At 41.2% G+C, this 54,090-nt stretch carries 47 protein-coding genes and 1 other RNA gene; 18 read left to right on the top strand and 30 right to left on the bottom strand.

Going from position 1 to position 54,090, the window contains the following annotated elements:
• Window positions 1-14 precede the first annotated feature (14 nt).
• Window positions 15-119 carry a hypothetical protein gene (locus Q0058_RS00350; RefSeq protein ID WP_298220534.1) on the top strand — a complete coding sequence of 35 codons (105 nt, stop codon included), beginning with the start codon at window positions 15-17 and terminating at the stop codon, window positions 117-119.
• Window positions 120-280: 161 nt separating this feature from the next.
• On the opposite strand, the gene Q0058_RS00345 is transcribed toward Q0058_RS00350, so the two are convergent.
• Complete coding sequence (locus tag Q0058_RS00345) at window positions 281-1,474, bottom strand: pyridoxal phosphate-dependent aminotransferase (RefSeq protein ID WP_298220532.1); 1,194 nt, start codon at window positions 1,472-1,474, stop codon at window positions 281-283.
• Between the two features lie 122 nt (window positions 1,475-1,596).
• On the opposite strand from Q0058_RS00345, the gene Q0058_RS00340 reads away from it, so the two are divergent.
• Entirely contained in the window at window positions 1,597-2,922 is a 1,326-nt protein-coding gene (locus Q0058_RS00340) for a PDZ domain-containing protein (RefSeq protein ID WP_298220530.1), read from the top strand.
• A 54-nt stretch (window positions 2,923-2,976) separates the two neighbouring features.
• Here the strand turns inward: Q0058_RS00340 and Q0058_RS00335 are convergent, their stop codons facing one another.
• Complete coding sequence (locus Q0058_RS00335; protein ID WP_298220529.1) at window positions 2,977-3,414, bottom strand: DUF1573 domain-containing protein; 438 nt, start codon at window positions 3,412-3,414, stop codon at window positions 2,977-2,979.
• A 271-nt stretch (window positions 3,415-3,685) separates the two neighbouring features.
• On the opposite strand from Q0058_RS00335, the gene Q0058_RS00330 reads away from it, so the two are divergent.
• Window positions 3,686-6,319: a valine--tRNA ligase gene (locus tag Q0058_RS00330; protein WP_298220527.1), complete on the top strand. Its 2,634-nt coding sequence runs from the start codon at window positions 3,686-3,688 to the stop codon at window positions 6,317-6,319.
• 79 nt (window positions 6,320-6,398) lie between these two features.
• Here the strand turns inward: Q0058_RS00330 and Q0058_RS00325 are convergent, their stop codons facing one another.
• From Q0058_RS00325 to rsfS, 8 genes are all read right to left on the bottom strand, one after another.
• Window positions 6,399-7,823 carry a T9SS type A sorting domain-containing protein gene (locus tag Q0058_RS00325; protein WP_298220525.1) on the bottom strand — a complete coding sequence of 475 codons (1,425 nt, stop codon included), beginning with the start codon at window positions 7,821-7,823 and terminating at the stop codon, window positions 6,399-6,401.
• A gap of 16 nt (window positions 7,824-7,839) precedes the next feature.
• Window positions 7,840-8,610 (bottom strand): superoxide dismutase, encoded by a 771-nt coding sequence (locus tag Q0058_RS00320; protein WP_298220522.1) that lies wholly within the window; start codon window positions 8,608-8,610, stop codon window positions 7,840-7,842.
• 6 nt (window positions 8,611-8,616) lie between these two features.
• Window positions 8,617-8,889 carry an acyl-CoA-binding protein gene (locus Q0058_RS00315; protein WP_298220520.1) on the bottom strand — a complete coding sequence of 91 codons (273 nt, stop codon included), beginning with the start codon at window positions 8,887-8,889 and terminating at the stop codon, window positions 8,617-8,619.
• Entirely contained in the window at window positions 8,886-9,542 is a 657-nt protein-coding gene (locus Q0058_RS00310) for a phosphatidylserine decarboxylase family protein (RefSeq protein WP_298220518.1), read from the bottom strand. The genes Q0058_RS00315 and Q0058_RS00310 overlap by 4 nt, the downstream gene beginning before the upstream one ends.
• Complete coding sequence (locus tag Q0058_RS00305) at window positions 9,532-10,332, bottom strand: phosphatidate cytidylyltransferase (RefSeq protein ID WP_298220516.1); 801 nt, start codon at window positions 10,330-10,332, stop codon at window positions 9,532-9,534. Before Q0058_RS00305 ends, Q0058_RS00310 begins: the two co-directional genes overlap by 11 nt.
• 1 nt (window position 10,333) lies before the next feature.
• Window positions 10,334-10,936: a lactate utilization protein B/C gene (locus tag Q0058_RS00300; protein WP_298220514.1), complete on the bottom strand. Its 603-nt coding sequence runs from the start codon at window positions 10,934-10,936 to the stop codon at window positions 10,334-10,336.
• A 113-nt stretch (window positions 10,937-11,049) separates the two neighbouring features.
• Window positions 11,050-12,981: an ATP-dependent zinc metalloprotease FtsH gene (ftsH, locus tag Q0058_RS00295; RefSeq protein WP_298220512.1), complete on the bottom strand. Its 1,932-nt coding sequence runs from the start codon at window positions 12,979-12,981 to the stop codon at window positions 11,050-11,052.
• A 10-nt stretch (window positions 12,982-12,991) separates the two neighbouring features.
• Complete coding sequence (gene rsfS, locus Q0058_RS00290) at window positions 12,992-13,363, bottom strand: ribosome silencing factor (protein ID WP_298220510.1); 372 nt, start codon at window positions 13,361-13,363, stop codon at window positions 12,992-12,994.
• Window positions 13,364-13,456: 93 nt separating this feature from the next.
• On the opposite strand from rsfS, the gene Q0058_RS00285 reads away from it, so the two are divergent.
• Window positions 13,457-14,185 (top strand): biotin--[acetyl-CoA-carboxylase] ligase, encoded by a 729-nt coding sequence (locus tag Q0058_RS00285; protein ID WP_298220508.1) that lies wholly within the window; start codon window positions 13,457-13,459, stop codon window positions 14,183-14,185.
• Here the strand turns inward: Q0058_RS00285 and Q0058_RS00280 are convergent.
• The 6 genes from Q0058_RS00280 to pyrE all read right to left on the bottom strand — a co-directional run bounded on the left by Q0058_RS00280 (window position 14,182) and on the right by pyrE (window position 22,550).
• Window positions 14,182-16,191 (bottom strand): O-antigen ligase family protein, encoded by a 2,010-nt coding sequence (locus Q0058_RS00280; protein WP_298220506.1) that lies wholly within the window; start codon window positions 16,189-16,191, stop codon window positions 14,182-14,184. The genes Q0058_RS00285 and Q0058_RS00280 overlap by 4 nt on opposite strands.
• 75 nt (window positions 16,192-16,266) lie before the next feature.
• Entirely contained in the window at window positions 16,267-17,598 is a 1,332-nt protein-coding gene (locus Q0058_RS00275; RefSeq protein WP_298220504.1) for a TolC family protein, read from the bottom strand.
• 5 nt (window positions 17,599-17,603) lie between these two features.
• Entirely contained in the window at window positions 17,604-18,833 is a 1,230-nt protein-coding gene (locus tag Q0058_RS00270) for an HlyD family efflux transporter periplasmic adaptor subunit (protein ID WP_298220502.1), read from the bottom strand.
• A complete protein-coding gene (locus Q0058_RS00265; RefSeq protein WP_298220500.1) occupies window positions 18,787-21,201 on the bottom strand; it encodes an ATP-binding cassette domain-containing protein in 2,415 nt (804 codons plus the stop codon). Before Q0058_RS00265 ends, Q0058_RS00270 begins: the two co-directional genes overlap by 47 nt.
• Window positions 21,202-21,436: 235 nt before the next feature.
• Window positions 21,437-21,829 (bottom strand): SRPBCC family protein, encoded by a 393-nt coding sequence (locus Q0058_RS00260; RefSeq protein WP_298220498.1) that lies wholly within the window; start codon window positions 21,827-21,829, stop codon window positions 21,437-21,439.
• A gap of 73 nt (window positions 21,830-21,902) precedes the next feature.
• Window positions 21,903-22,550: an orotate phosphoribosyltransferase gene (pyrE, locus tag Q0058_RS00255; protein WP_298220496.1), complete on the bottom strand. Its 648-nt coding sequence runs from the start codon at window positions 22,548-22,550 to the stop codon at window positions 21,903-21,905.
• A gap of 8 nt (window positions 22,551-22,558) precedes the next feature.
• On the opposite strand from pyrE, the gene Q0058_RS00250 reads away from it, so the two are divergent.
• A complete protein-coding gene (locus tag Q0058_RS00250) occupies window positions 22,559-23,161 on the top strand; it encodes an NUDIX domain-containing protein (RefSeq protein WP_298220494.1) in 603 nt (200 codons plus the stop codon).
• Window positions 23,162-23,209: 48 nt separating this feature from the next.
• A complete protein-coding gene (locus Q0058_RS00245; RefSeq protein ID WP_298220493.1) occupies window positions 23,210-24,553 on the top strand; it encodes a DEAD/DEAH box helicase in 1,344 nt (447 codons plus the stop codon).
• Window positions 24,554-24,706: 153 nt separating this feature from the next.
• On the opposite strand, the gene coaD is transcribed toward Q0058_RS00245, so the two are convergent.
• From coaD to Q0058_RS00230, 3 genes are all read right to left on the bottom strand, one after another.
• Complete coding sequence (coaD, locus tag Q0058_RS00240; RefSeq protein ID WP_298220491.1) at window positions 24,707-25,162, bottom strand: pantetheine-phosphate adenylyltransferase; 456 nt, start codon at window positions 25,160-25,162, stop codon at window positions 24,707-24,709.
• Window positions 25,163-25,370: 208 nt separating this feature from the next.
• The gene (locus Q0058_RS00235; protein WP_298220489.1) at window positions 25,371-25,709 is read right to left on the bottom strand and encodes a zinc-ribbon domain-containing protein; all 339 of its coding nucleotides are present in this window, start codon (window positions 25,707-25,709) and stop codon (window positions 25,371-25,373) included.
• 1 nt (window position 25,710) lies between these two features.
• The gene (locus tag Q0058_RS00230; RefSeq protein ID WP_298220487.1) at window positions 25,711-26,685 is read right to left on the bottom strand and encodes a D-alanine--D-alanine ligase; all 975 of its coding nucleotides are present in this window, start codon (window positions 26,683-26,685) and stop codon (window positions 25,711-25,713) included.
• A gap of 189 nt (window positions 26,686-26,874) precedes the next feature.
• Here Q0058_RS00230 and Q0058_RS00225 point away from each other — a divergent pair, with 189 nt between their 5' ends.
• Together Q0058_RS00225 and Q0058_RS00220 are read left to right on the top strand one after the other, a co-directional pair.
• Entirely contained in the window at window positions 26,875-27,492 is a 618-nt protein-coding gene (locus Q0058_RS00225; protein WP_298220485.1) for a PASTA domain-containing protein, read from the top strand.
• Complete coding sequence (locus tag Q0058_RS00220) at window positions 27,482-28,534, top strand: RluA family pseudouridine synthase (RefSeq protein ID WP_298220483.1); 1,053 nt, start codon at window positions 27,482-27,484, stop codon at window positions 28,532-28,534. Before Q0058_RS00225 ends, Q0058_RS00220 begins: the two co-directional genes overlap by 11 nt.
• A gap of 170 nt (window positions 28,535-28,704) precedes the next feature.
• Here the strand turns inward: Q0058_RS00220 and Q0058_RS00215 are convergent, their stop codons facing one another.
• The 8 genes from Q0058_RS00215 to panB all read right to left on the bottom strand — a co-directional run bounded on the left by Q0058_RS00215 (window position 28,705) and on the right by panB (window position 39,638).
• Window positions 28,705-29,553 (bottom strand): neutral zinc metallopeptidase, encoded by an 849-nt coding sequence (locus Q0058_RS00215; protein ID WP_298220481.1) that lies wholly within the window; start codon window positions 29,551-29,553, stop codon window positions 28,705-28,707.
• A gap of 142 nt (window positions 29,554-29,695) precedes the next feature.
• On the bottom strand, window positions 29,696-33,745 hold the full coding sequence (locus tag Q0058_RS00210) for a PAS domain S-box protein (protein WP_298220480.1): 4,050 nt from the start codon (window positions 33,743-33,745) through the stop codon (window positions 29,696-29,698).
• Between the two features lie 129 nt (window positions 33,746-33,874).
• The gene (locus Q0058_RS00205; protein WP_298220479.1) at window positions 33,875-34,681 is read right to left on the bottom strand and encodes a hypothetical protein; all 807 of its coding nucleotides are present in this window, start codon (window positions 34,679-34,681) and stop codon (window positions 33,875-33,877) included.
• Window positions 34,682-34,724: 43 nt separating this feature from the next.
• The gene (locus Q0058_RS00200) at window positions 34,725-36,053 is read right to left on the bottom strand and encodes an aldehyde dehydrogenase (RefSeq protein ID WP_298220477.1); all 1,329 of its coding nucleotides are present in this window, start codon (window positions 36,051-36,053) and stop codon (window positions 34,725-34,727) included.
• Window positions 36,054-36,151: 98 nt separating this feature from the next.
• A complete protein-coding gene (locus tag Q0058_RS00195) occupies window positions 36,152-37,498 on the bottom strand; it encodes a DUF5723 family protein (protein WP_298220475.1) in 1,347 nt (448 codons plus the stop codon).
• Between the two features lie 76 nt (window positions 37,499-37,574).
• Window positions 37,575-38,264: an RluA family pseudouridine synthase gene (locus Q0058_RS00190; protein ID WP_298220473.1), complete on the bottom strand. Its 690-nt coding sequence runs from the start codon at window positions 38,262-38,264 to the stop codon at window positions 37,575-37,577.
• A gap of 75 nt (window positions 38,265-38,339) precedes the next feature.
• Window positions 38,340-38,699, bottom strand: coding sequence for a four helix bundle protein (locus Q0058_RS00185; protein WP_298220472.1), 360 nt, complete (start codon window positions 38,697-38,699; stop codon window positions 38,340-38,342).
• Window positions 38,700-38,819: 120 nt separating this feature from the next.
• Window positions 38,820-39,638 (bottom strand): 3-methyl-2-oxobutanoate hydroxymethyltransferase, encoded by an 819-nt coding sequence (gene panB / locus Q0058_RS00180; RefSeq protein WP_298220470.1) that lies wholly within the window; start codon window positions 39,636-39,638, stop codon window positions 38,820-38,822.
• 154 nt (window positions 39,639-39,792) lie between these two features.
• Here panB and Q0058_RS00175 point away from each other — a divergent pair, with 154 nt between their 5' ends.
• The 6 genes from Q0058_RS00175 to Q0058_RS00150 all read left to right on the top strand — a co-directional run bounded on the left by Q0058_RS00175 (window position 39,793) and on the right by Q0058_RS00150 (window position 46,169).
• Window positions 39,793-40,224, top strand: coding sequence for a nuclear transport factor 2 family protein (locus Q0058_RS00175; protein WP_298220469.1), 432 nt, complete (start codon window positions 39,793-39,795; stop codon window positions 40,222-40,224).
• A 140-nt stretch (window positions 40,225-40,364) separates the two neighbouring features.
• The gene (locus tag Q0058_RS00170) at window positions 40,365-40,862 is read left to right on the top strand and encodes a hypothetical protein (protein WP_298220467.1); all 498 of its coding nucleotides are present in this window, start codon (window positions 40,365-40,367) and stop codon (window positions 40,860-40,862) included.
• Window positions 40,863-40,977: 115 nt separating this feature from the next.
• Window positions 40,978-42,090 (top strand): ATP-binding protein, encoded by a 1,113-nt coding sequence (locus Q0058_RS00165; protein ID WP_298220466.1) that lies wholly within the window; start codon window positions 40,978-40,980, stop codon window positions 42,088-42,090.
• On the top strand, window positions 42,083-42,766 hold the full coding sequence (locus tag Q0058_RS00160; RefSeq protein ID WP_298220464.1) for a response regulator: 684 nt from the start codon (window positions 42,083-42,085) through the stop codon (window positions 42,764-42,766). Before Q0058_RS00165 ends, Q0058_RS00160 begins: the two co-directional genes overlap by 8 nt.
• A 107-nt stretch (window positions 42,767-42,873) precedes the next feature.
• Window positions 42,874-44,814 carry a KUP/HAK/KT family potassium transporter gene (locus Q0058_RS00155; protein ID WP_298220462.1) on the top strand — a complete coding sequence of 647 codons (1,941 nt, stop codon included), beginning with the start codon at window positions 42,874-42,876 and terminating at the stop codon, window positions 44,812-44,814.
• A 2-nt stretch (window positions 44,815-44,816) separates the two neighbouring features.
• Entirely contained in the window at window positions 44,817-46,169 is a 1,353-nt protein-coding gene (locus tag Q0058_RS00150) for an outer membrane beta-barrel protein (RefSeq protein ID WP_298220460.1), read from the top strand.
• A 208-nt stretch (window positions 46,170-46,377) separates the two neighbouring features.
• Here Q0058_RS00150 and Q0058_RS00145 read toward each other — a convergent pair whose 3' ends face one another.
• Entirely contained in the window at window positions 46,378-46,722 is a 345-nt protein-coding gene (locus Q0058_RS00145; protein WP_298220458.1) for a DUF2809 domain-containing protein, read from the bottom strand.
• 87 nt (window positions 46,723-46,809) lie between these two features.
• Window positions 46,810-48,237: an L-serine ammonia-lyase gene (locus tag Q0058_RS00140; RefSeq protein WP_298220456.1), complete on the bottom strand. Its 1,428-nt coding sequence runs from the start codon at window positions 48,235-48,237 to the stop codon at window positions 46,810-46,812.
• 307 nt (window positions 48,238-48,544) lie between these two features.
• On the opposite strand from Q0058_RS00140, the gene Q0058_RS00135 reads away from it, so the two are divergent.
• From Q0058_RS00135 to Q0058_RS00125, 3 genes are all read left to right on the top strand, one after another.
• On the top strand, window positions 48,545-49,438 hold the full coding sequence (locus Q0058_RS00135; protein ID WP_298220454.1) for an EamA family transporter: 894 nt from the start codon (window positions 48,545-48,547) through the stop codon (window positions 49,436-49,438).
• Window positions 49,439-49,922: 484 nt separating this feature from the next.
• Window positions 49,923-51,809 carry a molecular chaperone DnaK gene (gene dnaK, locus Q0058_RS00130; RefSeq protein ID WP_298220452.1) on the top strand — a complete coding sequence of 629 codons (1,887 nt, stop codon included), beginning with the start codon at window positions 49,923-49,925 and terminating at the stop codon, window positions 51,807-51,809.
• Window positions 51,810-52,059: 250 nt separating this feature from the next.
• Entirely contained in the window at window positions 52,060-52,650 is a 591-nt protein-coding gene (locus Q0058_RS00125) for a hypothetical protein (RefSeq protein WP_298220450.1), read from the top strand.
• A gap of 205 nt (window positions 52,651-52,855) precedes the next feature.
• On the opposite strand, the gene Q0058_RS00120 is transcribed toward Q0058_RS00125, so the two are convergent.
• Window positions 52,856-53,905 (bottom strand): glutaminyl-peptide cyclotransferase, encoded by a 1,050-nt coding sequence (locus Q0058_RS00120; protein WP_298220448.1) that lies wholly within the window; start codon window positions 53,903-53,905, stop codon window positions 52,856-52,858.
• A gap of 87 nt (window positions 53,906-53,992) precedes the next feature.
• On the opposite strand from Q0058_RS00120, the gene ffs reads away from it, so the two are divergent.
• An RNA gene (gene ffs / locus Q0058_RS00115) (signal recognition particle sRNA small type) lies at window positions 53,993-54,090 on the top strand.

The raw sequence follows: 54,090 nt of genomic DNA, 5'->3' as shown, positions 1-54,090 counted from the left end.
GTTGGGATGGAACTATCAATGGATTGACGTTGCCTACATCAGATTATTGGTTTAGGGTATTTTATAAAGAAAATGGCGAGGCTAAAGAATTCAGGTCTCACTTTTCTTTGAAACGATAAACGACTAAATTATAAAGAATAAAAAAAGCAACTCCTAAGAGTTGCTTTTTTTATAATTGTTTTTTATGAGTTGATTGCCCTAGCCCCGATGGTAACGGTATCCTTTTGTTCTGGGGTTCAGAACAAAAGATATAGTGTACAGCGGGAACCAGCTCCTAAACCTACTTCTGGTTATATACTTCTATGGCTTCTTTAAGAATCTGCACCGAACGAATCAGGTCTTCTTTTTTGAGCACATAGGCGATGCGCACCTCGTTGAGTCCGACATTAGGAGTGGAGTAAAAGCCGGCAGCCGGAGCGACCATTACGGTTTCTTTGTTGCTATCGAACGATTCTAAAAGCCATTGTGCGAATTTGTCAGCGTTGTCTATCGGAAGTTGGGCGATGCAGTAAAACGCACCTTTAGGTTTCGCAACTTTAACACCTTCAATTTTTTGGAGTTCTGCTACGAGCGTATCCCTTCTTTCTCGGTATTCGGTAATCACTTCGTCGAAATAACTTTGTGGGGTGTCGAGTGCGGCTTCACTGGCGATTTGGGCGAAAGTTGGCGGGCTCAAACGCGCTTGGGCAAACTTCATTGCCGTGGCCATGAGTTCTTTGTTTTTGGATACGATGCATCCGATTCTCGCGCCGCACATGCTGTATCTTTTAGAAACAGAATCAATCATGATGGCATTTTCTTCAAGTCCGGGAATGTTCATCACGGAATAATGGACGTCGCCATCATAAGTGAATTCGCGGTAGACTTCATCAGCAATCAAAAATAAATCGTGTTTTTTTACAAGTTCGGCCAATTGAAGCATTTCGTCTTTGGAATATAAATAGCCAGTCGGATTTCCGGGATTACAAATGAGGATCGCTTTGGTTTTTGGCGTGATGAGTTTTTCGAATTCGGCGATAGGAGGTAAGGCAAAACCCGTGTCAATGGTTGAAATTACAGGAACAACTTTTACGCCGGACGCTGTTGAGAAACCGTTGTAATTTGCGTAGAAAGGTTCCGGGATGATGATTTCATCGCCCTGATCCATCGTGCTTCCCATGGCAAAAAGCAGTGCTTCTGAGCCACCTGTCGTGATAATAATGTCGGCTACTTCAATCGGTAAACCGTGGGTTTTATAGTATTGTGACAGTTTGGTTCTGTAGCTTTCAAAACCTGCAGAATGGCTGTATTCCAAGACTTTTATATCTAAATTTTTTATCGAATTCATGGCTACTTCTGGCGTCTTGATGTCAGGTTGCCCAATATTGAGATGGTAAACTTTATGGCCTTTTTTCTTGGCGATATCAGCGTAAGGAACCAATTTTCTAATCGGTGATTCCGGCATTTGTTTTCCTTTGTTGGATACTTTTGGCATGATGCATTGTTTTTTAGAGTTGCAAATTTGCGAATTTTTTGAGAGCACAGCAATTGTTTTGATTGATATTATTAAATATCGGTGCATCCTTTTTTTTTTTTTTTTTATGAAAATATATTTCCATGAGATTTTACGTCGCATTTGTATTGTTAATAGGTTTTCAAATCAGCGTTTCCGGCCAGTCCGGGTTTGTGTTTGAAACCAATAAGCAAAAAGTGACGATTCCGTTCCAATTCATCAACAACCTGATTTTTATTCCGATTAAAGTCAATGGCGTGGAGCTCAATTTCCTGCTCGATTCCGGCGTCGAAGAAACTATTTTGCTGAGTCTTGAAGACAAAGCCGAAGTGCGGTTCAACAATGTACAGAAAATAAAACTACGCGGTTTGGGCGACAACGAAGCTATTGAAGGGTTAAAATCATCGAACAATACGCTTTCTTTCAAAGGACTTATAGATCGACACCACGACGTTTATATCGTACTTGATCAGGATTTTAATTTTTCTTCTCACATTGGTATTCCGGTCAATGGCATCATAGGGTATCATTTTTTTAAAAATAATCTGGTGGAAATCAATTACGATAAGAAGAAAATCATCGTTTATAAAGACAACGGCGCATTGCGAAAAAAGATGCAAAAGAAATTCACTGCGTTTCCGATGAGTATTGAAAGAAACAAACCCTACTTTCGTGCCGATGTAACGCTTAACAATACGGAAGTCAATGCCAAATTGCTGGTCGATCTGGGCAACAGCGACCCCATTTGGTTGTTTGAAAATGCCGACAAGAACATTAGTATTCCGGAAACCAACTTTGAAGATTATCTCGGAAGAGGTTTTAGCGGAGACATCAACGGGCATCGTGCTAAAATTGAGAAATTTAAACTTCACGATTTCGAATTTCTTGACCCCATCGTTTCGTTCCCTGGCATGCAATCGATCAGAAGCGTTAGTATGGTTCCCAACCGTTTGGGTTCAGTAGGAGGTGAAATGCTGAAACGGTTCAATATCATTTTCGATTATCCCAATGAAACTATTTCACTGAAGAAAAGCCACTATTACAGCGATAACTTTACCTACAATATGAGCGGAATCGAGATTCAGAATGAAGGATTGCAATGGGTTCAGGAAACCGTAAAACTCAACACCGTAGAAAACGGAGTCAGTTTTGACAATACAGGTGAAAGGGTAGACAACCAATTCAAGTATAAGTTTTCTTTAAAACCGGTTTATACCATAGCAAGTGTCCGGAAAAATTCGCCTGCACAAGCCTGCGGATTGCAAGCCGGAGATCAGGTCATTTCAATCAACAGTATGGAGGCTTATCGTTATTCGCTACAACAGATCAATGATTTACTAAAATCGGAAGAAGGGAAATGGTTTCATTTTACCATCGAACGCGGGGGAAAAAAACTCCAGTTCAAATTCCAGCTCAAAAGCATTTTATAGACTTCAAACTATTCCCTCAAAAAAAAAGAGCCTCAATTTGAAGCTCTCTTTTTTCTAATTATCACTCGATATAATTCCTTTTTTCTTTTCTAAAATATTGACGGATTCTTTAACAATCACCTCGCCTTTAATTTTCAGCGCTACTCTTCCGCCTTCCACATTCACTGCATTAGATTCTACGGTAATGGTTTTTCGGATTGGCCCGGGGCTCATGTTATATTTCACATCAATTTTTCCGGTTTTTCCCGGCATGATCGGCTCTGTAGGTTTCGAAGGCACCGTACAACCGCAAGTCGATTGCACATTGGTAATGATCAGCGGCGCATCGCCCGTATTCTTAAATTCAAATGTACGCATTCCGCTGTCGGAATCTCTGTAAACCGATCCGTAATCCACGGTATTGTCCTTCGCCATAAACTCAATTTTGGCACCTTGCGCAGCCGCAGAAAAAGCAAAACTTACAAAGGCAAACAGTACATACAATTTTTTCATGGGTCAAATTTTTAAGTTGAGTAAAAATACTTTGTTTTCGTTAATGTGCAAATAATTAATTCCTAATTTTTTATTTACTTTTGCACGGTTACCAAAAAGCATACCAGTACGGGTTTTTCCGTCAGGAGCTGTTTCCCGCTATTCGCTACTATCTTTTGCGCCGAACGCCGGCACAAAAGGATAACCGCTACTATCGGGGCTAGAGCTTTATCGATATTAGTACGCTTTCGTAACGAATAACCGAATCCACGAATCCACGAATCCACAAAATATGACAATCCCTGCGCAATTCGATGCCAAGACCATAGAACAGAAATGGTACGACTACTGGATGAAAAACAATTATTTTCATTCCACGCCCGATCATAGAACGCCTTACACCATTGTAATTCCGCCACCCAACGTGACTGGCGTTTTACACATGGGGCACATGCTCAACAATACGATTCAGGACGTACTGATCCGACGCGCGCGCCTTAAAGGGTTCAATGCCTGTTGGGTTCCCGGAACAGATCACGCTTCGATTGCGACAGAAGCTAAAGTTGTGGCCAAACTCAAAGCAGAAGGCATCAATAAAAACGATCTTTCGCGCGAAGAATTCCTAAAACACGCCTGGGACTGGACCGACAAATACGGCGGAGTAATTCTCGAACAACTCAAACAATTGGGTTGCTCCTGCGACTGGAACCGCACCAAATTCACGATGGATCCTGATATGTCAGCTTCCGTAATCCGATCGTTTGTCGATCTTTACAACAAAGGCTACATTTATCGCGGTTACCGCATGGTCAACTGGGATCCCGAAGCCAAAACGACTTTGTCTGACGAAGAAGTCATCTACGAAGAACAACAAGGAAAACTTTATTTCCTAAAATATAAAATCGAAGGCAGCGAAGATTTCCTTACGATTGCGACGACGCGTCCAGAAACCATTTTTGGCGATACCGCGATTTGCATCAACCCGAATGACGAACGCTTCCAACATTTAAAAGGAAAGCAAGCCATCGTTCCGATTTGTGGTAGGATCATTCCAATCATCCAAGACGAATACGTAGACATCGAGTTCGGAACAGGTTGCCTCAAAGTAACGCCTGCACATGATATGAACGACCGAACGCTAGGCGAGAAGCACAATCTTGAAATCGTCGATATCTTCAACGAAGACGCTACTTTAAACAGTTTCGGTTTGCATTATCAAGGGCAGGATCGTTTCGTCGTACGCGAAGCCATTGCAAAAGAACTCGAAAGTATAGGTGCTTTAGTCAAAACGGAAACGCACATTAATAAAGTAGGAACTTCTGAAAGAACCAAAGCTGTCATCGAACCGCGTTTGTCGGATCAGTGGTTCCTAAAAATGGAAGAACTGGTGAAGCCTGCCATCAAGTCAGTGCTCGAAACTGAAGAAATTAAATTATACCCGAAAAAATTCGACAACACTTACCGCCATTGGTTAGAAAACATCCGCGACTGGAATATTTCGCGTCAATTGTGGTGGGGACAACAAATTCCGGCTTACTATTATGGTGATGCAAAAGAAGATTTTGTCGTAGCGGAATCGAAAGAAGAAGCTTTAAGTTTGGCTCAAAAGAAAACGGGCAACGCACAACTGACAGCCGAAAACTTGACCCAAGATGTTGATGCTCTCGACACCTGGTTCTCCTCATGGTTGTGGCCTATGGCTGTGTTCGGCGGCATTATGGATCCCGAAAGCAAAGATTTCAAATACTATTACCCGACGAACGATTTGGTGACCGGACCGGATATTTTATTTTTCTGGGTAGCGCGTATGATCATTGCGGGTTATGAATACACCGGGAAAAAACCTTTCTCGAATGTATATCTGACAGGATTGGTGCGTGACAAACACCGTCGCAAAATGTCTAAATCATTAGGGAATTCACCCGATCCGCTTGATCTGATTGAAAAATTTGGCGCCGATGGCGTTCGCGTAGGATTGCTTTTAAGTGCTTCTGCGGGCAACGATATTATGTTCGATGAAGAATTGTGCCTGCAAGGAAAATCATTCTCCAACAAGATATGGAATGCTTTCAGATTGATCAAAGGTTGGGACGTTTCGAGTGAAATCCCACAACCCGAATCGTCGAAAGTAGCAATCGAATGGTACGAAGCGAAATTACAGCAAACACTCGCCGAAATTGAAGACCATTTCGAAAAGTACAGGATTTCCGACGCTTTAATGGCCATCTACAAATTGGTTTGGGACGACTTCTGTTCGTGGTTTTTGGAAATGATCAAACCGGCATACCAACAGCCAATCGATAAAGCCACGTTTGACAAAGCGATTGAAATGCTCGAAAACAACCTCAAATTGTTGCATCCGTTTATGCCATTCCTAACGGAAGAAATCTGGCACATTATTGCCGAGAGAAATACCGAAGAAGCTTTGATTATTTCCGAATGGCCGGCTTTGAAACCGTTCAACGCACAACTCATTTCAGATTTTGAAAACACTATTGAAGTGATTTCCGGCATCAGAACCATCCGAAAAGAAAAGAATATCCCGTTCAAAGACACGATTGATTTGAGTATTATCAATAATGACAAATCGTCGACTTATTTTGATGCTGTGGTGGTGAAGTTAGGCAATATTTCCAATTACGGCTATGTGACCGAGAAAATCAACGGTGCGTTATCGTTCAGGGTAAAATCGAACGAATATTTTATCCCGATCACAGGAGCCATCAATGTTGACGAAGAAATCGCAAAACTAACTGAAGAATTGAAGTACACTCAAGGATTTTTGAAATCCGTTCAGGCGAAGTTATCGAACGAAAAATTTGTCAGTGGCGCGCCTGAGAAGGTCCTCGAAATGGAACGAAAGAAAGAAGCTGATGCTTTGGCTAAAATTGCAACCATCGAACAAAGCTTGGCCAGCCTTAAATAATCGACATTTTTTGCCAGGAATGGCTTCGCCTTTTAGCTAAGCTTGGGTTGTGGTTTTTTGTTTAAAATAGATCTTAGGATTAATTCTTCAATAATTTTTGGGTCACCATTTGGCTGCCGAAATATACTTTCAAGGTGTAAAGTCCGACTGGTAAGGCGCCCAGATTTATTGTAGTTTGCGTATCGTTTGCTTTCCCGACATACAACACACACTGGCCAAGCATGTCATAAATCTTCAGTTGATCGAATGGGGAATGACTCGATTTGATGGTTAAGAAATCGCCCGCCGGATTCGGATAAATGGTTGTTTTTTCTTCATTGAAATCTGCAGTACTCAACGTTGTAGTGTTGTAATACACCAACAAACCAAGCCAGGTGTCAGCCACCGCTACATCTTTTTTGCCGTCATGATTAAGGTCGCCCAGTGATAAAGCCTGATAATCATAATGCGAAGAACCCGGTGATGGATATAGGGTGTAGTTACCCAGCAGGTTATTGTTGTCCTGCTGATAACAGCTCAATTTTTGCCAACCGCCATGAACCGTAATCAATTCATTTTCGCCGTCGTTATTGAAGTCGTCAATCTCAACCGGGTTTGGAATATCATAAGCAGGAAATACCGAAACATCGTCTAAAGCATGTGTATTTTGATTCTGGTACCAGACAATTATTTTTGACTGAGGCCTATTCCCGCTTCTAGAAGCCGCTACATCTTCCAATCCGTCATGATTGAGATCGCCAACGCCAATGCCATCAAGCAAGGTCGTATAGTTATCAATATTCGGAACAATATATTCAGTGAAAATATCAAATCCGGTAATTTCATTTTGTAGATATACATGCAAACCTGAGGTAACTCCGAATTTCTGAAAAATAATATCGTCTTTTCCATCAGCATTGACATCACCGATTTCGACTTCAATATATTTGGCGTTGGTAGGTTTAGGGTAAGATACGGCTACCAATGACCCGCCGATCTGGTAAAAAACCTTAAAGTAAGAAGCGTATTCGGTGCTGACGGCAACATCGGACATTCCGTCATCATTGAGGTCGCCTGTGTCAAGACATTCAACCAATGCACCAGTGTTGAACTCGACAATCGCATTGAAAGTTCCTGCGGAATTTTGATATAGTATTCCTATTTTGGTATTATAACCAAGGATGATGTCATTTCTGGAATCACCATTCAAATCGGCTATTTTCAAAGTTGTGAGTCCGGGGTAGGCCTGTGGGTAATTATATTTTACTGCTGGATTCAAACCGCCTGAATTGTTTTGCAGGAATACGGAAATCTTAAAATCGTTGGCTGCATCAAAATAAGTTCCGGTGCCCAGTGCGACATCGTTGAGTCCGTCATTATTGAGGTCGCCAATGCATACGGCATCCGATGAAGAACCTGCGGCAAAGGCTTGATAAGGAGCGAATTCAATTTGGGAAAAGGCTGCGCTCGGCGACAGTAAAAATAAAAGGGCAATGACCGACGAAATTATTTTTGCGGGAAACATATCGATAGTTTGTGGGTTAATTTTTAATCGCTTCCTCGTAACGTTCCCCAACTTTTTTCCAGTTGATCACGTTAAAAAAAGCATCGATATATTTCTTGCGTTTGTATTGATAATTCAGATAATACGCGTGTTCCCAAACATCCAAAGCTAAAATCGGCGTTCCTTTAATTACTGCATTCGACATTAAAGGATTGTCTTGGTTCGCAGTACTTGTAACTTGTAATTTCCCTGTTTTATCAGTCACCAGCCATGCCCAACCCGAGCCGAATTGTTTGGAAGCGGCATCTTCAAATTGGGATTTAAAACCGGCGAAAGAACCAAAATCGCGATTGATCGCCAATGCTAAAGTATCAGAAGGTTTCCCAGCTGTTTTGCCACCAATCATATTGTCCCAAAACAAACCGTGGTTGTAATAGCCACCGGCGTTGTTTCGCAAATCGGCATTGCTGACGTCGAGTTTTTTGAGTACATCTTCTATCGGCAATTGATCGAGTTCCGTTCCTGTGATGGCTTTATTGAGATTGTTCGTGTAAGTCAGGTAATGCTTCGAATAATGCAATTCCATCGTGAGCGCGTCGATGTTAGGCGCGAGGGCTTCATAACCATACGGAAGTGCTGCCATTTTGAACGTTCCATCTTCCGCTTTGACGTCTTCGGGACTTCCGATAAGCATTTTTTCTTCTTTCGATGGAAGCGGCACTTCAACGACTTCCGTCAGTTTTTTGTTGTTGCACGAAACCAGCACAAGCCAGAGGAAGCTTATGGGAATGAAATATTGTTTTTTCATGGGAATTTATTTTTTATTGGCTAACGCTAAGATGGCTTCAATATACAATTCTTTGGCTTCGTCCGAAGATAAGTGGCTGATCTGCATCCAGGCGTTGGTTTTAAAGGCATCTCTGAGATGGTAAGTAGACGTTTTGGAAGGGTCTAAAGTGCCGAAGGTTGCCTGTTTGTAGTAGGCGTAAAGGCGCAATTGCACATCCTGAGGCAGTGAAGCCTGCGACATTTCGTCTGCCATGGCCACGGCTTCTTCAAAACGTGTATTTAAATCTTTTGCGGTCATGAATTTTTGATAGCAATAATGGTTTTTCCACCAACGGCTGTCTGATTGAGTTGGACGTTGATTTCAGTACCTAAAGGTAAAAATAAATCTACTCTCGAACCAAATTTTATGAATCCCGCGTCTGTTCCCTGAACGACCTGCATTCCAGTTTCGGCATAATTGACGATTCTTCGGGCCAAGGCTCCGGCAATCTGACGGTAAAGGATTTCTCCAAAAATGCGGTTTTCAACTACCACGGTTGTTCTTTCATTTTCGGTACTGGCTTTTGGGTGCCACGCTACAAGGTATTTTCCCGGATGGTATTTGCTGAAATTGATTTTTCCGTTGACCGGATAACGCGTCACATGCACATTGATTGGCGACATGAAGATTGAAACCTGCAACCTTTTGTCTTTGAAATATTCGCCTTCGAAGACTTCTTCAATCACGACTACTTTTCCGTCTACCGGCGCGATGATATGGTTGTCATTGATCTCAACCGTTCTTTTCGGGTTTCTGAAGAACTGTAAAATCAACAGCAACATGATCAGAATTAAAACTTCGATGGCTTTTTTGAGCCAGAATATTTCAATCAGACGATCGGCCGCCAATAAAAATATTACAGTTAGGGTAGTGGCAATCAGGATAATTTTTCCGCCTTCTTTATGAAACATAATTTAAAATTTGATACAACAAAAATACAAAAGGTCCGACAAATATAATACTATCGAGGCGGTCTAAAATGCCACCGTGGCCGGGCATAATTTTTCCACTGTCTTTGACTCCGGCAACGCGTTTGAATTTGGATTCGATCAAATCGCCAATCGTGCCTAAAACACCAACGATAACGGCAATCAGAATCCAATAAAAAACAGGTTGTTCTATATAATATTGTGCGATGAATACACTTGAAATCACTGCGAAAACTAATCCGCCGAGAAAACCTTCAATGGTCTTTTTTGGGGAAATTCGTTCGAACAATTTTCGTTTACCTATTGATTTTCCTACGACATACGCCATCGTGTCATTGATCCAGATCAACATAAAAAGCCCGATGATGATTTTTGGATTAAAGATATTTTCTGTCATCGGCAGTCTGATAATCAACAGAAATGGGAAAACGATGTAACCAATCAGATATAAATATTTTGAGGCTATTGTCAAGTTGGCTTCTTTGGTTTCAAACAAAAAAAGCATGGCTTTGATGGAGATTGCAAAAGTGAAAGCCCAAAAAGCAAAATCGATGATTGGATTTTGTATGAAAAACGAAAATGCGAGATAAAGCACTAAAGTTAAAGGAAATGCAATGCGTTTCGGAAGCTTGACAAGGTCACAGAATTCGCTGACGGTCAGCATCAGGAAAATCCCGAATAACGCTAAAAAGCTGTTGAAGAATAAGGTGGCGGAAATTAATATAGCAATATATAAAACACCGGAAAGCGCTCTTGTTAGAGTTTCGTTCATTTTAAAGATCTTCTAAAAGAAGTAAATACAGGTTTTTTGCGGAACTTCCATATTGCAAAAAGTCTTCTTCTTTGGCTTTTTCGAAATATTTTATCGTGGTGATATTGGTTGGGTAATCCTTATCGTATTTCTTTTTGATGGCACGAAGTCCGTCGCTTTTGCTTTCGAGAATCTGGCTTGTGGTAGCCAAAATCACCATATTGACCGGAAGATCGTTAGGTTTGTTTTGCTTGATTTGGTTTGATGAAAATAGTATCGAACCTTCGTCAGCAATCAGGTTTTCGCAACTCGCCAAAAGGAATTTTGGGTTCGTGGAGTTTTTGTAAACCAATTTGTTTTCATCGAGCATGCTGTAAAGTTTCGGCTCAAAACATGCGGCTTCGGATTCAAACCAATCGTTCTCTTCGAGAATGTGCTCAAAATGATCTTTGACTTCGGACAAATCTTCGCAATAAAGGAATTTACCACCGTTTTTCTTGAAGTTGAAAGTGAACTTTTCATCAGCTGGAGCCGATAAATGCGCTTGTTGAGTATTGAACTCACTTTGCTTTTCCTCATCCGAAGAATCATTACCCGCACCAAAAAATTTCCTGAAAAGACTCATATGCTTTATGCTCGTGGTTAAAATGTTTTTGAAAACATCCAAAGATAAAAAAATCTTAATTCAAATGTAGGAATGAATTAAGATTTTTTAAAATTTTCGCTTTTTAATACCGATTACAAATCCATTTCTTCCTGAAGGTTCGAATCGAATTTTCGTTTTCCAAATATGGCTTCCAAATCATCTTTAAATATCACTTCTTTTTCTATCAGAATATCAGCAAGTTGGTTCAGTTTGTCTTTGTTTTCTTCGAGGATTTGAATCGCTCTTTCATACTGACTTTCAATCAAGGCTGAAATTTCCTTATCGATAATCATCGCGGTTTCTTCCGAATAAGGTTTCGAGAAATTGTATTCGTTTTGACCTGAAGAATCGTAATAAGTAACATTGCCGATTTTTTCATTTAAACCATAAATCGTAACCATCGCTCGGGCTTGTTTGGTGACTTTTTCCAAATCGCTCAAAGCACCTGTAGAAATGCGGTTGAAGGTTACTTTTTCAGCAGCTCTTCCGCCCATTGTCGCACACATTTCATCGAGCATTTGATCCGGACGAACGATCAGTCTTTCTTCGGGTAAATACCAAGCGGCTCCGAGGCTTTGCCCACGCGGTACGATTGTTACTTTTACCAAAGGCGCTGCGTGTTCTAACATCCAGCTAACAGTTGCGTGACCGGCTTCGTGAATAGCAATCGCTTTCTTTTCGTCGGGTGTGACGATTTTATTTTTCTTTTCGAGTCCACCGACGATTCTGTCCACGGCATCAAGGAAATCTTGTTTGTCTACTGCTTCTTTATTATTTCTTGCAGCAATCAATGCGGCTTCGTTACAGACGTTGGCGATATCGGCTCCTGAAAATCCGGGCGTTTGTTTCGCCAAAAAGTCAGTGTCTAAATGTTCTACTTTTTTGAGTGGTGCCAAATGCACTTCGAAGATTTCTTTACGTTCGCGGATGTCCGGTAAATCGACAAAAATCTGTCTGTCGAAACGGCCTGCGCGCATCAAAGCTTTGTCCAATACGTCGGCTCTATTGGTTGCGGCTAGTACAATGACATTAGAATTCGTTCCGAAACCATCCATTTCTGTCAAAAGCTGGTTTAAGGTATTTTCACGTTCGTCGTTACCGCCTGAGAAATTGCTTTTTCCACGGGCGCGGCCTACGGCGTCAATTTCATCAATGAAGATAATCGCGGGTGCTTTTTCCTTAGCTTGTTTGAACAGGTCACGAACTCTGGAAGCTCCGACACCTACAAACATTTCCACAAAGTCAGAACCAGACAACGAGAAAAACGGTACTTGTGCTTCACCTGCTACGGCTTTGGCCAGTAATGTTTTTCCGGTTCCCGGAGGCCCAACTAGTAGCGCGCCTTTTGGAATTTTCCCGCCCAAATTGGTGTATTTTTGTGGGTTTTTCAGAAACTCTACAATTTCCTGTATTTCTTCTTTTGCACCTTCTAATCCGGCAACATCTTTAAAAGTCGTTTTGATATCGGTCTTCTCATCAAACAATTTCGCTTTCGATTTTCCGATATTGAAAATCTGTCCGCCACCGCCAGGAGCATTGCTGCTCATACGGCGCATGATGAAAATCCAGATGCCGACGATAATCAGGATGGGCAATAAATTCAACAAAATTTCCGACCAATTGCTTTTCGGTAAGAAGTTGTAATCTTTCAATTTTCCTTCAGCCACTGCAGTTTCTAATTTCTTCTGGAAAATCTCATCATTTCCGATATCAAAAACATAATGCGGTCCTTTGGTATTGGGTCTGTTGAGTAAGTCTTTGGCAACCGCTTTGTGTATCGGAAGTTTTAAAGCTTGTGGGGTTAAATAGACTTCAGCCTCAGATTTGTTATAAACAATAACTTTCTGAACATCGCCATGCTCCAAATATGTGTTGAATTTGGAAGAGCTTGTTTTGGCTAATTCCTGAAAACCGGATCCGCCCGTAAAAAAACTTATGAATACGAAAAGTAAGATTACACCGGCGTATAAAAGGTATGGGCTTACCTTGATTTTATTAGGATTGGGTTTGTTATCGTTGGCCATTTTTTTCGCTTTAATATTTGTTTTCTATGGTAGTGATTTTGGCGTCGCCCCAAAGGCTCTCGATGTTATAGAATTCGCGGATGTGTTTCTGGAACACATGCACCACAATATTGACATAATCCATCAGCACCCATTCAGCGTTATCAGCGCCTTCCACGTGCCAGGGTTTGTCCTTGATTGCTTTTGAAACTGTCTTTTGGATGGAGTTAACGATCGCGTTAACCTGAGTATTTGAATTTCCGTTGCAGATAATGAAATAGTCACATGCGGAATTGTCTATTTCTCTTAAATCTAAAATGTCAATATCGTTTCCTTTTACTTCTTCAATTCCTTTGATGATATTAGCTAATAACACATCATTATTAATTGTCTTTTTCGCCATTTATTATTTTATATATGTTTGCAAAGTTATCATTTTTTGTGATTAATTTTGAACCTTAACATAAGATTAAATTCCGTCTTACAAATAATGCCGATGCGCTTAGTCAAACTCGATGCCATAGATTCCACAAATGATTTTCTGAAGGATTTGGCGCGTCATAAGAATGCCGAAAATTTTACGGTGGTTACGGCTGAAAACCAAACCAAAGGCAAAGGACAAATGGGTGCCGTATGGAATTCTGAAATCGGCAAAAACCTTATAATGAGTGTCTTGGTGAAAGATTTCCTGACCGATGTTAATGATGTTTTTAATTTAAACATTGCCGTGGCGCTGGCAGTTATCCGCAGTTTGGAAAGTCTCAAAATACCAAATCTTAGTATCAAATGGCCCAACGACATTATGTCAGCCGATAAGAAAGTTGGCGGGATTTTGATTGAAAACAGCTTCAAAAGCAACGATTCGATTGATTCTATTGTAGGTATTGGCATCAATGTCAACCAAACCTATTTTGAAAACCTGCCACAAGCTTCTTCATTGGCGCTGCAAACCAACACCATTTTCGACAAAGAAGCTTTGCTGTTTTCGATTGTCGATCATTTAAAATCGATGCTCGAATCGTGGGAAACGGAATCAGCAACGTTAAAAGATCAATACACGAGTTTACTTTTCAAGAAAGATGTACTTATGCCTTTTCAAAAAACGGATGAATCGATTTTTATGGGAACGATTAACGGAATCACAGCTACTGGGCAACTTGAAATCCTTTCCGAAGATGGATCACCGATGGATTTCGATATCAAAGAAGTCAAAATGATTTTTTAACGCGTAGTTTTCAGATCTTTATTTTTAAAGGACAATACTTCCGCTTCAAAAGAAATATTGTCTTGTTTGGAAGTAAAATAAAAATTGTATAGATAACTGCTTTTGGTGATTTTTTCAGCCACTTTTCTCGATAATGCCAAGTCGTTATTTTTGACCAGAATGCTATTGATTTTCTTTTCAAGAATAGGAATGAGATACTTCTTGAATTTTTTGTTTTTGGTGGTGATGTTTACTTTATCAATCACATCAAAGGCCAGTTCATATTTTTTTTGGTTGTAATAAACGGCTGCTAAGTTTAATCGTGCTTCTTCAAACTGATCCGAAATTTCCAACGCCTTCAGATAATACGTTACCGCTTTATCGCTTTCACCATGCATCCCGTAAGCAGTTGCCAGATTGTTGATCACCTGAATCTGATAAGGCGCAATTTCATAAGCGTTTTCAAAATAAGCAATGCTTTGCTCAATTTCGCTACGATTGAAACTTGCCATGCCTTTATACCAATCGATTGGGATGCTTGTCGGGTCGATTTTGTAAAAATAATTTTCGGCCCTGTTCGCATGGAATAGAGTTTCGTCCCATTGTTCGGCATCTTTTGCCTGGTACATTTTTACGGTTTCGAGTTCGCCTTTGAAACGAAAAGCTGCTACGACTAAGGAATACAATGAAAATACCGCGACGCTATAAACAAGCAAAATTCCGTTTTTATTTGAAGTAGGATTTGATGCTTTAAGCGTGTAATAATTTGCCGTCGTAACCGCAAAGAAAACCATCAGCAGGATTTGATGTTCGACGCGTTCCATTGGGAAATCGAAAAATGAGATCACCAAATATCCTGTAATTCCGCCTAGCAGGTAAATGTAGTTCCAGCGTTCGTTGTCGGATTTCGCATTTTTAATCAGAAACAGCAACTGGAAATAAATAATTCCAAAAATGAAACCATAAGCGAGCAATCCCAAAATACCGTTTTCACACAGAATATTCAGAAAATCATTGTGCGGACGTTGCAAAGTTTCGGTGCCGTTGGCGATGGTAAATTCCTTAAACTCGTTGAGTCCGTATTTCGGAAAATGCACTTGCCAATTTCCCAAACCTACGCCCAACAACGGTTTTTCTTTCCACATCGCTATCGAATGGTTCCAGAATTTCCCTCGCGCAATCAGCGTATTGTTGCTCACAATCCGGTTAAAATATTGTGTTGTGCTATTTTTAGAAACGGAAATTTCCTGAGTTTTCGGCGCAAAAAAACTTGTATAAGTAAAAACGCCAAGTGCCATCAGGGCAATGCTTGCTAAACCGATAAATCTTTTCCGAATGCCTAATTTGAAAGTGAGATAGTAACCCAAAACCAGCAATCCAAAAAACGCAAAAGCCAGAAAAACGGCTCGGGTTCCCAATAAAATTAATATTGGTAAAGCGCTAAAAATGGACGTCAATGATACCAACCTGTTTTTTTTCGATTGTTTCAAACCCATCAGAAAAAACGGGAAACACATAAAAAGTATGGAAGCCAGCAGGTTTTTATTGGCAAAAAAGCTTTTCACGAGATTCGCCTTGCCGAATAATTTTTCACCATCGATGGTTTTTCCGATCCAATCGTAATAGGCGCCAAGAATCGCGATGATTCCAAACGCAATGCAGCCTTGAATCAAAATATGGACACTGATGATTTTATTGTAAAGCGCTTGAATGGTGACCAACAAAAACGAAAAAAGCAGCAACTGTTTTGACAGGATGTAATGACTTTCAGAAGTAAAACCGTTGGTATAAGCTGAGATGACTGAAAGCGCAAGATAACTTCCAATGGCTATGTACAACGGATTTTTAATCGGGATGAAACTTTGCTTGTCTTTGTTCGATGGCAACAGAAAAACGCTCAGCAGTACAAACACGGAAAGGTAAACCTGTCGCGGCATCAAAACCGGATCGACGAGGCTTGAAACATAAGCAAACGGCAACAACAATAAAAAAATAAAATAGGCTTTTGCTGTTGTTGTGGCTTTCATTGCTTGTCTTTTTTGTTTGCAGTCAAATATAAACAAAAAAGAAAATGACACTCTTTTTCAGCAGCGATTATGCGATTACAAAGAAAATTTCTCGCCCAAATAAAATTTAATCAGCGCATTGTTATAAAGCAACTCATATTTTGACTGAATCAATTGGGCTTGAGAATAGTTGTAGCTCGCTTTGGTGACGTTGAGTTCATTGGTGTTGATTTTCCCCAATTCAAACTTCAACGCATCAGCCTGGTAACTTTTTTCTGAGAATTCGAAAGCTTTTGACGAGGCTTCATTTTTCTTCAACGATGTTTTGGTATCGGTAATCGCTTTCAAGACTTCCTTCGAAAGTTCGTTGCGTTTGATTTCAGTATCGATTTTAGATTGTTTGTAAAGGATTTTCGAGGTTTTAATTTTAGAACGGCTGTCGAATTGGTTAAAGATCGGAACGATCAAATTCAACCTCAAAATATTGACTTCATTGTTTCTCAATTGGTCTTCAAACGGAAGCAAATCTTCGGAGTGATCCTGATAATTGGTTTTAGTATATTGCGAACCGTATTGCGCACGCATAGACAACACCGGATAACGCGATGCTCTGGCTAAGGCTAACGCAGCACGCGCTTTCTTTTCGCGGTATTGACTCATCGCCAGAGAAGGATTGATTTCCAAAGCTTGTTTGATGATATCGTACTGGTTTCTTTCGATATCTAACGAAGGATCGATTTGCAAAATCGGTTTGATCAAAGTGATTTCCTTATCCAGCGGCATGTTCATCAGCTGTTTGAGGCTTACAAGATTGTCCGTCAAATGGTTTTGGTTCGTAATCAGCGTCAGTTCTTCCGAGGCTTTCTGCGATTTGATTTTAAACACTTCACCTTCAGCAATCGTTCCGGAATCGAATTTGAGTTGTGCGAGTTCGAGTTGTTTCTGGCTCGATTCGATTTGTTTTTCATTGGCAGCGATGATTTCCTGCAAATATAAAATCGTGATGAATTTTTCGGCCAAATCAATCGTAATCTGGTTCTCTACTTTTTTGACATTCGACTGGTTGACTTTGTATTCCTGTTTGGCGAACTTAATCGAGTTCAAAACCGTAAAACCTGCAAAAAGATTGTACGAAGCATTCAAATAACCCACGTAATTTTTAATATCGGTATTGACGAAAAGGTTCGAATTCGGATCGATTTCCCGGCCCCAAGAATCCTTGTTGTCTATGGTTCCGTAAATATTAGGAATTAGTTTTCCGTAGCTTAAACGGTATTGCGTTTTGGCGATAAGTTCGCTGTTGAGCGCCGATTTCATCTCGAGGTTTTCCTTCAATGCTAGTTCAAGACAATCCTTGAACGACATCAGATCCTGAGCAAATGCAGCATTCGAAACAATAAAAAATAGTATGAGGATTCGTTTTTTCATTCCAATTAATTCACATTATTGTCAATCTTGTTGAACAATTTTTTGATGATGTACTGATACAGTTGCATGCGCTCGATGATCACTTCTCCTTTGAGTTTGTAACCCGCTTTGAGGTTGATGTTCGGATTGTATTTTTTGATATCGGCCAGACAATAGAACGTTTTCTCCACATCCGAAGGCGACACATAAGTGATTTTCCCTTTGATCGCGCCGTAGCGGTAATAGTTATACGCATCGAGTTTGAGGTTGATTTCCTGCCCGTTTTTGATGTACGCCAAATCCTTTTCATCTAAAGTAACCTTGGCGTAGAACTTTTCTTTTTTGGGCGCGATGATCGCCAGTAAATCGCCTTTGGCTAAAATTTCTAGGTTTTGTTTGGCGTTGAACAGGTTTGAAACTGTTCCGTCGATCGTGCTCAAAATCACCATTTTCTTCAATTCGTCGGTGATGTAAGTGAGGTTGTATTTCCCGTCTTTGATCTGCGTTTCGAGTTCCACCAAATCCTGACGATAGCCTTGCAGTTCGTTATCGACTTCAATGATGTTGCGCTGCAAATCGTTTTTAGAACGTTTGTAATTGTTCGAAAGATTCTCGAAATCGTAATTTTTAGAACCGTAAGTCGTTTTCACATCCACCTGCGATTTTTTGTCATCGATGTTGCGGTTTTTCGTATCGGTCATTTCATAGCGCGAAATGGCGCCTTTGGCATACAGCAGCGAATCGGTTTTGAATTTATCGGTCAGAATCGAACTTTGTTGTGAAGACAAATTGAGTTTGTTGTTCAAAGCGGCAATTTCCAATGCTGTTTTCTTGCGGTCGGTTTTGTAAATCCCCGATTGAATTTTGAGCAGCTGCATCAAAGAAGCCTTGCGATCTGCCGTGTTGGCGATCAGTTTCTTGATGATGTCGATCTTGTGCGTTTTCGATTCGAGATCCGTATTCAAAACATTAAAATCGGACTGCGTTTTCTTGTTTTCGAGTACGAAAAGCGTATCGCCTTTTTTGACTTCTTGGCCTTCTCTGACGGCGACCTTCAAAACTTTGACTTCGTTGGGCGCGTTGATCTTGAGTTGCGGTGTGTCTGAGTAGATTTGACCTTCCTTGAAACTTACGGTATCGTTTAACCTCAAGGCAAAAATCAACACCACTACAACAATCAGGAAAGCAACTAGAATCTTATTAAGAATCTTAATAAAATTGATCGACCTCGTGTTGTAAAATGTAGAGTTCTCCATTGGTTATTTTATATTTTTTCGTGAAGTTAATATTTTTTATAGGTTCGTGTGAGATGATGATGAATGTTTTGTCACCATCAGTGTCGATTAGCGTTTCGACTTTGTTGCGCGATTCGATATCCATTCCTGACAATACTTCGTCCAAGATGATGATTTCAGTTTCAGCGAATAAGGCACGAAGCAACAGGATTTTCTTGCGTTGTCCGGTCGATAGGTTTTTACCGTTTTCGTTGATGATGAAATCAAGTCCGTCTTCTTTCGAGGCGATGAAATCATAGAAATTGATCGCTTTCGCTTTGTCGAGAATCGCTGAAAGATCGATGTTTTTTCCGAGCGCGATGTTGTTGTAGATGCTGTCGTTGAAGAGAATGTCTTCATTGGTCACCAACAGGATTTTCTCGCGCATTTTCTCTTCATCGTAGAATTTCTTGTCGCGGTTGTTGATCAGCACCGAGCCGGAATCCGGATGGTAGAGCGTTGTTAGAATTTTGCTGAAGGTAGATTTCCCCGATCCGTTTTGTCCTTCAATTTTAATTTTCTCCCCTTTTTTGATTTTTAAGTTGATGTCTTTCAACACAAATTCGTTCGGCATATAACCGTAGTGGATGCCTTGAAATTCAATCTTATCAATCGTAAAATCTTTAATACCTTTTTGGTTTCTGACTTTAGTATCTTCATCAAAATCCAAATATCTTTTTAAGATGACTTCGTTTTCCTGGAGCGTCATGTTGTCGTCCAAAATGCCTTTCAAAGAAGAAAAGATTTTAGAAGATAACGCGATGAACGTTACGATTTGGCCCAAAGTGATGATTTGTGTTTGTATCGCTGACATCGTCAAAAAGACCATGATCAGTACCGATGAGAAGATGATGATTAGTGCTACAACCACTTTATTGACCAAATCAACATAACCGTTGCGCAATTGGATTCTCAGATAATCGTTGATGCTGGAGTAGATTTTATTCGAATGAAAACGTTCGATCTTGAAACTTTTGATCACCTGAATGCCTTCGACTTTTTCCATCATTTTGGAAATAAAATCGGCTTTTCTGATGTAACGCAACCTTTCGTTTTGTTTAAGATACGGTGTGATGAATTTAAACCACAACACAAACAAAATCATGACGGCCAATACAATTAAAGTCAACGTTTTATCAATAAAGAATAAAATGAACAGCGAGTAAATCGAAACACTCAAATCGACTAGAATTCCGGTGAAGAACTTCATGAAGAACGTTTTGAGTTTCATCGAATCGCTGACACGTTCCATCAAATCGCCTTTTTTATACGAATGGATGTATGCCAATGACGAAGCGTTGATTTTTTCATCGAAAGAGAACAAGAAATAACGATCGAGCGCATTGCCAAGGTGGATGCTCACGTAGTTTTTGTAAAGTGTCGTAAACAAATCGAAAACTTTGTAAATTCCTAAACCGACAGCGAACAAAATCAGCGTGTTAAGATTATAAGTCGGCAATACGTTATCGATCAGAATCTGATTCGTGAATACCGCAATCTGCGCGGTTGTTGCAGAGAACAACGCCGCAAATATATAGATGTACCAAAGCTGCTTGTAATCGCCCAATTGTTTGAAAAGTTGCCAGTATAAACTTCCCTTCGTTTCATCAGGATAGTTTACGGCGGCTTCTTTTTCCTCGTTTGATTTTACGACAAGAATGAGTGGCGCTTTGTTTTTGATTTTGCCTTTTTCGAGTTCGAGCGTTTTGAAATTATTAGGAACACTTGAAATCTCTTGGTTTCTCAACAAGTCTGTCAAAAAGCTTTTTTCGGCTTCGAAATCTTTAAAACCAAAACTTTCCTTAAGGTATTTGAAATAAGTCAGTTTGTTGAACACCGTAGCGTGGCCATTTTCCGTGATGGCTTCTCCGATATTGATTTTGTATTCTTTGAGATCTTCGGAACAAATCGCTAAAATCTGGTCTTCGGTCTGCGTAAAATCCCAATCGGTTTTGTTGCTGAGTGCTTTGTTTTTGATTTCGTGTAGCGACAGGAAATACTGGCTTCCTTTGTTCGGATCGTAGACTTTGAATTTCTTTCCTTTGAGTTCGTTCACGACGATATAGCGTGAGCCGTTTTTGTGTTTCACCGGTAAAATGAATGGAAACAAATCTTTGATGTTCGCTTCGTTGCCTTCGATGAAATTAACGTCTAACAGTTTAAATGTAGCGTCGAAACCGTTGGCATCTAAGAAAGTTTTTAAATCGGTAAGCCTGGAGCCTTTTTGGTCCAGCGGAATGTTTTCTTCAATGTAGTTACGCGAAATACTTTTCTCGTAAATGTTGAAGACAGTCTTGATGGCGCTAATTCCGCAATCATTACTCTTGAGTTGTTGGTCTGTTTTTGGCATAGATTTGGGGTTTATCTTATCCAATTATTTCATTACTGATATGTTACTAAAAAGTTAACTAAATAATCTGAAGCAATATTATATAGAATAAATAGTACCGACTAAAAACTTCTATAACTAACCTGAAAACTCGATAAAATGCTAAATAAGATGCATTTAGGGTTGTTCGTCGAAATAAAAAGCCTTCTACCGATTTAGTAGAAGGCTTTGTTTTATTTGATATGCTAATTAGTTGTTATAACTTATTCATATTCAATGCTAAAGTCTCTAAAAATTTACTAATCGGCCCTTTGATCATCATCGCCATCATCGCATTGAATTCGCCTTCAAAAAACAACTGAACATTCGATTTGCTTGCCTCAACTTCTTCAATTTTGGCGGTTAATGTAAACGGAAGTTTGTCACTCGCAGCGCCTAATACAACGGTGTTTGGCGCTATTTTCTCTTTCATTTTCAATTTGATTTCGGGCATGCCTTTAAGGCCAAACAGAAAGGCATCGTCACCGATAACTTCAAATTTCGCGATGCTTTCGGGCATCAGTTTTTCAAAATTCTTCACATCGGTCAAGGAATCGAATAAGTGTTGTGCTGATTGGTCTACGCTTACTTTTGGGCTTTCTAAGTTCATGTTTTTTTTTTGATTATTATTTGTATTCAATAGTAATATTGAATGTTTTATTTTGTAGGATAGAATATTCAAATTAGACTTCAATGCCCCAAGAATCCGGAGCGACACTCCAATCTTTCAAAGCGATTTGCTCTTCTTCGGTAATATATTTTTTGGACACTGCCAGATTGAGCAGATGTTGGTAGTTGCTGAGCGTGTATAAATCTACATGAGCATTCTTGAAATTCTCCTCGGCGATGTCAAAGCCATAAGTGAAAATAGCGACCATGCCTTTTACATTCGCACCCGCGTCTTTGATGGCTTGAACGGCAAGCAAACTGCTATTTCCGGTGCTAATCAGATCTTCAACGACCACAACGTTTTGCCCTTTTTGCAGAAAACCTTCGACCTGATTTTGACGGCCGTGTTTTTTAGGTTCTGGGCGCACATACACGAAAGGCAAGCCCATATATTCCGCGACGAGCATTCCGATTCCGATGGCTCCGGTGGCTACACCGGCAATGACATCAGGTTTCCCGAACTGTTTCTCGATGTTTTTGGAAAATTCCTCACGGATGTAATTTCTTATCGCAGGAAAAGACAGCGTGAGTCGATTGTCACAGTAAATCGGAGATTTCCAGCCCGAAGCCCATGTAAAAGGATTTTTCGGATTCAATTTAATTGCATTTATTTGCAAAAGCAATTCGGCTGTTTTTTCGGCGGTGTCTTTATTAAAAATCATAGCAACAAATGTATAAAGTTTTTGTCAACGATAAACCTTTTTTCTTAACAAATGAAATCATCAAAGAGACCGATTTCAAAATATTTTTGTTGGAAAGCACTGATATAAAACAACTGGTCATCAAGATGTTCAATAACAAAATTAAGAAATGTTATTTGTATTATCCGGATGAAAAAGTGATGTTTAAGAAACTCAAGGAAAAAATTCCGGTGCAACGCGCAGGCGGTGGCTTGGTTTACAATAAAAACGGCGAAGTTTTATTTATTTTCAGAAACGGAAAGTGGGATTTGCCCAAAGGCGGCAAGGAAAAAAGAGAAAAGATGAAACTCACGGCAATGCGCGAAGTGGAAGAAGAAACCGGCGTCAATAAACTTTCCATCACCAAAAAACTCCAAAAAACGTATCACATATTTAAGCGCAACGGCATCTATAAACTCAAGATTACCACCTGGTACGAAATGAAATCCGATTATGAAGGAATTCCCATCGGTCAGGCCGAAGAAGGCATCGAAAAAGTCGCCTGGCTCAATCCCGAACAGATTAAAGAAGCGTTGCTGAACTCGTACGAGAACATCAAATTATTGTTTGAAGAAGAGAAACTCCTGCAATAGGCTTTATTTTATTGCCGTTCTCTAAGGCGAAAGATTTACCTTTGCCGCATGAAAAACCAACGTTCGAACAATATTCTGCTCAATTTAGGCATTGAAAACCTTAACGAAATGCAAGTCGCTGCACAGGAAACCATACTGCGCGACAATAACGTTTTATTGCTTTCGCCTACAGGTTCTGGTAAAACTTTGGCTTTTTTGCTTCCCGTTTTTGAAATTCTCGAACCTGAAGTGAAAGACGTGCAATGCTTAATCCTAGTACCTTCACGTGAGTTAGGTTTGCAAATTGAGCAAGTCTGGAAAAAAATGGGCACCGATTATAAAGTCAATGTTTGTTACGGCGGGCATTCGATCGAAACAGAAATCAAGAATTTGAGCAATCCACCAGCGGTTTTGATAGGAACGCCCGGAAGAATCGCCGACCATCTTGACCGCGGCACTTTTAAAACGGAAAATATTCAAACGTTGATTCTTGATGAATTCGACAAATCTTTGCAACTGGGCTTTCATGAAGAAATGTCGTTCATCATCAACCGATTGACCAAACTCAACAAACGTATTCTGGTTTCCGCAACTTCCGATATCGAAATCCCGAAATACACGCGCGTCATTCATCCGACGATTCTGGATTTTATTCCAGGTGAAGAAGAAAAAACGAATCTTTCGCTCAAAATGGTCGTCTCGAAAGAGAAAGATAAAATCAACAGCCTGTTTCATTTAATCTGTTCTTTGAAATCAGAATCGGCATTGATTTTCTGCAACCACCGCGATGCCGCAGAACGCATCAGCGACACATTAAACGAAAAAGGAATTTACGCGACTTATTATCACGGCGGTATGGATCAGGACGAACGCGAACGCGCCTTAATCCAGTTCCGCAACGGGAGCGTGAGTTATCTCGTGACCACCGATTTGGCTGCACGAGGCTTGGATATTCCCGAAATGAAACACGTGATTCATTATCATCTGCCCTCGAAAGAAGACGAATTCACGCACCGTAACGGAAGAACCGCGCGAATGCTAGCTTCAGGGACGGCGTACATCATCACGCATGAAAGTGAGAAAAAATTAGATTACATCGATTACGGTATGAAAGTATTATTGGTCGATAGTAACATCAAACTGCCAAAACCGCCAGAATTTCAAACCATCTACATCAGCGGCGGCAAGAAAAACAAACTCAACAAAATCGATATTGTCGGTTTCTTTTCGCAAAAAGGGAAACTCGAAAAAGGCGATTTAGGCCTGATAGAAGTCAAGGATTTTATTTCATTCGCCGCAGTGAAAACGGCAAAAGTAAAGGATTTACTGCGCCTGATCCGTGATGAAAAAATGAAAGGAAAGAAGTTTAAGATTGAAGTTGCTCGAAAAGTCGTTAAGAAAGAGGACAATTAGACACAGCTGCACCTTTGGACACGCTTCGCTCTAGAAAAAAAGCGACTTCAGTTTGAAGTCGCTTTTTTATATTGAGTTTTTTTGTCCAAAAATCCAAAGCCGTAGGCGTGTCCAAAGGCGCAGCCGTGTCTAAAGCGCAGCGTGTCTAAAAATCTATTTCACCCGAACCGCATCCGGTACCAACATCTCATATTCACCGCCATTTCGAATCACATCGCGCACAATGCTCGAACTGATGTAAGACGTTTTGGCCGCAGTCAGCAAGAACACCGTTTCTATTTTAGACAACCTTCTGTTCGTGTGAGCAATCGCTTTTTCAAACTCGAAATCGGCGGGATTGCGCAAGCCACGCAAGATAAAATCTGCTTTGAGTTTTTTACACAGATCAATCGTCAAACCTTTATAAGTCACCACGGAAACGGTCGGTTCGTCGGCAAACGCTTCTTCGATGAATTTTTTTCGCTCCTCAAGCGTGAACATATATTTTTTTTCAGCGTTGATTCCAATCGCCACGACAATCTCGTCAAACAGCGGAATGCTTCTTTTGATGATGTCGTAATGCCCGAGCGTAATCGGGTCGAAGGAACCGGGGAAGATGGCTTTTCTCATTTTTTAGGGTTGCTGGGTTGCGCGTGGCTAAGTTACTGAGTTTTTTTTTGAAATTGCAGAGCAGTTACTTTTTTAGGAGCTGGTTCCTGCTCTTCGCTTTATCTTTTGTGCTGAACGCCAGCACAAAAGGATGCTCGCTGCGATCAGGGCTAGGGCTTTTCGTAAACCAAGACAAAGTCAGCTTTATTTTAAAACTGTAAAGTTTCGGTCAGCATAATATTCCGTAAGCCACTAAACCCGCGATGATAATACTTCCAGTGAAAAACCATATCGGCGTGCGGGTCGGATTATTTTTCTTTTCGAGGTCGAATTTTACCTTGATGTTTTCCCTGAATCCATCGGTTTGATACACAGTGCGGCAATTGGTGCAGGTCGCCAACATCTTTTGCTTGACACCAAAAATCGGAATCCACCAGATATGAACGTATTTTCCTTCGATGGCGTAGTTCATGGAAACATGATTGTTGCATTCAGGACAAATGATATCTTGAACCCTTCCTTCTTTGAGTTTCATTCCGCCAGTGCCAAGAAAATAACCGATTACCATATTATTTTGCGAGCGCCAGCTCAATCGCATTCGTGAATAAATCTTCTAAAGAAATCCCGGCAGCTTTTGCCTGTTGCGGAATTAAGCTTTCAGTCGTTAATCCTGGAATCGTATTCATTTCCAACATATAAGGTTCGCCATTGACGAGAATGAATTCGCTTCTCGAAAAGCCTTTCATCTTTAAAATCTCATAAGCGCGTTTGGCTACGGCGTTGACTTTTTCTGTGATTTCAGGTGAAATTCTCGCTGGCGTAATTTCCTGCGATTTGCCCAAATATTTGGCTTCATAATCGAAGAAATCATTGTCGGAAACGATTTCTGTGATCGGCAACACGGTAACTTTTCCTTGGTAATTGATGACGCCGACGGAAACTTCAGTGCCGTCGAGGAAACTTTCGATGATGATTTCGTTGTCTTCTTTGTAGGCGACTTCAATCGCGATGGGCAATTCGTTTTCGGTTTTGACTTTCGAAATTCCGAAGCTCGAACCTGATTTGTTGGGTTTCACAAAACAAGGCAATCCGACTTTGGCTACAATCGCGGCGGTGTCAATATGGTCGCCTTTGTTAAGATAGAACGATTCGGCGCATTTGATGCCGTAAGGTTTCAGCACCGAAAGCAAATCACGTTTGTTGAACGTCAGAGCGGCTTGGTAATAATCGCAAGAAGTTTGCGGCAATCCGATCAAATCGAAGTAGGCTTGCATCAAACCGTCTTCTCCGGGCGTGCCGTGAATCGCATTGAACACCGCGTGGAATTTGATTTTCGTACCGTTGGCGGTGAAAGAAAAATCATTTTTGTCAATCGGATGCTCGTTGTTGTTGTCGTCAACGTAAACCCATTTGTCTTTAAAAATATGCACACGGAAGCCGTGGTACTTGGTTTTATCTAGATATTTGTAGACGACGTTGCCGCTTTTGAGCGAGATTTCAAATTCGCTCGAATAGCCGCCCATGATGATCGCAATGTTTTTCATGCAGGTTGTTGTTATGTAGGTGGTTCGTTTTTAGCCCCGATAGTAGCGGCATCCTTTTATGCCGGCGTTCGGCATGAAAGATATAGCGGATAGCGGGATTAGCTTCTGATATACTGTAACAAAATTATCATTTTTTTTCAAACGCAAAGCCTTTAGTATTTTTATATCTTTGCTGAAATAAAATTTGACATGAGTTTAAAGGATTATCTGAAGAGCCGGGTTTTTGCGGTGCAGGTGCTGATCGGGATTTCGATCATTGCCGTTTTGAGTTATTTGTTCTTTCACTGGCTGACGTTTACCACCGATCACGGCAATGAAATTACAGTCCCCGATTTGCGCAAACTTAGCGAACAACAGGTAGAGGAGAAGCTCGATGATCTGGATCTCGATTACGTTTTGCTCGACAGTGTAGATTACAACAAGGATTTTCCGAAACACAGCGTGGTGGAACAAGACCCGATTGCAGGTTCGAAAGTGAAGAAAAACCGTAAGATTTATATCAAGATCAATTCGTCAGGTTTTACGATGGTGAAGATTCCTAATCTGATTGAGAAAACCTACAGACAAGCCGTTCCGACTTTAAAATCACTTGGCCTTGAGGAAGGCACGATTACTTACAAACCTTATTTAGGAAAAGACATGGTTCTTGAAATGCATTGGAATGGCAAAAAGCTCAATCCGGGCGACAAAGTTTTCAAATCTTCCAAAATTGATTTGGTCTTAGGCGACGGAAAAGTAGGTTTTGATGACACAGAATTGGATACGATTCCAGCAACACAAGAAGAAATTCCAGTCAATGCAAACTAACGAAGACAGCCCCGAATTAGAAGACGAATTATACGAACATTTCCGCGTGGAAGTGCCGAAAGGTCAGGATTTGTTGCGCATCGATAAGTTTCTGATGCATTTCATTCCGAATGCGACGCGAAATAAAATCCAGCAGGCTGCGACCAGCGGTGATATTTATGTGAACGATGTTCCCGTAAAATCGAATTATAAAGTCAAACCGCTTGATGTGGTGCGCATTCTTTTGGCGCATCCGCCGTTTGAGAACCGCGTGGATCCTGAAAATATTCCACTCGATATCGTTTATGAAGATGATGCTTTATTGCTCATCAACAAACCGCCGGGCTTGGTCGTGCATCCTGGTCACGGCAATTATACCGGTACTTTGGTCAATGCGTTGGCGTACCATTTCCAGAACTTACCCATGAACAGTAGCGAGCGTCCTGGCTTGGTGCACCGCATCGATAAAGACACTTCGGGACTTTTGGTGATCGCCAAAACTGAAGCTGCGATGACGCATCTCGCCAAACAATTTGAAGCCAAGACTTCCGAACGCGAATATGTCGCGATCGTTTGGGGCAACCTAAAAGAAGATGAGGGAACGATTGAAGGCAACATCGCGCGCCACGTCAAAGACCGCATGCAGATGGCTGTTTTCGCTGATCCTGAAATCGGGAAACCCGCAGTGACGCATTATAAAGTGTTAGAACGTTTCGGTTATGTGACGATGGTTTCGTGTGTTTTGGAAACCGGTCGTACGCACCAAATCCGCGTGCATATGAAACACATCGGGCATCCGTTGTTCAACGACGAGCGTTATGGTGGTCATTTGATTTTGAAAGGCACTACGTTTACGAAATACAAACAATTCATCGACAACTGCTTCAAGATTCTTCCACGTCAGGCTTTGCATGCGAAAACATTAGGTTTTGTACATCCGACGACTGGCGAAATGATGCGATTTGATACGGAACTTCCTGAGGATATGAAGGAACTCATTGAGAAATGGCGCGGCTATGCGAAATCGAATGCGGCGGGCGAGGAGGAGGGAATAGAATTTTGACACGCTTTGCTCAAGACACGCTTCGCTCAAGACTATAGGACGGTTGAGGTTAATTTTCCATATACTTAAAGTTTGATGATTGATTTTTATCCAAATGTAAATATCTATACTGTCTAAAGCGAAGCGTGTCCGAAGCGCAGCGAGTCATACAGTCCTAAGCGCAGCGTGTCCTATTTAAAAGTATCCCCTTGCTTAATATCGCCCGATTTAAATCCGCGATTAAACCAATACATACGCTGCTCGGAAGTTCCATGCGTGAAGCTGTCAGGTTCCACATGCCCTTGCATTTTACTCTGGATCGCGTCGTCGCCCACGGCATTAGCGGCGCTCAAAGCTTCTTCAATATCGCCGGGTTCTAACATTTGGTTGATCTGCTGGTTGTAATGCGTCCACAATCCGGCGTAGAAATCGGCTTGAAGTTCTAAATCTACGGATAGTTTGTTGGCTTCGGCTTCAGATTTCCCTTGTTGCATTTGGCGCATTCTTGTTGAAATTCCGAGTAGATTCTGCACGTGATGGCCAACTTCATGTGCAATCACATAAGCAATCGCAAAGTCGCCGCCTTCAGCACCAAAGCGCGATTTGAGTTCTTCGAAAAACGCCAGATCCATATAGACTTTTTTATCGGCAGGGCAATAGAATGGCCCTGAAGCCGAAGTTGCCGAACCGCAGCCTGTGTTTACATTACTGGTAAACAAAACCATTTTTGGGTTTTCGTAAGTGAGACCGTTTTCCTCAAATACTTTTTTCCAGACGTCTTCGGTATCGGCTAGAATCGTAGCGCAGAATTCGCCCATTTCCTTATCGGCTGGTGATAATTCCTGAGTCGTTTGTTCGGTGGTCTGGCCTTGTTGCAGCTGTTCCAGAACCGGCGCAATCTGCTGAGCACTTTCACCTCCGAATACGTTGATGAGTAAAATAATGATTCCGATCAATCCGCCTCCGAGGGCTACTTTGCCGCCCGAGACACCGCGGCGGTCTTCCATGTTATCGCTTTGTCTTCTGCCGATCCATTTCATGATGTTGGTTTTATATGTTAGTTGAAATTATATTTTTTTCACCACATAGAATCATAGATTTCTTAAAATTTAAAAGAAACTTTGTTTAGGATAGACACCTTATTTTTATCGATGTCCTATTTTCTATGTCTCTATGTGGTCATTAGACTTTTATCCATTTGGCAATAATGAGTTCAAGAGTGTCTTTGATAATCGGTTTTGAGGCGTAATCATCCATGCCGACTTCAAGACATTTTTCGCGCTCGCCAACCACAGTTCCCGCTGTCAGGGCAATGATAGGAATATGTTGGTTTTGTATTTCGCGTATTTTTTGTGTGGCCACATAACCGTTCATAATCGGCATCTGCACGTCCATAAAGATCATATCGATATCGTGTTGCTGAAATTTGCCCACGGCGTCCTGACCATCAACGGCTTCAATAATGCAAACATTCGGCAGGATTTGTTTGATGAGTGTTTTGGCGAGCAGCATATTGATTTTGTTGTCCTCAGCAATTAAAACCGTGGCTTTGGTTCCCACATTATTGGCATAGACACTTTTCTCTTTGGTTTCTGATGTTGGTTTTACTAAGTCTTTGGATTCTTTATCAGTAGCAATCGGTAATTCGACATCAAAGAAAAACTCGCTGCCTTCGCCATACCTGCTGATGAGTTGCAAATGGCTTTCCATAAGGTTCAGCAGTTGGTTCGAGATCGATAATCCCAAACCGGTGCCGCCAAATTTCTTCGTCGTTGAGGTATCTTCCTGCGAAAAAGCCTCGAATATTTTTTCCTGGTTGCTTTTCTTAATCCCGATTCCGGTGTCTTTAACAGAAAATCGGATCATCGCTTTTTGTTCATTTTTCTTGATGACATGGATTTGAAATTCGATTTTTCCTTTCTCGGTAAATTTGACGGCGTTGCTCAGCAGGTTGATCAGTACTTGTTTCAAACGAATGTAATCGACACAAATGAACTGTGGCACTTCCTCGTCGATATCGAGAATGAGTTCGATGTTTTTGAGGTTCGATTCGTATTTGATGAGTTCGATGACCTGATGTGAAAGCGCAATGATGTTGTATTTTTCGATGTTGAGTTCGAGTTTTCCGGATTCGATTTTAGAGAAATCGAGAATGTTGCTGATGACTTCCATCAATAAATTCGCCGACTGGTTGATCGTGTCCATGTATTGCTTCTGGAACGCTTCAAGTTTGGTATTCATCAACAAATCGGTAAACCCAATGATGCCGTTGAGCGGCGTGCGGATTTCATGGCTCATATTGGCCAAAAATTCTGATTTGGCTTTGCTTGCGGCTTCGGCGATTTCTTTTTCTTTGAGGATATTTTCGGCCAGTTTTCTTTCGGTGATGTCGATGAAGATTCCGCCAACAAATTCAATCTCACCGTCTTTGATAATCGGTTCCCCAAATTCTTCTACCCAAACCAAATGCCCTTTTTGGTGGATGATTCGGTAGGTCGTATGCATTTTTTTCTTTTCACTGAACAATTTTCGCGCGACGGTCGTAAATTCTGTGATGTCATCGGGATGCACCAAATCGATGTAGTATCTTTTGTTTTCTAAAAAGTCGGATTTTGGATAGCCTGTGAGGTTTTCAATCTCATCGTTAAGGTAAATTTTCGACCATTTTTCATCATATTTGGAAAGGTAAACGGTTCCCGGAATGTTGTTGGCCAGCAAACGGAATTTCTCTTCGCTTTGCTGGATCTCATTTTCACTGTCGAGACGTTCGATGGCCGAAGTGATGTTGGTCGACAGAATCTGCAACATATTCACTTCATCATCAGACCAGGTTCTTTCTGCATCAACCACATCAAGACCGATGAAACCCGTAAAACGATCCTTGACAAAAATCGGAAAAATGAGCACCGATTTGATTTCGTTGTCCATCAACAGTTTTTTCAGAACACCTTCTTCGAGTTTTCGTGTATGGGTTTTAAATATTTTGCGTTCTTTTGCTTTGCTTACGATTTCATGAAAATCATCATGACTGAAATACCTCAATGGCGTGATTTGAAGTACCACGTTTTCCTTGCCCCATTTGTATTTTTGGCGAAACAAATTGGTGTCTGCTTCATTTTCATAATAATAAAGATGGTCTACATTGGTCACGTTTCCTATGATGGGAAAGGCTTCCTGAAAGATTTGTATTTTTTCCTTGGTGTTGATGAATTTGTCGGTAAACTTCAGCATGGCCGAAAGCAATTCGCTTTTGTAAACCAGCTTCTTTTCGACTTCCAACCGCAATTGCGATTCGAGCGCCACCACAATAAGATCGCTCACCGAACGCGCGAAAGAAACATCTTCATTGTCCCAGTTTTTTATTTTGCTGACGGATTCAAAACAAAGAATGCCATGCAGTTCGCCGTTGATGAAAATCGGCGTATCGAGTAATGAATTGATCTTGTGTTTCTGGACATAATCCTGACAAAGTTCTTTGGTGATCGGATTCGAATACACATCGCTCGCAATGATCTGCATTTCGTTTTCGATGGTTGCGAAGTAAGTCGGATAGTCATTTCTGGTCAGTACAAATCCTTTTTCGAATTTGTGTTTTTCGACTTCATACAGGTTCAGGCATTTGATTTTATCGGGGAAATAATTCCAGAAACTTGCCCGATGGATGTCCAGGGTTTTGGATGCGACTTCCAGAATTTCCCTGAGAATGCTGTCGAAACTTTCCTGACCTGAATAGCTTTTGGCCATAAATTTCTTGAGCGTATCGTTGAACCGCTGGATTTTCTCCTGACTGATGCGCTTGTTGCTTTCAATGCTTTTGAGCGCGGTGATGTCTCTGGCAATGGCCGAATAGCCTATGATTTTTCCGGCACTGTCTTTTTTGGGCGTTACCTTTTGGGAAACCCAGAATTCCTCGCCATTTTTTTTGAAACCGGGAAATTCTATGATTTCATTGTCATTGTTCTGGAAATCAGCTTTCAAAATCGATTGCGTCACGGATTCGATATAATCGGGTCTGACGAATTCGCTGAAATGACGGTGAATGAATTCTTTGGAACTGAACCCCAAGGTCTTTTCGCAAAACTCGTTGATGAAAGTAAAATGTCCCTCAACGTCCGTTTCAAAGATGATGTCATTGGCCGATTGCACGAGGTTTTTGTATTGGTCTTTGACTTGAACTTGTTCCGTGACATCCTGTCCGATTCCGATAACCAAATCGTCGTTGAACTGTTTGTCTTTCCACTGAATGTATTTGTATTCGCCGTTCTTGCATTTGAGTTTTCGGATGTGCAGGCGGTTGTCGATGTATTCTTCATGATAATCCTCGCCAATAAAATCAGGGTCTTCGGTAAGAATCCAGAAACCAAAACCGAGCATTTCCTGTGGGGTATATCCCAAAATATCGAGGACCGATTCGCTGCAAAAAGAAACTTCGCCTTTTTTGTTGGTGGCGATCGTGAGCGAATTTCCCTTATTGACGATTTCGTTGGTAAAGCGGAATTTATCCTGCGTATTGAGATAGGTAATATGCTGAATGTAATGGATGAACATCATCATGAAACAATAATTCAGCAAAATCAGCAGCAGTTGCAACGGCATCCATTCCTGCTGGATTGCCACGCATAGAAAAGTGATGACCAGGCTGACGAAAATCCAATAAATTTTGATGGGCTTCAATACCTGAAAAGAAAAGAAAAATCCCACCACAAAACCGATCAAAGGAATGATGTCATATTGATGCAACACCATGTTGCGTGCTATAAACGTATAGTATAACAGAAAAAAACTAATGAAAGTCGCGTGGTTGTATCGGTTAAAGAATTTGTTCTTTTTTGTCAGGAAATACAGAGCGATCAGTACAAAACCAATGATGCAACTCTGCAGCAGCATGCTTTTGTGTCTGACGGAATAAATTTCAAAAATGATTTCAAAAATGGGCAACAGTATTCCCAGAAACAGAAAATAGAGTTGGTATTCCTTGTCGAAAGAATCGAGCTGCATATAATTTCCGGCATCCTTATGCTGAAAATGGTTGTTGATTTTAAAGAAATTGAAAACCAGAAAACCCACCAAAAGAAACAGCAGCGGGAGAATCACCCAAAGGACATTGGCGTTGTTGGATACGAAATCTGATATTCTAAAATCCTGACCAGATGGGTAATTGGCGTTGAATGATGTTTGATATAATGAAATCAAATCAGAGAAATTGCTGACGCCAAAGGGTTTGAATCGCATTATTTGAGGGTACTTTCAGTTGTGTTTTATTGTGCTGTCTTCGGATTAGAAAAATATAAAAAAAAATGATATGAACGGGATTAAATTGTCAATTTTATGGATTTAATTTTAATGAAATCTGGTTGGGTTTTATTCATTAAACTCCGATTGATTTTCTTCTGAAGCCAGTTCTTCCGATAAGGTTGCAGGAGTTTCATCGCCCATGATTTCGGTATAAACGCTATAGTACATCGAATACATAAATGGAACCGTAAAGAAAATTCCGATACAAAAACCGAAAAGCCCGAGCATCATAAAGAAAGCGGAAACAATCATCAGCGCCAACAAAATGAAAAACTGTTTAGAAACGATGATAATGCTGCCTTCAATGGCTTCCATGGCTTTTAGATTCCCAAAAATAATCAACGGTATGGTCAGAAACGTCAGCACTGATACCGACAAACTGAGCACGAAGCCCAGCAACTGAAACCCGAGCCATTGTAGACCGACAGAAAACATACTGGAAAAAAGCGATATGATGATTGCCGCCATGACAATTTCTTTGAAATAACTGCCACGGTAATAATCAAAAGCAGTTCCGACCGAAAAAGCTTCTGCTTTGGCCGCACATTTTGCCATTTTGATGAGTCCGGCATTGATTGGACTTGCGATGGCAGTTACCAGAATGATGACGATGATGTAAGGAACCAACCACATGATGGATAAGTTTTCGACTCTAAATTGCGACAACGAATTGGTCGTGAGCGCCATACCAACCGCACCTACAGCAATCAAACCACACAGAATACACATTAAAATTACAATGATTAATACCGCTACACCGCCTTGAAGCGCTATTTTTTTGTAGTTCTCGAAAGCATTGTTGAAAACCGTTCCGAAGTCAATGTTGTATCCGTTGGCTTTAATATCCTCAATGTTTTGTTTTGTGTTTCGCATGGCTATTTTTTGTGATATGAAATTCAATAATACGATTTTTTAATTAAAACCAGTGCAGCAATTTTCGAATCATCGCCAATTTGTTTTTATAAGGTGCGTATCGAAAGGGCAAATCAAGCCAGTTCGATTTTTTGACCACGGCTTTCTGATGCGAGAACGTGTCGAAACTCCACCGTCCATGATAAGCTCCGATGCCCGAATGTCCGACGCCACCAAAAGGCAATCTTTTGTTCGCAAAATGAATGACCGTATCATTGATACAACCGCCACCAAACGCATAATCACGCATGATTTTTTTACTGAAAGTTTTGTCGGTTGAAAACACATAAAGCGATAACGGTTTTTCATAACGCAAAATAATTTTCGATAAATCTTCATCGGTTTCAAATGAAATAATCGGAAGCAAAGGCCCGAAAATTTCGTCTTTCATAAGGGCGCTTTCAAGTTCTGGTTCATCGATAATAGTCGGCGCTATGTATAATTCCTTTTCATTAGTTTGTCCGCCGTGTAGGATGGTGTTTCCTTTTAACAATCCTTGTAAACGTTGCCAGTTTTTGAGGTTGACAATGCGGCAGAAATCTTCCGAAAGTTGCGGATTTTCACCGTAAGCATTTTTAATGACATTGATAAGATGGCCGATGAAAACCATTTTGATTTTGGAATGCACGAGCAAATAATCCGGAGCAATACAAGTCTGTCCACCATTGATAAATTTTCCCCAGACGATGCGTTTCGCGGCCAGTTCTAGATTGGCAGTTTGGTCAATAATGCCCGGATTTTTACCACCAAGTTCGAGCGTCAGCGGCGTCAGGAATTTAGCGGCGGCTTCTGCGACGATTTTGCCTACAGCCACACTTCCGGTGAAGAAAATATAATCCCAGCGCTGTGCTAATAAATTTTGGGCTACCAAATGATCGCCTTCGATGACTTCCACATGGTTTTGATCAAAGATTTTCCGTATGATTTCGCCGATAATTCGCGAGGTATTTTGAGTAAGCTCCGAAGGTTTCAAAACCACCTGATTTCCTGCGGCAACTGCTGCAACCAAAGGACAAATCGCCAATTGAAAAGGATAATTCCAAGGCGCAATAATCAGTACTTTTCCGAAAGGTTCCTTGTAAATACAATCAAGCGATGGAAAATTTAAAATGGATGGAAATACGTTTTTGGGTTTAGTCCAGCGATGAATATTTTTAATCGTGGCTTTCAATTCAGACTTTACAAAACTGGTTTCGGTCAGTATGCCTTCAAAAAACGGCTTTTTGAAATCGTCGTACAATGCCTGCAAGATTTGCTCCTCGCGGCTTTCGATTTCGTTGAGCAACTGTATTAAAATTGCTTTTCGCGCATTGATGTCGGTTTTGTAATGCATTGCGGTAGTATTAAAACACGAATGCACGAATCATAAAAACTAATTTATTACATCCGTGCATTCGGGCTAACTAAATATTTTAAATATTTTAATTCATCTTATAAAAACGCCCAACGGAAGCCCATATTGAAATCGATTTGTTTGCTGTCGTTGATCAACGCTGAAACTACAGAACCAGAACCCATATAGAATCCGCCCAATCTGAAACCGAGTCCGGTATTGCCGCCTGAGAATTCGGAATGAGAAAATGGAATATAGGCTTCAAAAAAACCAAGATTAACCCTTGGGATGATGCTCCAGCTATTTTGTGCTGTGATCTGTTTGTTTCCGCTATTGTCCTGCATTTTTTGTTGCAGTTGTCCGGTAATGAAAAATTTGGTGTAGATTTTAAAATCTGCGTAGATGTTGAAAGTGGTCGGAAGTTTTACTTTGAAATCCTCTTTAGAACTTGTTTTGGTGAAAAATTCAGGATGGTTCAGAAGGACTTTCTCGATGTCTTTCAAACTTTTAGCATCTTGGAATTCGCTGAGATCGAGCTCTTGTCCTGGAAGCATTTTGAGAATATAAGAATCCGAAGCGTTATCGCTGTCACTGAACGTCATGGTTCCTATGTTTCTCAAAGACATTCCCGCATTGATTTTGTATTTTTTTGGATCGTTTGGGTCTTTCCATTGGTAGTTGACGCCCAAATCGGTAGCGAATCCGTGCAGCCCTCCAAAAACTTTAGTTGTGTAATCGCTGAAATCTGTTCCGCTCTCAGCAAGACTTCCGGAATATGAAAAATTAAGGGCGGCGTTTGCATTGCTTAAATAAGCGCCTGTAGCATCTGTTCTGATTGTTCCCTTGAAAGCATCCACTCCTATATTACTATAAGAGCCGGGGAATAATAATTTCAGCGTGATTCCACCATTGAATTTATGTTTATCATCTTCATAAACTGTCCTTGCCGCTGATAATCCTAGTTCTCCCCAGGAAGTACCGCTGACCCTTTGATTATGGTCTGTATTGATGGCATTGATGTCAAAAATAGAACTTTGACTGTTCAAAAGCGCATCACCCAGATTCGGATCGACATCGATGATATCGGCTTTCACATACCCTTTCGTGGTCAGTGCAAAAGCCCATTTTTGCCAGCGCATCGCAGCACCGAGGCCCGAAAACTCCAAGTCAATGCTAGCGTTTACAGCAGAATTTCCATTAAAGATCAAATCCTCAAGATCGGTATCTGAATTGAGATCGCTGAGGCTGACAATATCATTTGAAAAATTGAAGCTAAACCCTGAGATGTTGACTTCAAATTTTTTGGAAAGGTTCGAAAATTCTGCAGGATTGAGCGCTCCGTTGAGGATTCCTGCTCTGCTGGAAGTATTGGCTCCAACAAAATGATCCTGAGCAAAACCATAGCTGGCGCAGATCATGCTTAAAAAAACAAATGCTTTTTTCATATTAAATTGATTTGATTGGTATAAAATGAACATAATACTTGGGATGGTACCTTGTAAAAATATCAATTAAAAGTAACTAAACAGCATTCCACACCGAATTATTTGGAACCGGCGCGACGATTTCTATCTTTTCTTTAGAAACCGGATGGATAAAAACCAATTTTCTCGCATGCAGATGAATCCCGCCATCCGGGTTGCTTCGGTCGAAACCATATTTTAAGTCGCCTTTGATTGGGCTTCCGATAGCGGCCAGTTGGGCGCGAATCTGATGATGCCTTCCGGTATGCAAATCAATTTCTAATGCGAAATACGAATTGAGTTCCTTGATGATTTTATAATCGAGTTTGGCGATTTTACTCTCGGGAACTTCTTTCAGATGCGCTTTCGAAGTGTTGTTTTTCTCGTTGCGTTTGAGAAAATGCACTAAAGTATCGGCATCGTTTGGCGGTCGGTTTTTAACCACAGCCCAATACGTTTTCTGCGTTTCGCGGTTGCTGAACATTTCGTTGAGCCTCGTTAAAGCCTTACTCGTTCTAGCAAAAACTACGATTCCGGTGGTCGGACGATCAAGGCGGTGTACGACGCCCAAAAACACTTCGCCGGGTTTGTTGTATTTGTCTTTGATGTATTCCTTGACGACTTCCGATAAAGGTTTGTCACCCGTTTTGTCGCCTTGCACAATATCGCCGACACGTTTGTTGACCACGATGAGGTGGTTGTCTTCGTGGAGGATTTGGAGGTTGGTTTTGTCGGATAAGGTTTTCATGGACACGCTATGCTAGAGACACGGCTACGCCTTAGGACACGCTGCGCTTTAGACACGCTGCGCTTAGGAGGCAGCTTATGTTATTTGATTTAGAGAATTTTTAAAGTGGTACATCATTTTGATGATAGAGTCAAGTTTTTGATTGAGGTTGATTTGTTTTTCTTCTGTGAGGAAATATAAATCAGTTGAAATCAACAATTGGGTTTCGATTTCATAAGCTGATCCGATGGCTATTTCGACAAAGCGTCCGAAATCTCTATTCGAATTTCTCGAAGAACCTTCGGCTATATTCGAAGGAATGGATACCGAAGCCCTTCTTAGCTGGCTGGCCAACCCAAATTTTTCACTATCTGGAAAAGCACTTGTAACAGTGTAAATTTCAGTACAGAAAATACGGCTCATTTGCCATATCTCGAGTTTTTTAAATCGGTGCATAATCATTCTTTTTGGCGTTTATATTCATTTAGTATTTCAATCTTCCAGCTGTCTGAAGGCGTAGCCGCGTCCTGAGCGCAGCGTGTCTAAAGGCGCAGCCGTGTCTTAAGCGGAGCGCGTCTAATACTGCTCTCCCGCATTCGGAAAATCCTTCGATTTCACATCACTCACATACTGCCCAATCGCCTGCGTCATTTGTTCGTAAAGATTGAGGTAACGTCTTAAAAAACGCGGACTGAACTCATTGTTCATCCCCAACATATCGTGAATCACCAAAACCTGTCCGTCAACGCCGCCACCGGCACCAATTCCAATAACTGGAATCGTGATGCTTTTTGCCACTTGTTCTGCCAGATGCGCCGGGATTTTTTCGAGTACGACGGCAAAGCAACCCAAAGTTTCCAATAGTTTCGCGTCTTCAATAAGTTGTTCGGCTTCGGCATCTTCTTTGGCGCGAACGGTATACGTTCCAAATTTATATATGGATTGTGGCGTCAGACCCAAATGCCCCATCACAGGAATTCCTGCGTTTAATATTTTTTTGATGCTTTCCTTGATTTCAGCGCCGCCTTCCATTTTCACAGCATGTGCGCCGCTTTCTTTCATAATCCTGATCGCTGAACGCAAAGCTTCTTTAGAATCTGATTGGTAACTTCCGAAAGGCAAATCAACCACAACTAAAGCTCTTGTGATGGCACGAACGACACCTGAAGCGTGATAAATCATCTGATCGAGCGTGATCGGCAAAGTCGTTTCGTGTCCTGCCATGACGTTGCTCGCAGAATCGCCGACGAGTATGACATCAATCCCTGCGGCGTCTACAATTTTGGCCATCGTGAAATCGTAAGCAGTCAACATCGAGATTTTCTCGCCGTTTTCCTTCATCTCAATCAATGACTTTGTGGTAATTCTTTTATAATCTTTTTTTGCGACAGACATAAGTTCTATTTTTGTTGCTGTAAAAGTAATAAATCGAGTTGGGAATCAGATGCACTTTTGCCGACGAAAACGTTTGTAACGTTTTTTTTGAAGCGTTGACAAACTTTCTCAGATTCGCTGCAGGCTTTCCATCAAACCTTTACACTAAATCATTATGAAAAAAATAGCGCTCGTCCTCATTTTTATCTTCAGCATCAACAGCAACGCCCAAAACGAAGACGTCAAAAACACGATCCAGACTTTTTTCGAAGGCTTCCACCACCGCGACACGCTCTTGCTGCACCAGGTCTGCGCCGACAAAATGATCCTGCAATCGATCGAGGAAAACAGCAACGGCAACAGTCTTACTGAAGAACCGCTGCATTTCTTTTACCGCTCGGTCGCCTCATTTCCTAAAGACCTCAAATACAACGAGCAAATCCTGAGCTACACGATTCAGGTCGATGGTTCGATGGCGCACGCCTGGACACCATACGAATTCTACATCAACGACAAACTGAGCCACAAAGGCGTCAATGCCTTCACGCTGTTCAAGGAAAAAGAAAGCTGGAAAATCGTTTACATCATCGATACTAGAAGGAAATAATTCAGAAGCTGATCCGGTTGTTCATTATATCTTTTGCGTCGAACGCCGGCACAAAAGGTTTCTACCAGGGCTATGCGCCCGATTCGATAAGCTATATGTTTTAAAATCTGAGAAATTCATTATTAACAAAATTCAAGAAAATGGCACATTACAAGGCTACTTCAATTGATTCAAGAAATTTCATGCTATCGACGAATGATGTTTCTGCAGGCACATTAGTCTATTCGAACTGGTATTCCTTTAAAGCCAATATCATTTTGACTAACCATTCGGAATATCAACTTGAGCCTAAAGGATTTTGGGACTCAAAAATCGAATTGAAACGAAACGATAAACTTTTGCTGGAGTTTAAAATGGGCTGGAAAGGAATTGTCATCCACACCAAATTCGATGGTGAAGAAAAGAGTTATTTATTGCGCCTCAAAGGGCTTTTGAGTTCCCAATATGTGCTGGTTGATACCGATGAGAAAGAAATACTCGCTGTAACCCCCGATTTTAAATGGCGGAAAATGCATCTCGATTATGACATCGCTACTTCAGACGAATTCGACAGCCAGAACCATAAGGAGCTGTTTTTATTAGCCATTGTTCATTGCATCAACCATTATTTGGCGGTTACTTCATCAACGGTTGCATAACAGATCCGAATATTCAGGCATTGTCTTTATAAAATCTTTATGCGTTGCCAGGAGCATCTTATAAAATACTTACAACTTATGCTTTAACTTTGTCCCGTAAAATAATCACAACGATTTGAAGCGGATTTTAAAACATACTAAAACCAAAAACCAATACCTTGTTAGTTTACTTTCTGTAAGCATCATTTCGTTGCTTTGTTTGTTTACGAGAGATTTTTTAGATTACAAAGTCATTGGTTATTTACTGCTTGTCTTAGTTTCATTATTGGCCATTTTCCTTGAAATTCTTCCGGTACTTTTAGCCGCAGTTTTGTCTGCGCTGGCACTCGATTTTCTTTTCATCCAACCGTATTACACGCTACACATCAACAGCGCCGAAGACGCGTTATTGCTGTTGCTTTTCTTTGTGATTGCATCAATCAATGCGGTTTTGACATTCAAAATCAGAAAGGCAGAACAACGCACGCAAATCAAAGAGGCCAGACTGAGCACCATGAGGCTTTACAACACTTTACTGGATTCGTTGTCGCACGAATTGAGGACTCCAATTTCTACCATTATGGGCGCTGTTGGCACGCTGCAAGGAAAAGCCAATCATTTGTCGGATGATAATAAGTCTAAATTGCTGTCAGAAATGGAGAAGGCTTCGTTGCGTTTGAATCACCAAGTGGAGAACTTACTCAACATGTCGCGCTTGGAATCAGGCTATATCCAACCAAAGTTCGACTGGTGCGATGTCAAGGACTTGATGTATCATGTGTTGGATACCTTAAATGAAAATCTAACGAACCATAAAATCGCTATAAAAACTAATGATTATTTGCCGTTATTCAAATTAGATTACGGCTTGATGGAGCAAGTGCTTTACAATCTTATTTACAATGCGTCGCAATATACGCCCGCCGGCGCTACGATTTCCATTAATATTGATTACCAACCGGAAGTCGTGATTGAATACCAATCGGATGAAGTGATAACTTTAATTATTTCGATTGCCGATGATGGACATGGGTTTCCGAATAATGAAATTGACAAAGTTTTTGATAAGTTCTACCGAATACAGGATTCGAAAACTGGCGGCACGGGGCTTGGACTTTCAATCGTCAAAGGTTTTGTCGAGGCGCAACACGGTAAAGTCACCGTTGAAAACAGGGAAGAAGGTGGCGCATTTTTTCAGCTGAAATTTCCGGCCGCCGTGATGCATACTAAAAACATCAGCAATGAATAACGCTACGATACTGATCATCGATGACGAGAGTCAAATTCGGAAATTACTTGAAATCACACTCGAGTCGAACGATTATAAAACGGTTTATGCCGTCAATGCGAAAGAAGGTTTGATGCTCGCCGCGAATCATCCGCCCGATTTGATCCTGCTCGATTTGGGATTGCCGGACGATGATGGACAAAATGTACTCGTGCATCTCCGCGAATGGTATCAGAAACCAATTATCATCTTGTCGGTCAAAAGTGCCGAAACTGAAATCGTCAAGGCCTTAGATCATGGCGCAAATGATTATCTGACAAAACCGTTCCGAACTCAGGAATTGCTTGCTAGAATCAGAACCGCTTTGCGGAACTCCGGCAGTGCTTCAGTCGAACCCGTAATCAACTTTGACACGATTGTTATCGATTTGACCTCGCGCTCCGTAAAACGAAATCAGGAAGCCGTAAAGCTAACGGCAACAGAATATTCGTTATTGGTTTTGCTCGTCAAAAATGAAGGCCGCGTACTCACGCACCAATACTTGCTCAAAGAAGTTTGGGGACCGAGTTATTCCGACCAAACGCAATATTTACGGGTATTCATAGCCCAACTTCGAAAAAAACTCGAAACCGATCCAAACCGACCGAGATACTTACTTACAGAATCCGGAATTGGTTATAGATTTCAAACCGGCTAGCTAAAATTTATCGAAAATAATGGAATTACATCGATGTCAAATCTTTGTGATGCAGGATACTTACGTCTTATATTTTCCAAAATAAAATCAATTTTAATAATTTTATAATGAATAATTCTACTTTACAAAAAGTCAGCGCAGCATCACTTCTGGTTGCTTTAGGCATCATTTACGGGGACATTGGAACAAGCCCGCTTTATGTTATGAAGGCCATAGTTGGCGACCGCCCGATTTCTCAATTGCTTGTTTATGGTGGCATTTCGTGCATCTTTTGGACACTGACATTTCAAACGACTTTCAAATATATTTTCCTAACACTTTCGGCCGACAATCATGGTGAAGGCGGTGTGTTTTCGCTGTATGCATTGGTCAAACGTTTTGGGAAAGGCAAGCTTGTGATTCCAACGATTTTAGGAGCTACGACACTTTTGGCCGACGGCATTATTACGCCCCCTATTTCAGTAGCTTCCGCTGTAGAAGGCCTCCAAGCGATTGTTCCCAATTTGCCAACGATTCCGATTGTCATTGCAATTCTATCAGGTTTGTTTTTCTTTCAACGTTTTGGCACTCAAAAAGTTGGTACATTTTTCGGGCCGGCTATGGTTGTTTGGTTTTTGATGCTTTTTGTTTTAGGCTTTGCTCAAATCTTGCATCATCCTGAAATTTTAAAAGCTTTAAATCCGATGTATGCTTACGAATTGCTCGTCGAGTATCCGAAAGGGTTTTGGCTGCTCGGGGCAGTTTTCCTTTGCACGACAGGCGCTGAAGCATTATATTCTGATCTCGGACATTGTGGCAAAAAGAACATCCGTATTACTTGGGTTTTTGTCAAAGCGGCTTTACTGGTCAACTATCTTGGGCAAGCAGCGTGGTTAATGACGCAAAGCGATCCGATGCTTCGAGGCAGAAATCCGTTCTACACCATCATGCCTGAATGGTTTTTGTTATCGGGCGTTATCATCGCTACGTTGGCAGCAATCATTGCTTCACAAGCTTTAATCAGCGGTTCTTATACTTTAATTAATGAAGCGATGTCGCTCAATTTCTGGCCCCGCGTAGCCTTGCGGAATCCTACCGATTTACAAGGTCAGATTTACATTCCGTCGGTCAATACGATTCTGTGGATGGGCTGTGTTTTGATGGTATTGTATTTTAAAACTTCCGCACACATGGAAGCCGCGTATGGTTTTTCCATAACGATTGCCATGTTGATGACTAGTGTTTTGCTAGCTTATTATTTGCTGTTCATCAAAAAAGTAAAAGCGATTTGGGTGACATTAATATTGCTGGTTTTCTCTGTAATTGAAGTGTCGTTTTTTATAGCTAACATTGTTAAAATCAAGGAGCGTTGGATGTTTTTATTCTTCGAATTGTTTATCTTTTTGGTGATGTATGTTTGGTATTATTCGAGAAAAATCAACAATCGATTTTTGAAATTTACCAATCTGACTGAGCATGTGCCGTTATTGAAAACTTTAAGCGAAGACGACAGCATTCCCAAATATTCAACGCATTTAATTTATTTATCGAAAGCGGATAAAAACTACGAAATTGAAGAGAAAATCCTCAAATCGATTTTTTCCAAAAAGCCGAAACGCGCCGATGTGTATTGGTTTCTGCACATCAACCGCACTAACGAACCGTTTACTTTAAACTACCAAGTCATCGAATTGCTTGACGATAAAGTCATCAAAATCGTTATGAATGTAGGTTTTCGTGTGCAACCGAAAGTCGAATTGTATTTCAAAAAAATCGTGCAGGATTTGGTGAATAACCGAGAACTCAACTTGCACATACGCCCTGATGGTTCCTCGAAATACAATGCAGAACCCGATTATAAATTCATCATTCTCGAAAAATTCTTGTCAGTAGAAAACGAATTTACGGTCAAAGATGGTTTGCTGATGCACGCCTATTATTTTATCAAACGACTTTCGTTGTCCGATGCCAAAGCGTTCGGACTTGACAAAAGCGATGTTGCCATCGAGAAACTTCCGATCGTATACCAACCGATTACCAAACTCACTTTAGAACGAAAACTCATTTAATCATGAAAAAACTTTTTACACTAATTACTTTTCTAAGCATCGCTTCGCTATTTGCACAACAAGATTCCACTGCGGTCAAAATACCATTCGAAGGCATGGATATGACTTGGCAAAACGGTTCCGATCACCGTACTTCTTCAGTATTGACAAATAAATATTTCACAGGAAGCATTATGATTGATGCCAATTATACGCATTCCTTCAACAATCCAAATGACAATACGGTTGTTGGTTCGACGGCTTTGGCGCGCAATAATGAAATGCAATTGTCGAGTGCGAATTTGGGTGGTGAATTCAATTACGAAGGCGCACGCGGTAAAATCATGTTGCAGTTCGGAACGCGTTCAACGGTCATTCCACGGAACGATTATAGCGTATATCGCGGGCAATATCAGCTCGACAATGTCTACCGCTATTTGTCGGAAGCGTATGCGGGTTATCATTTTGATAAATGGTACGGCATTAATGTCGATGCGGGTATGTTTATGTCATATATCGGTTTGAACTCGTATTACCAAGTCGAAAATTGGGAGTATCAAGCATCGTTTACTTCCGATAATACACCTTGGTTTTTCAATGGCCTGCGCGTACAGGTTTTCCCGACAAAAAAATTAAAGATCGAAGGCTGGCTCATCAATGGTTGGCAGAGCTACGGGAAGTTCAACAGCATGCCCGGCTTGGGCGGTAATATCACTTGGTGCCCGAATGAGGCTGTCAAATTGCTGACGAACGATTATTATGGAACCGATGCTGCCGGACTCAAAAACCGCATGCGTTTTCATTCTGACAACAGCATTTTGGTGCGTTATTTCAACCAGCCGAAATCGAAAGGCATCAGCAAAGCGGCTTTTTCCGGAACTTTCGACATTGGTTTTGAAAACGGAGATGGCGTACGCGGGTTCAACGGCAATTCGGAAACGCCGTCGCAGTATTTCTTGAGCGGTATGGTTTATAATAGGATTTGGTTTCATAAAAACATTTTTGCGATGACGATTGGCGGCGGCTACATGACAAATCCCGGAAGGTACTTGGTATTGTATCCGACAGGCGATGCAAGTCCGTTGCCCAATCCTAACAATCCTACACAAACCGCTGGAACACATCCTTTTTCGGCAAACCCAGGCGATGAGTTTAAAGGCTGGGATTGCTCGACAAATTTTGATTGGATGCCGAACCAAAGCATTACTTTTCGGGTTGAGTTCGTGCATCGCGAAGCCAATGTGCCCTATTTCGCAGGTTCGGGTGGCGTGACTTCACCAACAGGTTATACGACAACGCCATTGCCGGCAGATTGGAAGCCAGATTTGGTGAAAATGGAGAATCGGTTGATTTTCGCGCTGTTGTTTAGGATTTAGACAGATGGTTTATTCGGCTAACGGATCCAAATCTTATCGTTTTGAAACCTTACGGTCTTATAATCTGGTGTTTAGCCCGGATGGCACTGAAAAACAAAACCGTGTGGTGACCGTTACTTTGGTTAGTCCGGGAAAGCGCCCAACGGAAGCTCTTGCCGGGCTTTACCATTGTGGTCAGGACGCGGTTTTTTTGTAAGGCACAGCCGGTTCAGCTTTTGATGGCATCCATGCGAAAAGCCACAGTAACTCCAACGATATAACAAACCAAATCGCTCCAAAGAAAACCTTGGCCCAAAGCGTAATGTCCTAAAGTAGTATTTCGGATGGCCATAATCCATTCGGCGTTATAAAGTTGTTGGAGTTCGATCAGAAAACAGAAGCATAATGGGAACATGATTTTCTTTAGATTTCCACCACGAAGCAATAGTATTCTGAAGCCAAAATAAACCATCACCGCATATAAAACATCGCCTATAAACAAAGGAATGACATTGGTTTTTCGAGATAAAACACCAAGCAAAACCACCAAAAAGGTCACGATAAAATAAAACAAGAGTCTGTTTTTTACCATTTAAATCTTAAAGTCTTAAGCGTAGCGTGTCCAAAGGCGCAGCCGTGTCTATAGCGCAGCGCGTCCAACTTAACAATCCGCCATATTCACCGCCACCGCCAATCCGCCTTCTGAAGTTTCCTTATACTTCGAATTCATATCTTTTGCGGTCTGCCACATCGTATCGACGACTTTATCTAGAGGCACTTTGGCATTTTTGGCGTCGGTTTCCATCGCTAGTTCTGCAGCGTTTATGGCTTTGATTGCGCCCATAGTGTTGCGTTCTATGCAAGGAATCTGAACCAATCCGCCGATTGGATCGCAAGTCAAACCCAAGTGGTGTTCCATCGCAATTTCTGCGGCCATTAAAACCTGATCGGGTGTTCCGCCCATGACTTCGGTCAAAGCTGCAGCTGCCATTGCTGACGAAACACCAATTTCTGCCTGACATCCGCCCATCGCTGCCGAAATTGTAGAACCCTTTTTGAAGATGCTGCCGATTTCTCCGGCGACCATCAGGAATTGTTTGATTTCCTTTTCGCCGGCTTCGTGGTTTTCGATCACTAAATAATACATTAAAACGGCTGGAATCACGCCAGCGCTTCCATTGGTCGGAGCTGTGACGACGCGTCCTAAAGCAGCATTGACTTCATTCACGGCTAGTGCAAAACACGAAACCCATTTTAAGATCTGGCGGAATTTGACTTCGGTTTTCCGAATTTGTTCGAGCCACTGTTGCGGATTGGAATAATTGGCCAATCCGATGAGGTTCTGGTGCATGTCGAAAGCGCGTCTTCTTACATTCAATCCACCCGGAAGTATGCCTTCGGAATGGCAGCCGATATACATGCATTCGAGCATCGTGTTCCAGATGCGCATGAGTTCGTGGTGAATGTCGGCTTCGGTGCGCATTGATTTTTCATTCTCGTAAACAATTTCCGAAATCGATTTGTTTTGCTGGATCGTATAATTTAAAAGTTCTTCCGCATTCTGTATCGGAAACGGAAAAGCACATTTGATTTCGAACTTTTTCTTGGCGTTCGGGCGGTCTTCCTTCACGACAAATCCGCCGCCGATAGAGTAGAAGGTTGAAGTAAATTCGGAATTGTCTTCGAGATAAGCCGTAAATTTTAATCCATTGGCATGGAAAGGCAGGAAGTTTTTGTTGAACACGATATCCATTAGAAACGAAAACGGAATTTTGTGTTCGTTGCCGAGATTGATTTCGTTGCTGTTCTCAATTTCTTTGATGATTCCGGCGATATCCTGCACGGGAATGTATTCAGGATCCTGTCCGCTCAAACCTAACATTACCGCTAAATCTGTGGCGTGGCCTTTTCCGGTCAGCGAAAGCGAACCATACAAATCGACTTTGACTTGCGTGGTTTTATGCAAGAGGTTTTCATTGCGGAGTTCGCCCAGAAAACGTTCCGCGGCACGCCAAGGTCCAAGGGTATGGGAACTTGATGGGCCGACACCGATTTTCAGCATGTCAAAAACGGAGATGCATTCTTCCATAAGAGTAGGTTTGTGCAGCAAATATAATTGAATGGTTGATTAAAATGCATCAATGGGTTCTTAAAATGATGATTGACTATGGGACACGCTGCGCTTCAGACACGCTACGCTTGGGATTTGTGTTAACGACTTAATGAAGAACAGTAAGTTGCCAAGACAGAACAGTGTTTATGGAACGCGGACTACGCGGAAAGCGCAGATGGACACGGATTTGCAGCCATCGGTTGAATATATTTATATAATTCTTAACAACCTAAAACCGATGAATTATATTCTCAGAAGCTACTTTTGCAGCTAAATTGTTGCTATGCGTTTTAATAAATACTACCTGTCAGCCTTTTCATCGTTTGTCATTTGGGGATTTTTCAGCCTGGCGTTGAAGCCTTTGAAAGATTACGCTTCCTTGGATATTTTGTTCTACAGGATTTTTCTGGCTACAGTTTTATTGCTTGCGATTAACCTTGTTTTCAGAAAAAAGGAAGTTCAAAATGACTTTTCAGTTTTTAAAAGCCTTGATAAACCAGAACGCAATAGGTTGATGTTCCTGACAGTTGTGGGCGGTTTTTTACTTGTGCTCAATTGGTTCCTGTTTATCTATGCAATTAACCACGTCAGTTTGCAGTCGGCTTCGTTCGCGTATATGATTTGCCCGATTGTCACGACGATACTCGCATTTTTTATTTTGAAGGAAAAACTGAGTCGCTGGCAATGGTTTTCGGTGGTGCTTTGTATTGTCAGTTGTGCGATTTTGTCGTATGGTCACATCAAAGATTTGATCTACAGTTTGGTAATAGCGTTTTCTTTTGCGTTTTACTTAATCAGCCAAAGGAAAAACAACCAGTTCGACCGCTTTGTGATTCTGACGGTTCAGATGCTGATTGCTTCTTTGGCGATTCTTCCTTTTTTTCCTGTGTATAGCGAAGCGGTTCCAACGGCTTCACTATTTTATATATTGCTCGTAGTGATTGTCGTGGTTTTTACGATCATTCCTTTGTATTTGAATTTGTATGCGTTGAAAGGCATGAATTCTTCCGCCGTCGGGATTTTGATGTATTCGAATCCGCTGATCCATTTCTTTTTGGCGGTGTATTATTTTAACGAAGAAGTGCAGGTGAATCAGATTGTTGCGTATGCGTTGATTTTGGTTTCGATTGTGGTTTTTAATGAGCGGATGTTGTTTAAAAGACACGCTGCGCTATAGACACGCTTTGCTCAGGACACGGCTGCGCCTTAAGACACGCCCTTAGGGCTTAGGATGGTAGGACACGCTTCGCTTAGGACACGCCCTACGGGCTTAGGACAGTGAGACACGCTTCGCTTAGGATATTCTGGTTATTAAATAAATTTCCGTTACAAAAGAATTCTCAATTTTTATCGGTCAACAATTTACACTGATATCTGTCTAAAGGCGCAGCCGCGTCTTAAGCCGTAGGGCGTGTCCTGAGCGCAGCGTATCTTGAGGCGCAGCCGTGTTCTACAGTCCTAGCCCGGATAGAAACGACATCCTTTTGTGCCGTTGTTCGGCGCAAAAGATAAAGTGTATAGCCGGAAATAGCTCCTAAAAAATGACATCATGTCAGATTTATTTTAGCAATACTGACAATTTACAAAGCCTTTTTTGGTTGGCACAGTCATTGACTATTGCGCGCCGAGTTGAATTAATATAAAAACTAAAATATATAAAAATGGGTAAAATAATTGGAATTGACTTAGGTACGACGAACTCTTGTGTTTCTGTAATGGAAGGAAATGAGGCGGTAGTAATCCCTAATTCAGAAGGAAAAAGAACCACACCATCGATCATTGCATTCGTGGAAGGTGGCGAAATTAAAGTCGGTGATCCTGCGAAAAGACAAGCGGTAACGAACCCGACAAAAACTATTGCGTCGATCAAGCGTTTTATGGGACATACGTTCTCTGAAACCACTGACGAAGCGAAAAGAGTTCCTTATTCAGTAGTGAAAGGTGACAACAACACCCCACGTGTGGATATTGACGGTCGTTTGTATACGGCTCAGGAATTGTCAGCAATGACACTACAAAAAATGAAAAAAACGGCTGAAGATTATTTAGGCCAAACGGTTACTGAAGCGGTGATTACGGTTCCTGCTTACTTCAACGACGCGCAACGTCAGGCTACGAAAGAAGCCGGAGAGATTGCCGGTTTGAAAGTAATGCGTATCATCAACGAGCCTACTGCTGCGGCTTTGGCTTACGGATTGGATAAAAAAGGACAAGACCAGAAAATCGCAGTTTACGATTTGGGTGGTGGTACTTTTGATATTTCTATCCTTGAATTGGGTGACGGTGTATTTGAAGTATTGTCTACTAATGGTGACACGCACTTAGGTGGAGATGATTTCGACCAAACGATTATTGACTGGTTGGCGGATGAATTCAAAGCAGAGGAAGGAATCGATTTAAGATTGGATCCGATGTCATTGCAAAGAATCAAAGAAGCAGCTGAAAAAGCGAAAATCGAATTGTCCTCTTCAGCAGAAACGGAAATCAATTTGCCTTACGTAACGGCTACGGCTTCAGGACCAAAACACTTAGTGAAAAAATTAACAAGAGCTAAATTTGAGCAATTGTCGGACGCACTAGTAAAACGTTCTATGACACCGGTTGCTAAAGCGTTGAAAGATGCAGGTTTATCAACTTCAGATATCGACGAAGTAATTTTGGTTGGTGGTTCTACGCGTATGCCAAGAATTGCTGATGAAGTAGAAAAATTCTTCGGTAAAAAAGCATCAAAAGGAGTAAACCCTGATGAGGTTGTGGCGATTGGAGCTGCGATTCAAGGTGGAGTTTTATCCGGTGATGTGAAAGACGTATTGTTGTTAGACGTTACACCTTTATCCTTAGGAATCGAAACTATGGGTGGCGTTTTGACCAAATTGATTGAATCAAACACAACCATTCCAACTAAAAAATCGCAAGTGTTTTCTACGGCTGCGGATTCTCAACCAACCGTTGAAATTCACGTATTGCAAGGCGAAAGAGCGATGGCTGCGGACAACAAAACCATCGGACGTTTCCACTTAGACGGTATTCCACCGGCACCAAGAGGCGTTCCTCAGATTGAAGTGACTTTCGACATCGATGCCAATGGTATCATCAAAGTTTCTGCGACTGACAAAGGGACCGGAAAATCTCACGATATCCGTATCGAGGCTTCTTCAGGATTGACTGCAGAAGAAATCGAAAGAATGAAAAAAGACGCCGAAGCCAATGCCGATAGCGATAGAGTAGCGAAAGAAAGAGTTGAAAAACTCAACGAGGCGGACAGCATGATTTTCCAAACGGAAAGCCAGTTGAAAGAATTGGGTGAGAAATTATCCGACGAGCACAAAACTGCTATTGAATATGCATTGAACGAATTGAGATTGGCACACCAAAATCAAGACTTGACAGCGATTCAAACCGCTTTGGATAACGTCAATGCCGCTTGGAAAACCGCTACAGAAGCGATGTATGCACAAGGCGAGCAAGGCCAACCACAAGACGCGCAACCCCAAGCAGATACACAAGGCGATAATACGCAAGATGTAGAATTTGAAGAGGTTAAATAGGGCCGAGCGTTAAAAATCAGTTCAGCGAACTGATTTAGCGAAGGAGCCAGGAGGCGCGAAGGCCTTCAGGATTAAATAAATAAAAGAGCCGGATTAGCAATAATCCGGCTCTTTTTGCGTTGTATAGACTTACCTTTAGTTTGTAACCACATAGATCCATAGATCATTTTTTCAGTTTTATTTTCTATGTTTCTATGTGGTTATTTTTTAGGTCATTTTTTTGTAAATTTCGGCAACCAAAAAACACATCATGAAATCATACATTTTAATTATTGCTTTAATTTTCACTGCAACCACTTCATTCAGTCAGAAAAAAAAAACAACCAAAGCCCCAGCTTCAACCGCATTAGCCAAATCCGGTAACCTTTCGATGGAACTCGTGAAGAACAACCTCTATCTATTCGTCGTTAACAAAACCAAAAAAGATACGATCTTGCTTAAAACCTACACAGCAACCGCCGCGCCGACTGATTGCAAAATCACACCGTTTACCGCGAAAGGAACACCACTGAATTTGATTTCATGGTCAGAAAACGCCATTACAGAAACCAAAGAAAAAACCGAGAACAAAGTCCAGATTTATTCAGAAATCTGGAATACCGCTACGAAAACAAAACCACTGGCGAACATCCAGGGCATCACCAATATCAAAGAAATCCAGTGGCTTGACAAACTTAAAAACGCCTCACAAACCGTTGAGAAAAAACGCAACGAAGGTTTTGAATTTTCATTGACTAAAGAAGGTGACGTCAAACTTAAAAACAAAACGCAGGAAAACATGATGGTTTTTAATGCGAGTAGTAATGTGTATCAGAATGCGAAGGATTTGAAGAAGAAATGACACGTCGGCGCTTTAGGACACGTTGCGCTTTAGACACGCCCTACGGGCTATGGACACGCTTCGCTCAAGACTCGGCTACGCCTTAAGACATAAAACACAAAAAAAGAGGTCTCGAATTTGAAACCTCTTTTTTTTATTTAAGCTTTTATAATCTTTAGAGAAGCATTTCTTGAGGCGCAGCCGAGTCTTGAGCGCAGCGAGTCTCTTAATTCACTCTAATCTCAAACATCTTATTCCAATTCTTACCCGTTACGAAAATCGTTTTGGTTTTCGGATTGTAAGCGATGCCGTTCAACACTTCCGCTTCCTTATTGGTAACTTTAGATCTCAATCCGGTTAAGTTCAAAACGCCTTCAACGGCTCCGGTGGTCGGGTTGATCACAGCAATCGCGTCTTTCTGCCAGATGTTGCCGTAGATTTTTCCGTCAATCCATTCGAGCTCGTTGATGCTTTTGATTTTGCTGCTGTTCGTATATACATTGATGTAATCCGTCATTTTCTGCGTTTCAGGATCCATCGTCCAGATTTTTTCGGTACCGTCGGATTGGTAAATGTTTTTGCCGTCGTTCGTCATACCCCAACCTTCAATCTTTTTGTCAAAAGGAAAAGTTTTCAGTTTCTTCAACGTATTCGCGTCATAAATAAAACCAACATTTGATTGCCAAGTCAGCTGGTAAATCTTGTTGTTGATCACCGTAATACCTTCACCGAAATAATCGTTGTTGTCAAGGTTCACTTGTTTGTATATTTTTCCAGTTTTGTAATCGTATTTTCTGAAATGAGACATTCCTTTCTGGCCGGTGCTTTCAAGCAAAGTATCGCGGTAAAACTCAAAACCTTCGGTAAACGAAAGCGTATCGTGCGGGTAAGTATTTACAATCGTGTAGTTCAATAACTTCGGCTCGACGTTAGAGATCACTTCAATTCTCGCAGTAGTTTCCACATTTTCACCTTCAAAATAAACCAATGCTTTTAAGTTCTGGTAACCAAGTTTTTTGTCCTTCAAGGGCATCAATACTTTTTCAGCGCCTTTTTTCGAAGCCACTTTCGCGTCATTCACATAATAAATGATGCTGTCTATGATTTTCTTTTGCGCATTCTGGATTTCCAAAGTGACGGTTTCCTCTGGCGTATAAGTCTCCTTAAAAGCCGCCGCATTGAAACTGAAAAGGTTTTCGTGCTCTTTCGTTTTGTCAACACACGAAGCAACAAACAAGCCTAATAAAATGACCGAGAGGACATTACGTTTTGTCATGATTCAAAATTTTATGCTGCAATATACAATACAAATTTATATGTTCAAATCTGCTTGCGAAAATACAAAAAGATTGTATATTTGCGCCGGCAAGTCCTACACGACCAGCTCCTGCAAAATCCTCCAGGATGGGAACATAGCAAAGGTATGCGGTTGTAGCGGTGCGATGTAGGTCGCTTGCCATT

Origin of the sequence: Flavobacterium sp. (assembly GCF_027484705.1) — a bacterium.
Classification (GTDB): Bacteria; Bacteroidota; Bacteroidia; order Flavobacteriales; family Flavobacteriaceae; genus Flavobacterium.
Note: the sequence above shows the minus strand (reverse complement) of the source record. Positions and strands in the feature narration are given on the sequence as shown.

Excerpts from the sequence above, each read along its gene's own strand:
- Q0058_RS00345 (WP_298220532.1), bottom strand. The coding sequence starts at position 1,474 with ATGCCAAAAGTATCCAACAAAGGAAAACAAATGCCGGAATCACCGATT.
- Q0058_RS00340 (WP_298220530.1), top strand. The coding sequence starts at position 1,597 with ATGAGATTTTACGTCGCATTTGTATTGTTAATAGGTTTTCAAATCAGC.
- Q0058_RS00335 (WP_298220529.1), bottom strand. The coding sequence starts at position 3,414 with ATGAAAAAATTGTATGTACTGTTTGCCTTTGTAAGTTTTGCTTTTTCT.
- Q0058_RS00330 (WP_298220527.1), top strand. The coding sequence starts at position 3,686 with ATGACAATCCCTGCGCAATTCGATGCCAAGACCATAGAACAGAAATGG.
- Q0058_RS00325 (WP_298220525.1), bottom strand. The coding sequence starts at position 7,823 with ATGTTTCCCGCAAAAATAATTTCGTCGGTCATTGCCCTTTTATTTTTA.
- Q0058_RS00320 (WP_298220522.1), bottom strand. The coding sequence starts at position 8,610 with ATGAAAAAACAATATTTCATTCCCATAAGCTTCCTCTGGCTTGTGCTG.
- Q0058_RS00315 (WP_298220520.1), bottom strand. The coding sequence starts at position 8,889 with ATGACCGCAAAAGATTTAAATACACGTTTTGAAGAAGCCGTGGCCATG.
- Q0058_RS00310 (WP_298220518.1), bottom strand. The coding sequence starts at position 9,542 with ATGTTTCATAAAGAAGGCGGAAAAATTATCCTGATTGCCACTACCCTA.
- Q0058_RS00305 (WP_298220516.1), bottom strand. The coding sequence starts at position 10,332 with ATGAACGAAACTCTAACAAGAGCGCTTTCCGGTGTTTTATATATTGCT.
- Q0058_RS00300 (WP_298220514.1), bottom strand. The coding sequence starts at position 10,936 with ATGAGTCTTTTCAGGAAATTTTTTGGTGCGGGTAATGATTCTTCGGAT.
- ftsH (WP_298220512.1), bottom strand. The coding sequence starts at position 12,981 with ATGGCCAACGATAACAAACCCAATCCTAATAAAATCAAGGTAAGCCCA.
- rsfS (WP_298220510.1), bottom strand. The coding sequence starts at position 13,363 with ATGGCGAAAAAGACAATTAATAATGATGTGTTATTAGCTAATATCATC.
- Q0058_RS00285 (WP_298220508.1), top strand. The coding sequence starts at position 13,457 with ATGCGCTTAGTCAAACTCGATGCCATAGATTCCACAAATGATTTTCTG.
- Q0058_RS00280 (WP_298220506.1), bottom strand. The coding sequence starts at position 16,191 with ATGAAAGCCACAACAACAGCAAAAGCCTATTTTATTTTTTTATTGTTG.
- Q0058_RS00275 (WP_298220504.1), bottom strand. The coding sequence starts at position 17,598 with ATGAAAAAACGAATCCTCATACTATTTTTTATTGTTTCGAATGCTGCA.
- Q0058_RS00270 (WP_298220502.1), bottom strand. The coding sequence starts at position 18,833 with ATGGAGAACTCTACATTTTACAACACGAGGTCGATCAATTTTATTAAG.
- Q0058_RS00265 (WP_298220500.1), bottom strand. The coding sequence starts at position 21,201 with ATGCCAAAAACAGACCAACAACTCAAGAGTAATGATTGCGGAATTAGC.
- Q0058_RS00260 (WP_298220498.1), bottom strand. The coding sequence starts at position 21,829 with ATGAACTTAGAAAGCCCAAAAGTAAGCGTAGACCAATCAGCACAACAC.
- pyrE (WP_298220496.1), bottom strand. The coding sequence starts at position 22,550 with ATGATTTTTAATAAAGACACCGCCGAAAAAACAGCCGAATTGCTTTTG.
- Q0058_RS00250 (WP_298220494.1), top strand. The coding sequence starts at position 22,559 with ATGTATAAAGTTTTTGTCAACGATAAACCTTTTTTCTTAACAAATGAA.
- Q0058_RS00245 (WP_298220493.1), top strand. The coding sequence starts at position 23,210 with ATGAAAAACCAACGTTCGAACAATATTCTGCTCAATTTAGGCATTGAA.
- coaD (WP_298220491.1), bottom strand. The coding sequence starts at position 25,162 with ATGAGAAAAGCCATCTTCCCCGGTTCCTTCGACCCGATTACGCTCGGG.
- Q0058_RS00235 (WP_298220489.1), bottom strand. The coding sequence starts at position 25,709 with ATGGTAATCGGTTATTTTCTTGGCACTGGCGGAATGAAACTCAAAGAA.
- Q0058_RS00230 (WP_298220487.1), bottom strand. The coding sequence starts at position 26,685 with ATGAAAAACATTGCGATCATCATGGGCGGCTATTCGAGCGAATTTGAA.
- Q0058_RS00225 (WP_298220485.1), top strand. The coding sequence starts at position 26,875 with ATGAGTTTAAAGGATTATCTGAAGAGCCGGGTTTTTGCGGTGCAGGTG.
- Q0058_RS00220 (WP_298220483.1), top strand. The coding sequence starts at position 27,482 with ATGCAAACTAACGAAGACAGCCCCGAATTAGAAGACGAATTATACGAA.
- Q0058_RS00215 (WP_298220481.1), bottom strand. The coding sequence starts at position 29,553 with ATGAAATGGATCGGCAGAAGACAAAGCGATAACATGGAAGACCGCCGC.
- Q0058_RS00210 (WP_298220480.1), bottom strand. The coding sequence starts at position 33,745 with ATGCGATTCAAACCCTTTGGCGTCAGCAATTTCTCTGATTTGATTTCA.
- Q0058_RS00205 (WP_298220479.1), bottom strand. The coding sequence starts at position 34,681 with ATGCGAAACACAAAACAAAACATTGAGGATATTAAAGCCAACGGATAC.
- Q0058_RS00200 (WP_298220477.1), bottom strand. The coding sequence starts at position 36,053 with ATGCATTACAAAACCGACATCAATGCGCGAAAAGCAATTTTAATACAG.
- Q0058_RS00195 (WP_298220475.1), bottom strand. The coding sequence starts at position 37,498 with ATGAAAAAAGCATTTGTTTTTTTAAGCATGATCTGCGCCAGCTATGGT.
- Q0058_RS00190 (WP_298220473.1), bottom strand. The coding sequence starts at position 38,264 with ATGAAAACCTTATCCGACAAAACCAACCTCCAAATCCTCCACGAAGAC.
- Q0058_RS00185 (WP_298220472.1), bottom strand. The coding sequence starts at position 38,699 with ATGCACCGATTTAAAAAACTCGAGATATGGCAAATGAGCCGTATTTTC.
- panB (WP_298220470.1), bottom strand. The coding sequence starts at position 39,638 with ATGTCTGTCGCAAAAAAAGATTATAAAAGAATTACCACAAAGTCATTG.
- Q0058_RS00175 (WP_298220469.1), top strand. The coding sequence starts at position 39,793 with ATGAAAAAAATAGCGCTCGTCCTCATTTTTATCTTCAGCATCAACAGC.
- Q0058_RS00170 (WP_298220467.1), top strand. The coding sequence starts at position 40,365 with ATGGCACATTACAAGGCTACTTCAATTGATTCAAGAAATTTCATGCTA.
- Q0058_RS00160 (WP_298220464.1), top strand. The coding sequence starts at position 42,083 with ATGAATAACGCTACGATACTGATCATCGATGACGAGAGTCAAATTCGG.
- Q0058_RS00155 (WP_298220462.1), top strand. The coding sequence starts at position 42,874 with ATGAATAATTCTACTTTACAAAAAGTCAGCGCAGCATCACTTCTGGTT.
- Q0058_RS00150 (WP_298220460.1), top strand. The coding sequence starts at position 44,817 with ATGAAAAAACTTTTTACACTAATTACTTTTCTAAGCATCGCTTCGCTA.
- Q0058_RS00140 (WP_298220456.1), bottom strand. The coding sequence starts at position 48,237 with ATGGAAGAATGCATCTCCGTTTTTGACATGCTGAAAATCGGTGTCGGC.
- Q0058_RS00135 (WP_298220454.1), top strand. The coding sequence starts at position 48,545 with ATGCGTTTTAATAAATACTACCTGTCAGCCTTTTCATCGTTTGTCATT.
- dnaK (WP_298220452.1), top strand. The coding sequence starts at position 49,923 with ATGGGTAAAATAATTGGAATTGACTTAGGTACGACGAACTCTTGTGTT.
- Q0058_RS00125 (WP_298220450.1), top strand. The coding sequence starts at position 52,060 with ATGAAATCATACATTTTAATTATTGCTTTAATTTTCACTGCAACCACT.
- Q0058_RS00120 (WP_298220448.1), bottom strand. The coding sequence starts at position 53,905 with ATGACAAAACGTAATGTCCTCTCGGTCATTTTATTAGGCTTGTTTGTT.